Below are 57,671 nucleotides of genomic sequence, written 5' to 3' on the forward strand. Positions count from 1 at the left end.
CATTCTGGCAAGCCTTTTTGGCGACGTTGCACACCGAATTCGCCGATGTTGCCGACGAGCGCGAGGTCTCGCGGATCCTCATCCGCCTGGTGATGGCGGCCTTGCTGGGGGCGGTGCTGGGCTTCGAGCGCGAGAGCAAGGGCAAGTCGGCCGGCGTGCGCACGCACATGCTGGTGTCCATGGGCGCGGCCTTGTTCGTCCTGGCGCCGAGCATGGCCGGGGCGGACGAGCAGGCGTTGAGCCGGGTGATCCAGGGCATCGTCGCCGGTATCGGCTTTCTCGGCGCGGGCACGATTCTCAAGGGCAACGGCCGTGACACCAGTCACGTCAAGGGCCTGACCACCGCCGCCGGGCTATGGATGACCGCCGCCATCGGCACGGCTGCAGGGATGGGGCGCGAGGCCACGGCACTGATCAGCACGGTGCTGGCGCTGTTGGTGCTGGCAAGCATGCCGTTGCTGGTGGACAAGGTCGAAGGCGAGCATGAGGACAAGCGCGAGGAGGAGGAGGGCAGGAAGCACTGAGGGGAGCCGAAGCTCCCCTCATAAGCGTTGTTGCCTGCTCTTTTCTTATTATTGGAGACTGGCCTGTTGTTGTTTTTGTCGGCTGTCGTCTCTGCACTGCGGGGCCCCCAACCGGGGCCAAGAGCAAACGTATTTTTTTGAGCGCTGACCTGCGTTCATCCAACGTGATCCAACCTTGACTGCCGCTACCTCGGAGGTAGTTTTATTGTTCTTGCCAGGTTGCGGGGCCGGAACCCCTGGAATGCACGTCGACTCCAAAAAAATCTGCTTGCTACGCCTCTGCCGTGTTGTTCTTGTTATGTCAGAGCCGTTTACTGTTGTTTTTATTGGGTATCGCGTTTTTTGTTCTTGTTATGCCAAAAGATATAGCAGGTGGCGTGCCAACTTTTACAAACTCTTTAAAATCAATGGCTTGGTGATTTTGCAGAGTGGATTGGCACGTGAAAATTTGTCGAATTGTTTCCCTGTTACCCGATTTTCTTCTGCACAGCGTGTAGGCGGTAACACTCCACCCACACCTGTGTGACAACCGTGTGACTCAGCGAATGCCGCGGGCCTTCGCCACCCGCGATCCGGTGACGCGCCCGAGCACTTCGCTGATACGCAGGCCCGCGGCGATGAGTCGGTCCAGGTCGATGCCCGTGTCGATGCCCAGCCCTTGCAGCAGGTACACCACATCCTCGCTGGCGACGTTACCGGTGGCGCCCTTGGCGTAGGGGCAGCCGCCCAGGCCGGCCACCGAGCTGTCGAACACGCTGATGCCCTCGAGCAGGCTGGCATAGACGTTGGCCAGCGCCTGGCCATAGGTGTCGTGGAAGTGCCCGGCCAGTTGCGCGCGGGGCACCTGAGCCGAGACCACCTCGAACAGGCGGCGGGTGTCACCGGCGGTGCCGGTGCCGATGGTGTCGCCCAGCGATACTTCATAGCAGCCCATGTCATGCAGGGCCTTGGCCACTGGTGCCACCTGCTCGGCGCTGATGCGTCCCTCGTAGGGACAGCCGAGCACGCAGGAGACATAACCGCGCACCCGCACACCCTGGCTGCGGGCGGCCTCCATGATCGGCTCGAAACGCTTGAGGCTGTCACTGATCGAGCAATTGATGTTGCGCTGGGAGAACGCTTCGGACGCCGCCGCGAACACCGCCACTTCCTTCACCCCGGCGGCCAGGGCATCCTCGAAACCGCGCAGGTTGGGTGCCAGCGCCGCATAGGTGACCCCCTCGCGCTGACGGATACCGGCGAACACTTCGCCGGAGCCGGCCATCTGCGGGACCCATTTGGGCGAGACGAAGCTGCCCACTTCTATGTAGGCGAGCCCGGCGTCGGTGAGGTCGTCCACCAGGCGCACCTTGTCGGCGACGCTGATGGGCTGGGCTTCGTTCTGCAGGCCGTCGCGCGGGCCGACTTCGACCAGGCGGACATTCTTGGGCAATGACATGGCGGGCTTCCTGTGGCGGATCAACGGTGGGTGTGCGGCGGGTTCAGGGTGGCGGCCAGGGCCTGCTCGCAACGCTCCTGGGCGGTGTCCAGCTCCAGGTGCATCTGCTGGATGTCGAGCATCTGCTGTTCGAGCTGGGCGCGGCGTTCGGCGATCTTCGCCAGCATGCTGGTGAGCTGTTTCTGGTTGCCGCCGGAGGGGTCGTAGAGTTCGATCAGTTCACGGCATTCGGCCAGCGAGAAACCGATGCGCTTGCCGCGCAGGATCAGTTTGAGCGTGACCTTGTCGCGGGCCGAGTAGATGCGTTCCAGGCCGCGTCGTTCAGGGCTGAGCAGACCCTGCTCCTCATAGAAGCGGATGGCGCGGGTGGTGATGTCCAGTTCGCGGGACAGGTCGGAAATGCTGTAGGTCTGGCTGCTCATGCTTGCGCTCGGGGGAGGGAATGCGAGTAACCTAATGCCAGGTTGACGTATACGTCAAGCAAGGGCTGCGCTCGCCGGCCCGCTCAGGCATTCACGGACTTGCGGTAGGCCTTGGGCGTCTGCCCGTCGAGCCGTTTGAAGAACCGCGCAAAGTAGGTCGGGTCGCTGAACCCCAGGCTGTCGGACAACTGGCCGATGCTCATGCGCGTGTAGGCAAGATTGCGCCGTGCTTCGAGCAGCAGGCGCTGGTGGATCACCTGCAACGCCGATTGCCCGGCCAGCGCCCGGCACAGCTGGTTCAACAGCAGGCTGGTGATGCCCAGGCGCGCGGCGAAATCGTCCACGGCAAGGTGTTCGCGGTAATGCGCCTCGACCAGGCGCAGGTAACGGCCGAGCAACTGCTGGTCCCGTTCGTCCTGGCTGCGCGCTGGCAAGGCGGCTTGCTGGCGGTTGATCCACACCATCAGCGCGGTGACCAGTGCCTGCAGCATGGGGCCGCGGGCCGGGGCGCAGCCCTGGTACTCCTGCTGCAGCGTGTCGATCAGGCCGTGCAGGCGCACGCGGTCCTTGCCCAGCGGGTAGCACCGCGCCGCCGCCAGTACGCTCAGGGGAGCGCCGAGGCGCTTTTCCAGGTCGACCACCAAGGCCGTGCCGAACGTCAGCACATGCCCCTGGATATCGGCACTGAAGCGAAAGCCATGGACAGTCAGCGGCGGCACCACCTGGATCGCCGCCTCGCGAATCACCCGGCGCTCGCCCTCGATCTCCACCTGCACCTCGCCGCGTTGCACATAGAGCAGCTGGAACAGTTCTGCGTGCCGGTGCGGCTTGATCTCCCAGTGGTGCAGACGGCTGCGTGCCGGGATCGACTCGCAGTGCAGCAGGTCGGTATCCGGCCAGGCACGGTGCTCGCCATACAGCTGGAACAACGGGATGCCGGGAAGGGGGCTGTGCATGGGGCTGTGCATGGGGTGGGACCTGTCCGTTAATCGAACGAATTTCAGGAAAGTGCAGTTTTCAAAAAGGATTTCGCACGTTCTGCACATTTTTCAGCAGTAAAAATACAGGTACAAACCCTAACAGCAGATGCGCGGCCATTGCCAGTGCAAAGCCGGCATCGTCATCGTGAGACAACAACAATGAAGACTCAGGTTGCAATCATCGGCGCCGGCCCGTCCGGCCTGCTGCTCGGCCAACTGCTGCACAACGCCGGCATCGACACGCTGATCGTCGAGCGTCAGACCCCGGACTATGTGCTGGGGCGGATTCGCGCCGGTGTACTCGAACAGGGCACGGTCGAGTTGCTGCGCGAAGCCGGCGTGGCCCAGCGCATGGATCGCGAAGGGTTGGTCCATGAAGGGGTCGAGTTGCTGGTCGATGGCCACCGCCAGCGTCTTGACCTCAAGGCACTGACCGGTGGCAAGACGGTGATGGTCTACGGCCAGACCGAGGTCACCCGCGACCTGATGCAGGCTCGCGAGCAGAATGGGGCGCCGATCATCTATGCGGCCAACAATGTCCAGCCCCATGACATCGAGGGGCCGCGGCCCTACCTGACGTTCGACAAGGATGGTCGCCAGCACCGGGTGGAGTGCGATTACATCGCCGGCTGCGATGGCTTCCATGGCGTGGCCAGGCAGAGCATCCCGGCCAGCGTGCTGAAGGTGTACGAGCGGGTCTATCCGTTCGGCTGGCTGGGACTGCTGGCCGATACCCCGCCGGTCAACCATGAGCTGATCTACGCCCATCACGAACGCGGTTTCGTGCTGTGCAGCCAGCGCTCGCAGACGCGCAGCCGCTACTACCTGCAGGTGCCGCTGCAAGAGCGGGTGGAGGACTGGTCCGATGAACGCTTCTGGACCGAGCTCAAGGCGCGGCTGCCACAGGCGGTGGCCGAGCAACTGGTGACCGGGCCTGCGCTGGAGAAAAGCATCGCGCCGCTGCGCAGCCTGGTGGTCGAGCCGATGCAGCATGGCCGTCTGTTCCTGGTCGGCGACGCCGCCCACATCGTGCCGCCCACCGGCGCCAAGGGCCTGAACCTGGCAGCCTCGGACGTCAACTACCTGTACCGGATCCTGGTCAAGGTCTACCGCGAGGGGCGCACCGACCTGCTGGCGCAGTATTCGCCCATGGCGTTGCGGCGGGTATGGAAGGGCGAGCGCTTCAGTTGGTTCATGACCCAGCTGCTGCATGACTTCGGCGAACACCAGGATGATTGGGACCGCAAGATGCAGGCGGCCGACCGCGAGTACTACCTGGGGTCGGCGGCGGGGCTGGCGAATATCGCCGAGAACTATGTGGGGCTGCCGTTCGAGGCTGTGGAATAGCGGGCGCGTCAGCGGCGCCTGGGGCTTTCCAGCAAGGTGACCATCTCGCGATAACCGCGTAGGCGCGCATGCTCCAACGCGGTCATGCCGTCCTTGTCGGCAATGAGCGGGTCCGCCCCGGCCGCCAGCAACTGGCGCACGATTTCCACATGCCGCGGGCCGCCATCGCCGAGGATCACCGCCTCGAGAAGCGCGGTCCAGTGCAGGCGGTTGAGGTGGTTCACATCGACACCGGCCGCGATCAGCAACTGCACGGTGCTCACATGCCCGCGTTCGGCGGCCGGGATCAGCGCGGTACCACCGTAGCGGTTGGTGCTCTTCAGGTCGGCGCCATGGGCCAGGGTCAGGCGCAGGATGTCGTCCAGCCCCCGTGCGCCCGCGTACAGGTAGGGGCTGTCGCTGATGTTGTCCTTGGCGTTGACGTCGGCGCCGGCCTCGATCAGTACCTTGGCGGCTTCCACTTCATTGGCGTGGGTGGCCACCAGCAACGCGGTCTGGCCCTGGTCGTTGCGGGTATCGGCCTGCGCGCCCCGGTCGAGCAGTTGGCGCACGGCAGGGGCATCGCCGCGGCGGGCGGCATCGAGCAACGCTGTGTTCATGGCGGGGGTCTCGGCGTGGCTGGCAAGGCTGGTGAACAGGGTCAGCAGCAAGGCGGTGAGCGGCAGGCGCATGGTGGTCGGCTCCTGATAGGACGAGGGTCCATGCTAGGGGGCCTGTGTTTGTAGCAGAAGTGAATAATCTGGATGGAGCCCAGTGTATTTGCGCATGTTGCCGGGTATCGGTGCCCGTGGTAGAAGTCAGGCCTGTCATTCAGAAGTCGAATATCAAGATGTCTGCCAGCGTAAAACCAAATAGGGCCTTGTTCGACCTCGACCTGTTGCGCGCCATTGTCGTGGTGGCTGACTGCGGCAGTTTCACCACCGCCGCGGCGCGCCTGCATTCCACGCAGTCGACCATCAGCCAGAAGGTCCGTCGCCTCGAGGACATGGTCGGCCACCGCCTGCTGGTGCGTGGCAACCGCGATGTGCTGCCCACCGATGCCGGGCAGACCCTGCTCGGTTATGCCCGGCACATGCTGGCCCTCAACGACCAGATGCTCGAGGCGTTGGCCGGGGCCATGGTCGGCGTAACCGTGCGCCTGGGCGTGCCGGAGGATTTCGTCGGCGGGCGCACCACCAATGCGTTGTCCGCGTTCAGCCGGCAGCACCCCCAGGTCAAGCTGGAAGTCACCAGCGGGCTGTGCCGCGATCTCAGCCAGGCCTATGACAACGGCGAGCTCGACCTGGTGCTGCTCAAGCAGCGGCGCAACAGCCGCGAGGGCGTGGCCTGCTGGCCGGAGCGCCTGCAATGGATCGACAGCGCGCGCATGCCGTCCTTCGATCTCGACCCGATTCCCTTGGTGACCTTTCCGCCACGCGGGCTGTACCGCGATGACATGATCAGCGCGATCGAAGGCATGGGCCGGCGCTGGCGCATCAGTTTCACCAGCTCGAGCCTCAGCGGTATCCAGGCGGCGGTGGCCGACGGCATGGGCATCAGCCTGCTGCCGCCGCGGGCGGCGCTGCTCGAGCACCGGGTGCTGGGCATCGAGCAGGGGCTGCCGGAGGTGGACAGCTACGAAATCGTCATCGTGCACCGGCCCACGGCGGATGTGATGGTCAAGGCACTGGCCGAGGTGTTGACGGAGTTGCTGGCGGTGCAGGCGATCTGATCCCGCCGGAACTCAATCCTTGCAGCAATGCGGCTTGTCACTGGCACTTTCATAGCGATCATGATGCCGCACCCAGTCCATCGTCCCGTCCTCGTTGCGCCCAAGTGGCGCCAGGTCGAGGAAGTTGTACGCGTTGACCAGGATGTCCAGCCCGCGGGCATAGGTGGAATAGGTGTGGTACAGGCTGCCGTCGCTATCCCGGTAGAACGCGCTGAGCCCGGGCAGTTCCGTTTCGTCGCCGGTGTAGGGTTCGTAGTTGTACTGGGCGCTGCCATCGGTGGCGACAGTGACGCCGAAATCCTGGTTGAAGCGGCTGCCGTGCGAGGAGAACCATGGGAAGTGCCAGCCCATGCGTCGGCGGAACGCCTGGAACTCGGCAAAGGGCGCCCGCGAAACCGCCACCAGGGAAACATCGTGGTGGGCCAGGTGCAGGTTGGCGCCGTCGAAGTGGTCGGCCAGGAACGAGCAGCCCGGGCAGCCTTCGTGCCAGCCGTCGGCGAACATGAAGTGATAGACCAGCAACTGGCTGCGTCCGGCGAACAGCTCGCCCAGGCTTAGCTCGCCGTCCGGGCCCTGGAAACGGTAGTCCTGTTCCACCGCTACCCAGGGCAGGGCGCGGCGGGCGGCGGCGAGCTCGTCGCGTTGATGGGTGAAGGCTTTCTCGTGCAGCCAGAGCTGGTGGCGGGCGGCGAGCCACTGGCTGCGGGTTGCCACGGTGTGTTTGGGAGTGGGATGGCTCATGGGCGTGACTCCACGCTTTGGGGTTCATCCCGTAGTCGGGTGGCCTTTGGGTAATTCGACAGGTTTTATCCGTTATCGACGAATGGTTGATCCACTGTTTGCTCTTGCTCTTGCTCTTGCTCTTGCTCTTGCTCTTGCTCTTGCTCTTGCTCTTGCTCTTGCTCTTGCTCTTGCTCTTGCTCTTGCTCTTGCTCTTGCTCTTGCTCTTGCTCTTGCTCTTGCTCTTGCTCTTGCTCTTGCTCTTGCTCTGCTTTTGCTTCTAAGCGCGCGATAGTTCAGGCGACACAAATTGCGACTTCAGGAGGCCGAACGCAGGTCTTGCGGAGGGAGGTGACGGGCATGGATGCCCGTCAAGCGCTGCGCCCCAGGCTGGGGCGTTCAGCGCGGTCCTCCCGGGAGCAAGGCCGGAGTGAGGGGACCCGGAGCGAAGCGGAGGGCCGGATGAATGGAGCGAAGCGTTTTTTGCCTTCTTTTGCCCGCGTGCAAAAGAAGGTCGCCGTAAAGGCGAAAAGGTGAGTATGCGTCGACATCGCAAATGAATGCGTTTACAACAATAAAAACCGATGCCGATTGACTTTGACTTTGACTTTGATTTTGGATTTTCACAGCGTATGTTTTGAAAGTTATATACGCATTCATTAACCATGTCGACGTACAGTCACCTTTTCGCCTTTACGGCGACCTCCTTTTCTCTTGGGAAAAGGAGGCAAAACCGTTCGGCTCCGTTCATACGGCCCCTACGCTTCGCTCCGGGGTCCCCTCACTCCGGGCTTGCTCCGGGAGGACGCGCCGACGGGCCATCCATGGCCTGATCGGCGCTTGACGGGCATCCATGCCCGTCACCTCCCTGCGCAAGCCCTCCGTTCGGCCTCCTGAAGTCGCAATTGGTATCGCCTGAACTATCGCGCACTTAGAAGCAAAAGCAGAGCAAGAACCGATCAAGATCAAATCTTTATATATTGCATCGCTGTTTTGCGGGAGGCGGACTGGGTTGCTTATATCTGCGCAGGACCACGAACCACTAATGCAGGATCTGCTTCAAAAACGCCTGTGCCCGCGCCGTCCTGGGCTGCCCGAAGAACACTTCCGGTGAAGAGTCCTCAATGATCTGCCCACCTTCGAGAAACAACACCCGCTCTGCCACCTGTCGGGCAAAGCCCATCTCGTGGGTCACGCAGAGCATGGTCATGCCGGTGCCGGCCAGTTGCACCAGCACGTCCAGTACCTCGGCCACCATCTCCGGGTCGAGTGCCGAGGTCGGCTCGTCGAACAGCATGATCCTCGGCTTCATGCACAACGCCCGGGCGATCGCCACCCGCTGCTGCTGGCCGCCGGAGAGCTGGCTGGGGTACTTGTGCGCCTGGCTTTCGATCCCGACCTTGCTCAGGTACGAGCGCGCCCGTTCCTCGGCGTCCCGCCGCGACAGGCCGCGCACGCTCATCGGTGCCAGCAGGCAGTTGTCGAGCACGCTCATGTGCGGGAACAGGTTGAAGTGCTGGAACACCATGCCGATTTCGCAGAGCACTTGGCTGGCTTGGCGGCCAGTGCTGGCAAGGTCGGTGCCGGCCACGCGGATGCTGCCCTGCTGGGCGATCTCCAGGCGGTTGATGCAGCGGATCAGCGTCGACTTGCCCGAGCCCGACGGGCCACAGAGCACGATTCGTTCGCCCTCGCGCACCGACAGGTCGATATCGTGCAGCACATGGAACGCGCCGTAATGCTTGTTCAGGCCCTCGATACGGATCAGCTCCGGGCGCGGGTCGGGAGCAGGGTGCAGGCTGGCAAGGCTCAAGGGTGCGGTCATCTTGTTGTTCTCCCGCTCAAGGTTCAGGCGAAGCGTGCGGCGCTGTAGGGCGCAGGGTCGGTGAAGGGGCGCTCGCCGGTCATCAGCTCCGCCAGCAGGCGGCCACTGACCGGGCCCAGCGTCAGGCCATGATGGGCATGGCCGAAGTTGAACCACAGGTGCTTGTGCAGCGGCGCCGGGCCGATCACCGGGCGCATGTCTGGCAGGCAGGGGCGACGGCCCAGCCAGGGCTTGTCGTCCAGGCGCTCGCCCAGGGCCGGGAACAGCTTGCGCGCCAGGGCCTCGCAGCGGCGCAGCTGGATCTCGTTGGCCGGGGCTTCGCTGGCGGCGAACTCGATGCCGGTGGTCAGGCGCACCCCCCGGGCCATCGGCGCCAGGACATAGCCGCCCTGGGTGTCGCAGATCGAGTGACCCAGTTCGGCGCCGTCGCGGGTCGCGTAGTGCATGTGATAGCCGCGCTTGATCCCCAGCGGAAAGTGGTAGCCCAGCCGTTCATAGAGGTCGGCCGACTGCGGGCCGAGGCAGGCCACCACCTCGTCGGCCATCACCGTGCCCCGGCGGCTGTCCACCTGCCAGCCGCCCTCGACCTGGCGCAGGCTGCGCGCATCGCCGTAGAGGAACTGCCCGCCACGCTGGACGAACAGCGCGGCGTAACCACGGGTCAAGCCGCCGGGGTTGCTCACGGTCTTCGGATCGAGCCAGTGGATGCCACCGATCACCCCACCGTCCAGTTGCTGCTCGCGGGCCTGCAGTTGCTCGCGTTCGAGGATCTCGTAGCGCAGGCCGTAGCGGGCCAGGCCTTGAAGGTCGTGCTTGGCCTGGGCGAACAGCGCGGCGTCGCGGTACACCTCGATCCAACCCTTGGCTTGCACCAGCCCTTGCAGGCCGGCGGCTTCGATCAGCACATCGTGTTCCTCGACGCTGCGCTGCACCAGCGGCAGCATGTCGGCGGCGGCCTTGGCCAGGCGCCCGGGAGCGGACTGGCGCCAGTAGCTGAGCAGCCAGGGTGCGGCCTTGGGCAGGTGGGCAAGGCTGTAGCGCACGTCGGGCTGGCGGTTCAGGCCATAGCGCAGCAGGGCGCTGTACTGGCGCGGGAAGGCATAGGGGATCACGCTGGAACGCTCGATCAGCCCGGCGTTGCCATGGCTGGTGCCGCTGCCTGGCTCGTCGCGGTCGATGAGGATCACCTGGCGTCCGCGGGCCTGCAGATGCAGGGCGGTGCTGACGCCGACGATGCCGGCGCCCAGGACGATGGTCTGGCAATGCATGGAAGATTTCCTTCAGTCAGTTCAGGTGGCGGCCCAGGCGGGCTTCCAGGTGTTTCAAGGTGCGCCGGACCACCTCGACGATCAGCAGGTAGAGCACTGCCGCCCACAGGTAGATCTGGAAGTCGAAGCTGCGCGAGAAGGCCAGCTTGGTCACCCCCATCAAGTCGTAGATCGTCACCAGCGAGGCAATGGCGCTGGCCTTGATCATCATGATCAGCTCGTTGCCCAGCGGGCCTATGGCTACCAGCAGCGACTGTGGCAGGACCACCTTGAAGAAGGTGGTCGAGCGCTTGAGGTTGAGTGCCTTGGCCGCCTCGTACTGGCCCGGCGCGACCGCCATCAGGCTGGCGCGGAAGATCTCGGCCTGGTAGGCCGCCGTGTTGAGGGTGAAGGCGAGCAGGGCGCAGTACCAGGCCTCGCGGAAGAACCACCAGAGGCCCAGCTCCTGCCAGAAACCCTTGAGCGAACCCAGCCCGTAGTACAGCAGGAACAGCTGGGCCAGCAGCGGTGAACCGCGGAAGAAGTACACATAGCCAGCCGCCAGGCGCCGCAGTACGCGGCTGGGTGACATGCGCGCCAGCGCCAGGAGCATGCCCAGCAGCGCGCCGAGGGTGAACGAGATCGCCACCAGCTTGGCGGTGACCAGCAGGCCATCGACGAAACGCGCGCCGTAGCGGTCCAGCAAGTCCGGGTCGAGCACGTAGGCCAGCAGTTGCTCCAGGCTCATGGGCGGGCTCCTTGCAGGTGGCGATTGCTGCGCCGCTCGAGCAGGGCAAAGACCCTGCCCGACAGCGCCGAGAACAACAGGTAGACCAGGCAGGCCACCCCGTAGAACAGCATCGGTTCCTTGGTCACGCTGACCGCCAGGTTGGTCTGGCGCATCAGGTCGATCAGCGAGATGGTCGAGACCAGCGAGGTGTCCTTGAGCAGGCTCAGCCAGTTGTTCGACAGGCCCGGCAGGGCGATGCGCGTCAGTTGCGGCAGCACCACCTTGAAAAAACCGGTGCGCTTGCCCAGGCCCAGGGCCGCGCAAGCCTCCAGTTGGCCCTTGGGCAGGGTCTTGAAGGCCATCAGCCAGATCTCGCTGGAGAACGCGGCGAACACCAGGCTGAAGGCAGCCATGGCGGCGAGGAAGGTGTTGATCAGCACCTCGCCTTCATAGCCCAGCGCGGCGAGGAGCTTCTGCGCGGCGATCTGGCAGCCGTAGTAGATGATCAACAGGGTGAGCAGTTCGGGCAGGCCGCGAAACACCGTGGAGAAGGTGGTGGCCCAGGCCCGCGGCAGGCGTTTGCGCGAGCGCGCGGCGAGCGCCACCAGCAGGCCCAGTGGCAGGCCGATGGGCAGGCAGGCCAGGGCTAGCGACACGGTCACCAGCGCGCCGGCCAGCAACGCCTGGCCCCAGCCGCCGCTGGCGAAGGAAAGCAGGGAGAGTTGATCGAGCATGGCTAACCCCCAGGAAACAGGTGCCCCGGTGGGAGCGGGCTTGTCCCGCGATGGCGTGGTTCACTGATCCGCCATCGCGCGGCAGGCCGGCCTCCACGAGATTACTGGTAGATATCGAAGGCGAAATACTTGCTCGCGATCTTCTGGTAGGTGCCATTGGCCACGATCGCCGCCAGCGCCTCGTTCAGCCGGGTGCGCAGGGCCTGGTCGTCCTTGCGCACGGCAATCGCCGCGTCGGCCTTGGTGCCGTCGACATCGCCGAGGATCTTGCAGCAGTCCTTGCCATTCTTGTTCAGCCATTCGTGCAGCGGGAACTTGTCGGCGATCACCCCGTCCAGGCGCCCGGCGGCGAGGTCGGCGTTGGCTTCGTCAAGGGTCGGGTACAGCTTCACGTCCGCGCCGGCCTTGCCGTATACGTCCTCGGCGTAGATCGCCTGGGTCGAGGCGGATTGCGCGCCGACCGTGTAGCCCTTGAAGTCGGTCTGCGCATCGCTGATCGGGCTGTCCTTGGCGACGGCCACGGTCAGTGGGGTGCGGTAGTAGTGGTCGGTGAAGGCGATCTTCCGGCGCCGTTCCTCGGTGTCGATCATCGAGGCCACCACCGCATCGTACTTGCGCGCCATCAACGCCGGAATGATGCCTTCCCAGTCCTGGGCCACCAGGGTGCACTCGACCTTCATCTGTTCGCACAGGGCATGGGTGATGTCGATGTCGAAGCCGTGCAGCTTGTTGTCGGCATCGACGTAATTGAAGGGGGGATATGCCCCTTCAGTGGCAAAGCGCAGGGTCTCGGCACTGGCGTGGCCCGCCAGCAGCAGGGCGCACGCACCCACCACAGCCATGGTTCCTTTCATCTCGCACCTCGGTCATCGCACTCTTGCTATTGTTGTTTGCCCGCCGGCCACGAGGTGTAGCCGACGAACTCGTTATGTAGAGCGGCAGTTGCTTCCAAGCGTTTTTCAACATCCGGTCCGAGCTGCTTGCAGACCTCGTTGACCATCAGGTGCACCCACGACAGCATGGTCGCGGTGGATTCCCAGAACAGGTTGAATTCGGTGGGGATGCGGAACACCTCGTCGGCGTTGGCATCGGCCCATTCACAGAAGGTGTCGGTGACCAGGGTCACCGGAATGCCCAGCGCACGCGCCTTGTGGCACAGCTGCTGGGCGTGGCGCGAATAGCGGCGCGCCTCGAACACCACCAGCGCGCAGTCCTGCGGGCGCCCCAGCAGTACCTCGCCGAAATGCCCGGCGCTGCCATCGACCAGTTGCACGCCGTCGCGCAGGTACTGCAGCAGGTGGCTCATGCACATGGCCACGCCACGCTCGGTCTGAAAGCCGGCGACGAATACCCGGGGTTTGTCGGCCAGGCGCCGAGCGACCTGTTGCCAGGTTTCGCCGCGGCTGTACTCGTGCACGCGCACCAGCGCGGCCATCTCCAGCTCCAGGCTGCCTGAGCGCTGGTCGTCCTCGGGTTGCTGGCGAAACGCCTGCAGGCGGTCGCCGGCCAGCCACGGGCCGTCGCCCAGGTCGTTCTGCAGGTCGTGCTTGAGGGCCTTGAGGTGGGCATAGCCCAGGGCGCGGCAGAAGCGGCCGACGCTCGATTCGCTCACGCCCAGCTTGGCGGCGATGCTGGCCGAGGTCTGGAACGGCAGCTCCTGGAGGTTGGCGAGCATGTAGCTGGCGATCTGGCGGCCCGAGGCGGCAGCGGTGTGCAGGCTGCTTTCCAGGCGTTGCTTGATCGATTGGCTCATGGTCGGTTCCGGCTGATTTCTGGCGTGGAAGCCAAAATGGCTGTTTTCTGTCATCAAGTCAATATTTGACAGATAGCTGTCATTGGCGGGAAAGTCTGTGCAGTTGCGCTGTAGCGATTCCAATTCCAAGAAAGGAGCTCCAGATGTCTTCACCTTCCACCGGCCCTGTCGTGCGCGTGCCTTTTACCGAACTGCGGGCGTTATTGCAGTCGATCTTCGCGCGTCATGGCTGCAGCGCGGCGGTGGCCGCCGCGCTCGCCCACAACTGCGCCAGCGCCCAGCGTGACGGTGCCCACAGCCACGGGGTGTTCCGTATTCCCGGTTATGTCTCGACCCTGGCCAGCGGTTGGGTCGATGGCCGCGCCGAGCCGCAGGTAACCGACCTGGCGCCGGCTTATGTGCAGGTCGATGCCAAGGGTGGGTTTGCCCAGCCGGCCCTGGCCGCCGCCCGCGCGCTGTTGGTGGAGAAGGCGCGCACGGCCGGCATCGCGGTGCTGGCGATCCATAATTCGCACCATTTCGCCGCGCTGTGGCCGGATGTCGAGCCATTCGCCGATGAAGGCCTGGTGGCCCTGAGCGTGGTCAACAGCATGACCTGCGTGGTGCCCCATGGCGCGCGCAAGCCGTTGTTCGGCACCAACCCCATCGCCTTCGCCGCGCCTTGCGCGGGGCACGACCCGATCGTCTTCGACATGGCCACCAGTGCCATGGCCCATGGCGACGTGCAGATTGCCGCCCGGGCCGCCGAACAGCTGCCGCCGGGCATGGGCGTGGATGCCGCCGGCCAGCCGACCAACGACCCCAGGGCGATTCTCGAAGGGGGGGCCTTGCTGCCGTTCGGCGGCCACAAAGGCTCGGCGCTGTCGATGATGGTCGAACTGCTGGCGGCAGCGCTGACGGGGGGCCATTTTTCCTGGGAGTTCGACTGGTCCGGGCATCCGGGAGCAAAGACCCCATGGACCGGGCAGTTGCTTATCGTGATCGACCCCACCAAGGCGCAAGGTGATCGTTTTGCCCAGCGCAGCCGCGAACTGGTGGAGCAGATGCAGGAAGCGGGGCTGACGCGCATGCCGGGGGAACGGCGCTACCGTGAGCGTGAAGTGGCACTGCGCGAGGGCGTGGGTTTGACCGAAGGGGAGTTGGCCGAGTTGCAAGCGCTGGCTGGCTGAACCCGCTCTTTTGTCAATCGGGGAGTCAGGCGCCTGAGCGGCCTGGCTCCCTAGTGTGGTGTTTTGCAAATACGACCAATAAATCGCGAGCGATTTTTGCGCTCAGGCAAAGCGTCGCGACGAGTCGTAGCCCAGCTACGGCGAGGAGCGACAACGCCGCATGAGCGCAAAAAGCGCCGCGAGTTATGGTCGTTATTTGTGAAACACCACACTAGCGTTGAACCCTTCTGCTCCTGCCGTTGTCCCCCCTTCCCATGTCAGCCCGCCCCCCCGCGATCCATTAGCGTTCCGAGCATTTCCGACTGGCAAAAGCAGGATGCTTACCAATGCTCTTCAGCGAACTCATGGCAGCGCTTTCCACCCGTGCGATCCGACTCCAGCGCGAGGAGGCCGACCTGATCGTCGAGGGCGATGACGACACCCTCGATGACGCGCTGTGGGACGCATTGGCGGCGCACAAGCCAGCGCTGCTGGAGATGCTTGCGGGCCTGGAGGATGGCTGGCTGAGCCCGGCGCTGCGCATCACCCCCGACATGCTGCCCCTGGCCGGGCTCGACCAGGCCGCCATCGACCGCATCGTCGCCACGCTGCCCGGGGGCGCGGCGAATCTGCAGGACATCTACCCGCTGGCGCCGCTGCAGGAAGGCATGCTCTACCACCACCTCACGGCCGCCGAGGGTGACCCCTATGTGCTGCAGGCGCAGCTGCGTTTTGCCAGCCCGGCGCACCTGCAGGCGTTCGCCGAGGCGCTCGACTGGGTGATCCAGCGCCATGACATCCTGCGCACGGCACTGGCCTGGGAATACCTGGACCAGCCGCTGCAGGTGGTGTGGCGCAAGGCGCCCCTGGCTTGCGAGGCAGTCGGAAGCCTGGACGGTGACGAGCCGCTGGAGCAATTGCGCGCCCGTTTCGACACGCGTCATTACCGCATGGACCTGGCCCAGGCCCCCTTGCTGCGGCTGGTGCATGGCCAGGATCGCGACGGCCGGGTGCTGGGCTTGCTGCTGTTCCACCACACGGTCATGGACCACACCGGCCTGGACATCGTGCGCCGCGAGATCCAAGCCTATCTCGCAGGTGATGGCGAGCGGCTGCCAGCGCCGGTGCCGTTCCGTGACCTGTTGGCCAGAAGCCGCCAGGCCCAGGACGAACAGGCCCATGAAGCATTCTTTGGCGCCATGCTGGCCGATATCGATGCGCCGACCCTGGCCTTCGGCGTCCAGGAGGTGGCCGGCCAGCCCATGGAGGAAGCACGGATCACCCTGGCGCCCGGCCTCAGCCAACGTCTGCGTGCCCAGGCCCGGTTGCTCGGGGTCAGCCCGGCCAGCATCATGCACCTGGGGCTGGCGCGCCTGTTGGGGGCGTGGTCCGGGCGCGAGTCGGTGGTGTTCGGCAGCGTGCTGCTGGGGCGCATGGCGGCGGGCGAGGGCGGCGAACACGCCCTCGGGATGTTCATCAATACCTTGCCGCTGCGGGTCGACCTGCAGGGGCAGGGTGTGCGGGATGCACTGTTGCTGACTCACCGCCAGTTGACCGCGCTGCTCGGCCACGAACAGGCGCCGCTGGCCCTGGCCCAGCGTTGCAGCGGTGTGGTGGCGCCGATGCCGTTGTTCAACAGCATGCTCAACTATCGCCATAGCGCGGCGGGCGACGCCGCCGCGGTGATCGCAGTGGCGCCGGGCATCGATGTGGTCGGCACCGAGGAGCGCACCAACTACCCCTTGAACCTGGCGGTCGACGATCTGGGTGTCGACCTGCGCCTGACGGTCCAGGCCCTCGCCGAATGGGGCGCCGAGCGGCTATGCGGGCAACTGCGGCAGGTGTTCGAGGGGCTGGTGGAGGCACTCGAGCGCGCCCCCGACCTGCCCGTGCTGGCGCTGCCGGTGCTGACGCCCGAGGAGCGCCATCAACTGCTGATCGGCTGCAACACCACGGCCGCCGAACACGACCTCGACCAGCCGCTGCACGCGTTGTTCGAGCGCCAGGCGCTGCTGCATCCACAGGCGGTGGCCATCGAGGCGGAAGGTGAACAGCTGACCTATCGGCAGCTCAACGAACAGGCCAACCGCCTGGCCCACCATTTGATCGCCCTGGGCGTGCGCCCGGACGACCGGGTGGCGATCTGCGTCGAGCGTGGCCCGTCGATGGTGGTTGGCCTCCTGGCCATCCTCAAGGCCGGTGGCGCCTATGTGCCAGTGGACCCGAGCTACCCGGCCGAGCGCATCCGCCACATGCTCGTCGACAGCGCGCCGCTGGCCGTGCTGGTGCACGAGGCCACCCGCGAGGTACCGGGCGCGCTGGCCGTGCCGCAGATAGACCTCGACCAGGCGGGCTGGGAAAGCCTGCCGGCGACCGACCCACGGGTGACCGGGCTGACTTCGCGCCACCTTGCCTATGTGATCTACACCTCCGGCTCCACCGGCCTGCCCAAGGGTGTGATGGTCGAGCACCGCAGCGTGGTCAACCTGGTGCACTGGAGCGCTGGGCTGTGCCCCGCGACTGCGGACGGCGCGGTGCTGCACAAGACTCCGATCAGTTTCGACGCCTCGGTGTGGGAGCTGTTCTGGCCGCTGGGCAGCGGCCTGCGCCTGGTGCTGGCGCGGCCCGACGGCCAGCGTGACGCGGACTATGTGGCGCGGCGAATCATCGAGTCCAGGGTCAGCGTGGTGCAGTTCGTGCCGGCGCTGTTGCAGCAGTTCCTCGAACAGGCGCGCAGCGCGCAGTGCAGCAGCCTCACCGACATCGTCTGCGGCGGGGGCGAGCTGACCGAAGCCCTGGTGCGCCAGGTACGCGAGCGCCTGCCGCAAGTGCGCCTGCACAACGTCTACGGCCCCACCGAAACCACGGTCGATTGCAGCGTCTGCACCCTGGAGCCTGATCAGCCCGTGCCGGAAGGCGCGCTGCCGATCGGCCGGCCGATCGACAACACCCGCCTTTACGTACTGGACGGCGCGGACCAGCCGCTGCCGTGGGGTGTGGCCGGGCACCTGCACATCGGTGGCGTGGGGGTTGCGCGTGGCTACCTGGGCTTGGCCGGGCAACAGGCCGAACGCTTCATCGACAGCCCGTTTGTGCGCGGCGAGCGCCTGTACCGCAGCGGTGACCTGGTGCGCCAGCGCGCCGACGGTTCGTTGCAGTTCCTCGGCCGCAACGACCACCAGGTCAAGCTGCGCGGCCTGCGTATCGAACCGGGCGAGATCGAAGCCTGCCTGAACCGCGTGGACGGCGTGCGCGAGGCGCTGGTGCTGGTTCATGAACACCCGCACAGCGGCCAGCGCCTGGTGGCTTACCACACCGGCCTGGATCACGCCGCGCAGTACCTGCGCGAGCGCTTGCTGGAGCAGTTGCCCGAATACATGGTGCCAGCCTTGTTCATCCACTTGGATGACATGCCGCTGACGCCCAACGGCAAGGTCGACCGCAAGGCCCTGCCGACCCCCGAAGCGCCAGTGCGCCAGTACCAGGCGCCCCAGGGCCCGATCGAGACCGCCCTGGCTGCGATCTGGGTGGACCTGCTGGGTGTGGGGCCCGTGGGGCGTGACGACAACTTCTTCGAACTGGGCGGCCATTCGCTGCTGGCGGTACGCCTGGTGGAGCGCATGCGTCAGCAGGCGCTGGAGGCCGATGTGCGGGTACTGTTCAGCCAGCCCACGCTGGCCGCGCTGGCGGCCTCGGTGGGGGGGCGGGCCGCTGTCGACGTGCCGGCCAACCGTATTCCGGCAGGCTGCACGCGGATCACCGCGGACATGCTGCCCCTGGCCGATCTCGGCCAGGACGCCATCGACACGCTGGTGCGGCAGATCCCCGGTGGCGTGGCCAACGTCCAGGACATCTACGGCCTGGCCCCGCTGCAGCAGGGCATTCTTTACCATCACCTGGCCAGCGAAGGCGCCGACCCCTATGTGGTGCAGGCGCGTTTCGCCTTTGCCGGGCAGGCCGAACTGGACGCCTTCGTCGCCGCGCTGAACCAGGTCATCGCCCGTCACGACATCCTGCGCACCAGCCTGCATTGGCAGGGCCTGGACGAGGCAGTGCAGGTGGTCTGGCGCGAGGCGCCGCTGCTGCTGAGCCCGGCGCTCGAAACGCCAAGGCTCGACCTCGGCCAGGCACCCTTGCTGTGCCTGAGCAGCCAGCGCCAGGCAGGGCGGCTGGAGGCGACCCTGCTGCTGCATCATATTCTTGTCGACCACACCGCCGTGGAGCAACTGATGCTCGAGGTGGGGGCGTTGCTGCAAGGCTCCGCAGAGCTGCCTGCCAGCATCCCGTATCGCAACTACGTGGCCCAGGCACGTCTTGGCGCGGACCCTCAGGCCGACGAGGCCCTGTTCCGCGAGTTGCTGGGCGATATCGACGAACCGACCGAGGCGTTCGGCCTGCGCGAGGCCATGGCCGACACCCATTCGGTGGGTGAAAGCCGTTGGCCCTTGGAGCCGGCGCTGGTCGCACGTCTGCGCGGGCAGGCCAGGGCGCTGGGGGTCAGTGTCGCCAGCCTGGTGCACCAGGCCTGGGGCCAGGTGCTGGCGCAGATGTCCGGGCGCGAAGAGGTGGTGTTCGGCACCGTGCTGCTCGGTCGCCTGCTGGGCGGCGAGGGTGCCGATCGGGCGTTGGGCATGTTCATCAACACCCTGCCGCTGCGGGTCAGCGTGGGCAGCGGCGGTGTGGCCGAAGGCGTGCGCCTGACCCATCAGCGCCTGGCGCGCCTGCTGGCCCATGAACAGGCCTCCCTGGCCCTGGCCCAGCGCTGCAGCGGCGTGCCGGCGTCCCAGGCGCTGTTCAGCAGCCTGCTGAACTACCGCCACAGTGCCGGCCAGCCCGCGCAGGGGCCCGTCTGGCCGGGGATCGAACTGTTGGCCGCGCAGGAGCGCAGCAACTACCCGCTGGTGGTCAGCGTCGATGACTATGGGGATGATTTCCGGTTGACGGTGCAGGCCGTGGCGTCGGTCGATGGCGAGCGCGTCTGCCGCTTGCTGCAGTGGGCCTTGACGCAGTTGGTCACGGCGCTGGAGCAGACCCCGCAGGTCGCGCTGCACAGTCTGCATGGATTGCCCAGGGTCGAACGCGATTGCGTGCTGGGTCGTTTCAATGCCACGGCATGCGACTACCCGCGCGACCTGGCCGCCCACCGCCTGTTCGAAGCCCACGCCGCGAGCACGCCAGAGGCACTCGCGGTGATCCACGGTGAACGCCAGTGGAGCTATGCCCAGCTCGATGACCAGGCCAATCGCCTGGCCGTCTACCTGCTCGAGCAGGGCCTACGTGCCGGTGATCGCGTGGCCTTGTTGCTGCCACGCTCCTTCGACCTGTTGGCGGCCCAACTGGCGGTGAGCAAGTGCGCGGCGGTGTTCGTACCGCTGGACGGCAATGCCCCGGTCGAACGCCAGGCGTTCATGGTCGGCGACAGCGGGGCGGCGCTGCTGCTGACCCACAGCGATCAGCCCGAAGTGGCGGGAGCGCGCCGGGTCGAACTCGACCGGCTCGACCTGAGCACCTATGCGGCTGCGCCGCTGGGGCTGGCGGTGGACGCCGGCAGCGCGGCGTACATCATGTACACCTCCGGCTCCACCGGCACGCCGAAGGGCGTGCAGGTGCCGCACCGGGCCATCGTGCGCCTGGTGATCAACAACGGTTTTGCCGACTTCAATAGCCAGGACCGCGTGGCGTTCGCCTCCAACCCGGCGTTCGACGCCAGCACGCTGGAAGTCTGGGCGCCGCTGCTCAACGGTGGCGCGGTGGTGGTGATCGACCAGGACCAGGTGCTGTCGCGCCAGGGCCTGCGTGAGGTGCTGCTGGAGCAGGGCGTGACGGTGCTGTGGCTGACTGCCGGGCTGTTCCACCAGTTCGCCGACGACCTGCTGCCGGCGTTCCGTGGCCTGCGCTACCTGATGGTCGGTGGCGACGTGCTGGACCCGGCGGTGATCGCCCGGGTACTGCGTGACGGCGCGCCGCAACACCTGCTCAATGGCTACGGCCCGACCGAGGCCACCACCTTCAGCACCACCCACGAGATCACCGCGGTGGGCGAGGGCAGCATCCCGATCGGCAAACCGATCGGCAACAGCCGCTGCTACGTGCTCGACGCCCGCCAGCAACTGCTGCCGGTGGGGGCGGTGGGCGAGCTGTATATCGCCGGTGACGGCGTGGCCCTGGGTTACCTGGGCCAGCCGGAGCTGACGGCCGAGCGCTTCCTGCCGGATCCGTTCAATAGCGGCACGATGTACCGTAGTGGCGACCTGGTCAGTTGGCAGGCCGACGGCAACCTGCGTTACCTGGGCCGCGCCGACCAGCAGATCAAGCTGCGCGGTTTCCGCATCGAACTGGGTGAAATCGAGGCGTGCCTGGGCGAATGCCCGGGCGTGCGCGACGCGGCGGTGATCGTGCGCGAGGACGCGCCGGGGGACAAACGCCTGGTGGCGTACTTCACCGGCGAGGCCCCGGCCATCGGCGAACTGCACGAGCACCTGCAAGGCGTGCTGCCGGATTACATGCTGCCATCGGCTTATGTGCGACTTGAAGCCTTGCCATTGACCGCCAACGGCAAGCTCGACCGCCGCGCCTTGCCGCAGCCGGGCAGCGAGGCCGTGGTCAGCCGCGCCTTCGAGGCGCCGCAGGGCGAGGTGGAGACGGCACTGGCCGCGATCTGGGCCGAGGTGCTCAAGGTCGAGCAGGTCGGTCGCCACGATCACTTCTTCGAGCTGGGCGGCCACTCGCTGCTGGCGGTGAGCCTGGTCGAGCGCATGCGCAAGGCCGGCCTGGCTGCCGACGTGCGCGTGCTGTTCGCCCAGCCGACCCTGGCCGCGCTGGCGGCGGCGGTGGGCGCTGGACGAGAGGTGCCCGTACCCGAAAACCGTGTCCCCCACGATGCGACCCGGATCACCCCAGAGATGCTCAGCCTGATCGAACTGGACCAAGCCAGCATCGACCGCATCGTCGCCAGCGTGCCGGGCGGCGCCGCCAACGTGCAGGAGATCTACCCGCTGGCACCGTTGCAGGCGGGCATCCTTTATCACCACCTGAGCGCCGAGCAGGGCGATCCGTACCTGCTGCAGTCGCGTCTGGCCTTTGACAGCCTCGAGCGCCTGCGTAGCTGGGCTGCGGCGTTGCAACAGGTCATCGACCGCCACGACATCCTGCGCACTTCGGTGGTCTGGGAAGGCCTGGCGGAGCCGGTGCAGGTGGTCTGGCGCCAGGCCAACCTGGCGCTCAGCGAAGTCACTGGCCTGGGTGAGGAGTCAGTGATCGAGCAGTTGCTGGCGCGTTTCGATGCCCGCCAGCAGCGTCTGGACCTGACCCGGGCTCCCTTGCTGCGGCTGGTCTATGCCGAGGATCCGCGCCAGGGCGAGTGGGTGGCGCTGTTGCAGTTCCACCACCTGACCCTCGACCACGCCGCGATGGCCGTGGTCGGCGAGGAGATGCAGGTGCTGCTGGACGGGCGTGGCGCCACGCTGCCTGCCGCGGTGCCGTATCGCAATTATGTCGCCCAGGTCTGCCTGGGCGACGATCAGGCCAGCCATGAGGCGTTCTTCCGCGCCCAGTTGGGGGATGTCGAAGAACCGACCCTGCCCTTTGGCCTGGCCGATGTGCAGGGCGATGGCGGACGGGTCGAGCATGCCGCCCTGATGCTGCCTGACGCCCTGGCCCAAGGCCTGCGCGAGCAGGCCCGGCAGCGCGGCGTCAGCGCCGCGAGCCTGGTGCACCTGGCCTGGGCCCGCGTGGTCGGCGTGCTGGCGGGGTGTCACGACGTGGTGTTCGGCACCGTGCTGATGGGCCGCCTGCAAGCCGGCGAGGGCGCCGACCGCGCCCTGGGCATGTTCATCAACACCCTGCCACTGCGGGTGGATACCGCGCTAACGGTGGAGCAGGCCGTGCGCGTCACTCATCAGCGCTTGTCGGCCCTGCTCGGTCACGAGCATGCGCCCTTGGCGCTGGCCCAGCGTTGCAGCGGCGTGGCGGCTTCGGCGCCGTTGTTCAGTGCCTTGCTCAATTTCCGGCACAGCGCCGAGGCGGCCCGGGACGGTGAAGGTATCTGGCAGGGTGTTCGCCTGCTGGGCGGCGAGGAGCGCAGCAACTACCCGTTGACCCTGAGCGTCGATGACCTGGGCGAGGGTTTCTCGCTGAGCGTGCTGGCCGCCGAGGGATTGCCTGCGGCGCAGGTCGGCACGTGGATGGCCAATACGCTAGGCCAACTGTTGCAGGCGCTGGAGCGGGCGCCGGGCCAGGGACTCGATCATCTGCCGATGCTGGATGACGAGGCTTTGCGCCAGGTGGTGGAGGGCTTCAACGCCACTGCCGTCAATTATCCGCAAGGGCACACCGTGCATGCGCTGGTCGAGGCCCAGGCGCCCGAGGCGCTGGCCGTGGTACAGGGCGAGGTGAGCCTGAGCCATGGCGCGCTGAACCAGCGCGCCAATCGCCTGGCCCATTACCTGATCAAGCGTGGCGTGGCACTGGGCGACCGCGTGGCGCTGTGCCTGCCGCGCGGTCCGCAGCGGCTGGTGGCGATGCTGGCCGTGCTCAAGGCCGGCGCGGCCTATGTGCCGGTCGATCCGGGCTATCCGGCGGAGCGTATTGGCTATCTGCTCAGTGACAGTGCGCCGACGCTGGTGCTGGTCGAATCGAGCACTGAGTCGCTGGTGGGCGCGGTGGCCAAGGTGGCGCTGGATGGCGATGACTGGCTGGACCAGGCCGATGACAATCCGGTTGTCCAGGGCCTGGACGAGCATCAGCTGGCCTATGTGATCTACACCTCCGGTTCCACCGGCCAGCCCAAGGGGGTGATGGTCGAGCACCGCACCCTGGCCAACCTGGTCCACTGGCATTGCCAGGCCTTCGACCTGGGCGCCGGCAGCCACACCTCCAGCGTCGCCGGCTTCGGCTTCGACGCCATGGCCTGGGAGGCCTGGCCGGCGCTGTGCGCCGGGGCGGTGCTGCACCTGCCGCCGGCGCATATTGGCGGCGAACATGTCGACGAACTGCTCGACTGGTGGCTGCAGCAACCGCTGCAGGTCAGTTTCCTGCCGACGCCGGTGGCCGAGCAGGCGCTGCGCCGCGAACGCCAGCACCCGACCCTGCGCACCTTGCTGGTGGGCGGCGACCGCCTGCGCCAGTTCGACCGCGATCCGGGCTTCGTGCTGGTCAACAACTACGGCCCGACCGAGACCACGGTGGTCGCGACGTCCGGTCAACTTCAGCCGGGCGGCGCGCTGCATATCGGCAAGCCGACCGCCAATACCCGCGTCTATGTGCTGGATGCGCAGCGCCAGCCGGTGCCGGTCGGCGTGACCGGCGAGCTGTACATCGGTGGCGCGCAGGTCGCCCGCGGCTACTTCAACCGCCCCGACCTTACCGCCGAGCGTTTCCTCGACGACCCGTTCGCCGCTGGCCGTATGTACCGCAGCGGCGACCTGGTGCGCTGGAACGCCGACGGCACCCTGGACTACCAGGGGCGCAACGATGACCAGGTGAAGATTCGCGGTGTGCGGGTCGAACTGGGCGAGATCGAGGCCGCGCTCAAGGCCCAGCCGGGCATCGCCGATGCCGTGGTGCTGGTGCGCGACGAGCGCCTGCTGGCGTGGTTCACCGAAGCGGCAACGGTCGATATCGAGCGCTTGCGCGAGGGCTTGCAGGCCAGCCTGCCGGCGCATCTGCTGCCGCAGGCCTTGGTCCGCCTGGACGCCCTGCCACTGACCAGCCACGGCAAGCTGGACCGCCAGGCGCTGCCGCAACCGGCCATGCTCGCCGCCCAGGACTACGTCATGCCGCAAGGTCCTGTGGAAACCGCCATCGCCGGGCTCTGGGCCGAAGTGCTGGGTATCGAGCAGGTCGGTCGCCACGACAACTTCTTCGAACTCGGCGGCCACTCGCTGCTGGCGGTGACCCTCACCGCGCGCCTGCGCCAGGCCGGCCTGCAGGCCGACGTGCGCACCCTGTTCGGCCAGCCGACAGTGGCGGCGCTGGCGGCGACCCTGGGCCAGGGCCGCCGGGTCGAGGTCCCGGCCAACCGGATCCCGGCCGGCTGCACCCGGATCACCCCGGACATGCTGCCACTGGTGGAACTGGAACCGGCCGCCATCGAACGCATCGTCGCCACGGTGCCGGGCGGCGCGGCCAACGTGCAGGACATCTATCCGCTGGCGCCGTTGCAGGAAGGCATCCTCTACCACCACCTCAGCTCGCCGCAGCACGACCCCTATGTGCTGCAGTCGCCCATGGCCTTCGACAGCCTGGCGCGGCTCGAAGCCTTCGCCGCTGCGTTGCGCCAGGCCATCGCACGCCACGATGTGCTGCGTACCGCCGTGCTCTGGGAGGGCCTGGCGCAACCGCTGCAGGTGGTCTGGCGCGAGGCGCCGCTACTGGTCGTACCGCTCGAAGGGCAGGACCTGCAACGCCTGGACCTGAGCCAGGCACCGCTGATTCGCCTGCTGTACAGCGCCGATGCCGGCAGCCAACGGGTCGAGGCACTGCTGCAGTTCCACCATATCGTCCTCGATCACACCGCCCTGGAGATCATCGGCGCGGAACTGCTGGGCTACCTGCAAGGCACCACGGCACCGCTGCAGGCCCCGGTGCCTTACCGCAACTACGTGGCCCAGGCGCGCCTGGGCGTCAGCCAGGCCGAGCACGAGGCGTTCTTCCGCGAGCTGCTGGGCGATATCGACGAGCCGACGCTGCCCTACGGCCTGAGCGACGTGCAGGGCGATGGCCAGGCTATCGAGGAAGCCCAGCTGTGGCTGGACGAGACCTTGGCCGCGCGCCTGCGCCAGCAGGCCCGGCAACTGGGCAGCAGCCCCGCGAGCCTGTTCCACCTGGCCTTCGCCCGCCTGCTGGCCGCCACCAGCGGCCGCGACAGCGTGGTGTTCGGCACCGTGCTGCTGGGCCGACTGGAGGCCGGCGAGGGCGCCGAGCGGGCGCTGGGCATGTTCATCAACACCCTGCCGCTGCGCCTGGACCTGCAGGGCGCGGCCCTGCCCGAGGCGGTGCGCCAGGCCCAGCAGCGCCTGAGCGCCTTGCTCGCCCACGAACATGCGTCGCTGGCCCTGGCCCAGCGTTGCAGCGGCGTACCGGCGCCGGCGCCGCTGTTCAGCGCCATGCTCAACTACCGCCACGGCCAGGAGGCCAGCGAAGCCCGGCGCCTGGACTGGCAGGGCATCGAGTTCCTCGACGGTCAGGAGCGCAGCAACTACCCGCTGAGCCTCAGCGTGGACGACATGGGCCAAGGGTTCCGCCTGGTGGCCATGACCTCGGCGACGGTTGGCGCCGCGCGGGTCTGCGGGCAGCTGCGGCAGGTACTGCTGGCGTTGGTCGACGGCCTGGAGGCGCAAACCGGGCAGACGGTGCTGCAACTGCCGGTGCTGCAGGACGAGGAACGCGCCTACCTGTTGCAGGGCTGCAACGCCACGGCGCGGGCCAATGATTCCGAGCAGCCGATCCAGGCACTGTTCGAGCGGCAGGCAGCACGCGCCCCGGAAGCGATTGCGGTGCACGCCGAGGCGGGGCAACTGAGCTACCGCGAGCTCAACATCCAGGCCAACCGCCTGGCCCATTACCTGATCGAACTGGGTGTGAAACCCGACGACCGGGTGGCGATCTGCGTCGAGCGCGGCTTGCCGCTGGTGGTCGGCCTGCTGGCGATCCTCAAGGCCGGTGGCGCCTACGTGCCGCTCGACCCGGACTATCCGGCCGAGCGCCTCGGCCACATGCTCGCCGACAGCCAACCGCGGGCGTTGCTGGTGCAACAGGCCACCCGCGCCCTGGTGGGTTCGTCGGCGACGTTGGTCGACCTCGATCAGCCGACGTGGGGCGATCTGCCGGGCAGCAATCCGCAGGTGTCTGGCCTGACCTCGCAGCACCTGGCCTATGTGATCTACACCTCCGGTTCCACTGGCGTGCCCAAGGGGGTGATGGTCGAGCACCGCAACGTGGTCAACCTGGTGCACTGGAGCGCCGGGCTGTTCCCGAGCGAAGGCGCGGTGCTACACAAGACCCCGGTGAGCTTCGACGCCTCGGTGTGGGAGCTGTTCTGGCCGCTGTGCACGGGCCTGCGCCTGGTGCTGGCGCGCCCGGATGGCCAGCGCGACCCGCAGTACCTGGCGGAGCTGATCGAGCGGCAGCAGGTCAAGGTGGTGCAGTTCGTGCCGGCCTTGCTGCAGCAGTTCCTCGACGAGGATGCCAGCGCCGCCTGCGCCAGCCTCACCGACATCGTCTGCGGTGGTGGCGAGCTGACCGAAGCCCTGGCCCGCCAGGTACGCGAGCGCTTGCCGCAGGTGCGCCTGCACAACGTCTATGGCCCCACCGAGACCACGGTGGATTGCAGCGTCTGGACCCTGGAAGCGCGGGATCCGTTGCCGACGGGTGCATTGCCGATAGGCCGGCCGATCGACAACACCCGCTTGTATGTGCTGGATGCGCATGACCAACCGGTGCCGTACGGCGTTGCCGGTCAGTTGCACATCGGCGGGGCCGGGGTGACGCGGGGCTACCTGGGCTTGCCGGAGCAACAGGCCGAGCGTTTCATCGCCAGCCCGTTCGTCGACGGTGAGCGCCTGTACCGCAGTGGCGACCTGGTACGCCAGCGCCATGACGGCGTACTGGAGTTCCTCGGCCGCACCGACCACCAGATCAAACTGCGCGGCCTACGTATCGAGCCGGGCGAGATCGAGGCCTGCCTGAACCGGATCGCGGGTGTGCGTGAGGCGCTGGTGCTGGTGCACGCGCATCCGCACAGCGGTGCGCGCCTGGTCGCCTATCACCGGGGTGAACCACAACAGGCCGACGCGCTGCGCCGGGCCTTGCTGGCACAGCTGCCGGAGTACATGGTGCCGGCGCTGTTCATCCATCTCGACAGCTGGCCACTGACCCCGAACGGCAAGTTGCAGCGCAAGGCACTGCCGCTGCCGGATCTGCAGGCGGGCGGCTACGAAGTGCCACAGGGCGAGACGGAAACCCTGCTGGCCGAAATCTGGGCGCAGTTGCTGGGTGTCGAGCGGGTAGGGCGTCACGACAACTTCTTCGAACTGGGCGGCCATTCGTTGCTGGCCGTAAGCCTGACCGCGCGGCTGCGCCAGGCCGGCCTGCAAGCCGACGTGCGCACGCTGTTCGGCCAGCCGACGGTGGCGGCGCTGGCAACCACCCTGGGGCACAGCCGCCAGGTGCCGGTTGCGGCCAACCTGATCCCGGCCGATTGCACCCGTATCACCCCGGACATGCTGCCGTTGGTGGCGCTGGAGCAGGCCGCCATCGACCGTATCATCGCCACGGTGCCGGGCGGCGCGGCCAACGTGCAGGACATCTACCCGCTGGCACCGTTGCAGGAAGGCATCCTCTACCTGCACCTGAGCAGCGCGGACGCCGATCCATATGCCTTGCGCGCGCAATTGCGCTTCGACAGCCCGGCGCGCCTGCAGGCGTTCGCCCAGGCCCTGGAGCAGGTCATCGCCCGGCATGACATCCTGCGCACCGCGGTGCTTTGGGACGGCCTGGCGCAACCGGTGCAAGTGGTCTGGCGCCAGGCGCCGCTGCAACTGGCGCCGCTCGACGCGCAGCACCTGGCACGCCTGGACCTGGGCCAGGCGCCGCTGATCAGGCTGCTGCACCGCACCGTGCCGGGCAGCCAGCGGATCGAGGCGGTGCTGCAGTTCCACCATATCGTGCTCGACCACATCGCCATGCAGGCGGTGCAGGCCGAGCTGCGCGGCTATCTGTCGGGCCACGACGAGCCGCTGCCGCCGTCGGTGCCGTACCGCAACTATGTGGTGCAGGCGCGCCAGGGCGTCAGCGAGGCCGAGCATGAAGCGTTTTTCCGCGCCCGCCTGGGCGATATCGACGAGCCGAGCCTGCCGTTCGGCCTGCGCGAGGTACAAGGCGAAGGGCTGGCGCTCGATGAGGCCGAGGTCGAGTTCGAGGGGGCCTGCTATGGCCGCCTGCGTGACCAGGCTCGCCAGCTGGGGGTGAGCACCGCGAGCCTGGTGCACCTGGCCTGGGCGCGCCTGCTGGGCAGTGCCTGCGGCAAGGACCAGGTGGTGTTCGGTACCGTGCTGTTGGGCCGTCTGCAGGGCGGCGAGGGCAGCGAACGGGCGCTGGGCATGTTCATCAATACCTTGCCGCTGCGGGTCGACCTGGGTGGGCTCGGCGTGCGCGAAGGCGTGCTGGCCACGCACCGCGAGCTTTCGGCGCTGTTGCTCCACGAGCACGCCTCGCTGGCCCTGGCCCAGCGCTGCAGCCAGGTGGCGGCGCCGCTGCCGCTGTTCAGCGCCTTGCTCAACTACCGCCAGAGCAGCCGGGCCGCGCCGCAGGCGCAAGCCTGGGAAGGTATCGAGGCGCTGGGCAGCGAGGGGCGCACCAACTATCCGCTGAGCCTGAACGTGGATGATTTCGGCGACGGCCTGCGCCTGGGCGTGCAGGTGTCTGCCCAGGTTGGCGCGCAAAGAGTCTGCGCGCAGATGCTGCAGGTGCTCGACGGTCTGCTGCTGGCGCTTGAACAGCATCCCGAGGAGCAACTGCAGCGCCTGCCCGTGCTGAGCGCCGATGAACGGCGCCAGGTGCTGGGCGCTTTCAACGACACGACCCAGGCCTACGACCTCGACCAGACCCTGCACGGAATGATCGAGGCCCAGGTGCGGCGCACCCCTGATGCCGTGGCGGTAAAGGCAGAGGAGGGCGAGCTGAGCTATCGCCAGCTGGATGAACAGGCCAACCGCCTGGCCCATCACCTGATCGCCCTGGGCGTGAAACCCGACGACCGGGTGGCGATCTGCGTCGAGCGGGGCCTGGCGATGGTGGTCGGCCTGCTGGCCACCCTCAAGGCCGGCGGCGCCTATGTGCCGGTGGACCCGGAGTACCCGGCCGAGCGCATCCGGCACATGCTTGGCGACAGTGCCCCGCTGGCGGTGCTGGTGCACGCCGCCACACGCCATGTGCCGCAGGCCGGCGCGGTGCCGGTGATCGACCTCGACCTGCCGACCTGGCTGGAGCAACCGGCACAGGCGCCACAGGTGGCCGGGTTGACCCCGCGCCACCTGGCCTACGTGATCTACACCTCCGGATCCACCGGCCTGCCCAAGGGGGTGATGAACGAGCACGCCGCAGTGGTCAACCGCCTGCTGTGGATGCAGGACGCCTATCGCCTGGGCGCTGACGACGTGGTACTGCAGAAGACCCCGTTCAGTTTCGACGTGTCGGTGTGGGAGTTCCTATGGCCGCTGCAGACCGGGGCACGGCTGGTGATGGCGCGCCCTGGCGGGCACCGCGACCCCGAGTACCTGCGCGAGGTGATCCGCGCCGAGCAGGTCAGCACCTTGCACTTCGTGCCGTCGATGCTCGATGTGTTCCTCGCCCATGGCGATGTCCTGCCGCACCGCCTCAAGCGCGTGTTGTGCAGCGGCGAAGCCTTGCCCGGCAGCCTGGTGCGGCGCTTCCAGGCACAGCTGCCGACGGTCGAGTTGCACAACCTGTACGGCCCGACCGAAGCGGCGGTGGACGTCAGTGCCTGGCACTGTGTGACGGCGCCGGACAACACGCCGATCGGCAAGCCGATCGCCAATACCACGCTGTACGTGCTCGATGCCCACGGCCAGCCCGTGCCGCGGGGCGTGGCCGGCGAGCTGTACATCGGCGGCGTGCAGGTGGCGCGTGGCTACCTCAACCGCGAGCAACTGACTGCCGAGCGCTTCCTCGACGATCCGTTCGCCAGCCAGGCCGGTGGTCGGCTGTACCGCACGGGCGACCTGGCCCGGCATCTGCCCGACGGCAACCTGGAGTACCTCGGGCGCAACGACGACCAGGTGAAGCTGCGCGGCCTGCGCATCGAGCTGGGCGAGATCCAGGCCTGCCTGACCCGCGTCGACGGGGTCAAGGAAGCCGTGGTGCTGGCCCGCGACCAGCGCCTGCTGGCCTACTACACCGGCGCCCGGCAGGCGCCGGAGGCCTTGCGCGCGGCACTGCTCGGCCAATTGCCGGAGTTCATGGTGCCAGCCTCGTTCACCTACCTCGAGGCGCTGCCGCTGAGCCCCAACGGCAAGCTGGACCGCAAGGCGCTGCCGCAGCCAGAGGCGACGCAGCAGGTCTACGAGGCGCCGCAAGGCGAGGTCGAGACCCTGTTGGCGCAACTCTGGCGTGAGTTGCTGGGTGTCGAACCGGTCGGTCGCCACGACAACTTCTTCGAGCTCGGCGGCCATTCGCTGCTGGCCGTTACCCTGACCGCGCGCATGCGCCAGGCGGGCCTCGCGGCGGATGTGCGGGTGCTGTTCGGCCAGCCGACCCTGGCGGCGCTGGCGGCGGCGGTGGGTGGCGAAGTGGTGGTGGAGGTGCCGGCCAACCGCATTCCGGCCGATTGTCAGCGCATCACTGTCGATATGCTGCCACTGGCGAAACTGGACCAGGCGGCGCTCGACCAGGTCGTGCGGCAGATCCCCGGCGGCGCGGCAAATGTCCAGGACCTCTATGCCCTGGCGCCGTTGCAGCAGGGCATTCTCTACCACCACCTGGCCAGCGCCGAGGTCGACCCCTATGTGCTGCAACTGGGCTTCGCCTTCGCCGGCCAGGCCGAGCTGGACGCCTTCGTTTCCGCGCTGAACCAGGTCATCGTCCGTCACGACATCCTGCGCACCAGCGTGCACTGGCAGGGGCTCGATGAGGCCGTGCAGGTGGTCTGGCGCCAAGCGCGCCTGGACATCCAGCCGGCACTGGACAGCGTGCGCCTGGACCTGGGGCGCGCACCCCTGATGCACCTGAGCAGCAGTGTGGAGCATGGCCGATTGCAGGCAACCCTGCTGCTGCACCATATCCTCCTCGACCATGCCGCCATGGAGCTGCTGGTGGCCGAGGTCGGCGATGTGCTGCTGAACCGCGAGCCTCAGGGCGACAGCGTGCCATACCGCAACTATGTGGCCCATGCGCGACTGCGCGATGACAGCCAGGCGCAGGAGGCGATGTTCCGCGAGCTGCTGGGCGATATCGACGAACCGACCGAGGTGTTCGGCCTGCGTGACGCGCTGGGCGATGGCAGCCATGTGCTCGACCATCGGCAGTACCTGGACGACAGCCTGGCGCAACGCTTGCGCGGTCAGGCGCGGGCGCTGGGGATCAGTGTCGCCAGCCTGGTACACCAGGCCTGGGGGCAGGTGCTGGCGCAGTTGTCCGGCCGTGAGGAGGTGGTGTTCGGCACCGTGCTGCTTGGCCGCCTGCAAGGCGGCGAGGGGGCCGAACGGGCGCTGGGCATGTTCATCAACACCCTGCCATTGCGGGTCAGCGTGGGTGACATGGACGTGGTCGCAGGCGTGCGCCTGACCCACCAGCGTCTGGCGCGCCTGCTGGCTCATGAACAGGCCTCCCTGGCCCTGGCCCAGCGCTGCAGCGGCGTACCGGCCTCGCAGGCACTGTTCACCAGCCTGCTGAACTACCGCCACAGCTCGGCTGGTGGCACGGAGCAGGCCCAGGCCTGGCAGGGGATCGAACTGCTGGCCGCCCATGAGCGCAGCAACTACCCGCTGGTGGCCAGCGTCGACGACCTGGGGGATGGATTCGCCCTGACCGTACAAGCGGTGTCGGCCGTGGACGGCGGCTTGGTCTGCCAGCTGTTGCAGGAGGCCCTGGCCCGCTTGGTCGAGGCGCTGGCGCATACGCCGGCAACGCCACTGAGCCGGCTGCATGGCTTGCCGGCAGCCGAGCGCGAGCGGGTGCTGCGCCAATTCAACGCCACCGCGCGCGATTATCCACGTGATCTGCCCGTGCATGTGTTGTTCGAGGCGCACGCCAAGGCCAGCCCGGATGCGCTGGCGGTGGCCCATGGCACAAGGCGCTGGAGTTACCAGGCCCTCGACCGGCAGGCCAACCGGCTGGCCGGGTATCTGTTGGAACTGGGCGTGCGTGCTGGCGACCGCGTGGCCTTGCTGCTGCCACGCTCCTTCGACCTGCTGGCGGCCCAGCTGGCGGTAAGCAAGTGCGCGGCGGTGTTCGTGCCGCTGGACGGCAATGCCCCGGTCGAACGCCAGGCGTTCATGGTCGGCGACAGCGGGGCGGCGCTGCTGCTGACCCACAGCGATCAGCCCGAAGTGGCGGGAGCGCGCCGGGTCGAACTCGACCGGCTCGACCTGAGCACCTATGCGGCTGCGCCGCTGGGGCTGGCGGTGGACGCCGGCAGCGCGGCGTACATCATGTACACCTCCGGCTCCACCGGCACGCCGAAGGGCGTGCAGGTGCCGCACCGGGCCATCGTGCGCCTGGTGATCAACAACGGTTTTGCCGACTTCAACCACCAGGACCGCGTGGCCTTTGCCTCCAACCCGGCGTTCGACGCCAGCACGCTGGAAGTCTGGGCGCCGCTGCTCAACGGTGGCGCGGTGGTGGTGATCGACCAGGACCAGGTGCTGTCGCGCCAGGGCCTGCGTGAGGTGCTGCTGGAGCAGGGCGTGACGGTGCTGTGGCTGACTGCCGGGCTGTTCCACCAGTTCGCCGACGACCTGCTGCCGGCGTTCCGTGGCCTGCGCTACCTGATGGTCGGTGGCGACGTGCTGGACCCGGCGGTGATCGCCCGGGTACTGCGTGACGGCGCGCCGCAACACCTGCTCAATGGCTACGGCCCGACCGAGGCCACCACCTTCAGCACCACCCACGAAATCACTGCGGTGGGTGAGGGCAGCATTCCCATCGGCAAACCGATCGGCAACAGCCGCTGCTACGTGCTCGATGCCCGCCAGCAACTGCTGCCGGTGGGGGCGGTGGGCGAGCTGTATATCGCCGGCGACGGCGTGGCCCTGGGTTACCTGGGCCAGCCGGAGCTGACGGCCGAGCGCTTCCTGCCCGATCCATTCAATGGCGGCACGATGTACCGTAGTGGCGACCTGGTCAGTTGGCAGGCCGACGGCACCCTGCGTTACCTGGGCCGCGCCGACCAGCAGATCAAGCTGCGCGGTTTCCGCATCGAACTGGGTGAAATCGAGGCGTGCCTGGGCGAATGCCCGGGCGTGCGCGACGCGGCGGTGATCGTGCGCGAGGACGCGCCGGGGGACAAACGCCTGGTGGCGTACTTCACCGGCGAGGCCCCGGCCATCGGCGAACTGCACGAGCACCTGCAAGGCGTGCTGCCGGATTACATGCTGCCATCGGCTTATGTGCGACTTGAAGCCTTGCCATTGACCGCCAACGGCAAGCTCGACCGCCGCGCCTTGCCGCAGCCGGGCAGCGAGGCCGTGGTCAGCCGCGCCTTCGAGGCGCCGCAGGGCGAGGTGGAGACGGCACTGGCCGCGATCTGGGCCGAGGTGCTCAAGGTCGAGCAGGTCGGTCGCCACGATCACTTCTTCGAGCTGGGCGGCCACTCGCTGCTGGCGGTGAGCCTGGTCGAGCGCATGCGCAAGGCCGGCCTGGCTGCCGACGTGCGCGTGCTGTTCGCCCAGCCGACCCTGGCCGCGCTGGCGGCGGCGGTGGGCGCTGGACGAGAGGTGGCCGTGCCCGAGAACCGTGTCCCCCACGATGCGACCCGGATCACCCCAGAGATGCTCAGCCTGATCGAACTGGACCAGGCCAGCATCGACCGCATCGTCGCCAGCGTGCCGGGCGGCGCCGCCAACGTGCAGGAGATCTACCCGCTGGCGCCGTTGCAGGAAGGCATCCTCTATCACCACCTGAGTGCGGAGCAGGGTGATCCCTATCTGCTGCAGACCCGCCTGGCCTTCGACAGCCTGGAACGGCTGCAAGCCTGTGCCGGTGCCTTGCAACAGGTCATCGACCGCCACGACATCCTGCGCACTTCGGTGGTCTGGGAAGGTTTGGCGGAGCCGGTGCAGGTGGTCTGGCGCCAAGCCCGCCTGGACGTGCACGAAGTCACTGGGCTGGGCGAGGAGGCGGTGATCGAGCGCCTGCACGATCACTTCGATGCACGTTCGCAGCGCCTGGACCTGACCCAGGCGCCACTGCTGCGCCTGACCTACGCCATGGACCCGGCCGGGCAGCGCGTGGTCGCGGTGCTGCACTTCCATCATCTGGCCCTGGACCACACGGCGATGGAGGTCATTGTCCATGAAATGCAGGCGTTGCTGTCCGGGCGCCAGCACCTGCTGAGCCCACCTGTGCCGTACCGCACCTACGTGGCCCAGGTGCGCCTGGGCGCCGCTGAAGCAGGGCACGAGGTGTTCTTCCGTGACATGCTCGGCGATGTCGAGGAGCCGACCCTGCCCATGGGCCTGGCCGATGTGCAGGGCGACGGGCGTGATATCGAGGAAGCCCGCCTGCCACTGGACCTGGCCTTGTCGCGCCGGGTGCGCGAACAGGCGCGGGCGCAGGGTGTCAGCGCCGCGAGCCTGATGCACCTGGCCTGGGCCCGCGTGGTGGGCGTGCTGGCGGGGCGTCACGACGTGGTGTTCGGCACCGTGCTGATGGGCCGCCTGCAGGGCGGCGAGGGCGCCGACCGTGCGTTGGGCGTGTTCATCAATACCTTGCCGCTGCGCATCGACACGGCCAAGGGGGCCAGTGACGCGGTGCGGCTTACCCACCAGCGGCTGTCGGCGCTGCTTGGCCATGAGCACGCGTCGCTGGCCTTGGCCCAGCGTTGCAGTGGCGTGGCGGCCTCGTCGCCGTTGTTCAGTGCGTTGCTCAACTACCGTCACAGCCCGGTTGATGTGACCGGGGCTGATAGCGACAGCTTCCAGGGCATGCACCAGCTGGGCGGCGAGGAGCGCAGCAACTATCCGTTGACCCTGAGCGTGGATGACCACGGCGAAGGCTTCACCCTCAGTGTGCTGGCCCTGTTGGGTATCGGCGCCGAGCGGGTCGCGGGCTGGATGAACTCGGCGGTGGCCGGGCTGGTCCTGGCGTTGGAGCAAGGTGGCGCGGTGCAGGTCGACACATTGCCCATCCTCGATCACACAGCGCAGGGCCAAGTGCTCGAAGGCTTCAATGCCACGGCTGCGAGCTACCCGAAAGGCCACACCGTGCATGCGCTGGTCGAGGCCCAGGCGCCTGAGGCGCTGGCCGTGGTGCAGGGCGAGGTGAGCCTGAGCCATGGCGCGCTGAACCAGCGCGCCAATCGCCTGGCCCACTACCTGATCAAGCGTGGCGTGGCACTGGGCGACCGCGTGGCGCTGTGCCTGCCGCGCGGTCCGCAGCGGCTGGTGGCGATGCTGGCCGTGCTCAAGGCCGGCGCGGCCTATGTGCCGGTCGATCCGGGCTATCCGGCGGAGCGTATTGCCTATCTGCTCAGTGACAGTGCGCCGACGCTGGTGCTGGTCGAATCGAGCACTGAGTCGCTGGTGGGCGCGGTGGCCAAGGTCGCACTGGACAGCGATGACTGGCTGGACCAGGCCGATGACAATCCGGTTGTCCAGGGCTTGGACGCAGATCAGCTGGCCTATGTGATCTACACCTCCGGCTCCACCGGCCAGCCCAAGGGCGTGATGGTCGAGCACCGCACCCTGGCCAACCTGGTCCACTGGCATTGCCAGGCCTTCGACCTGGGCGCCGGCAGCCACACCTCCAGCGTCGCCGGCTTCGGCTTCGACGCCATGGCCTGGGAGGCCTGGCCGGCGCTGTGCGCCGGGGCGGTGCTGCACCTGCCGCCGGCGCACATTGGCGGCGAACATGTTGACGAACTGCTCGACTGGTGGCTGCAGCAACCGCTGCAGGTCAGTTTCCTGCCGACGCCGGTGGCCGAGCAGGCGCTGCGCCGCGAACGCCAGCACCCGACCCTGCGCACCTTGCTGGTGGGCGGCGACCGCCTGCGCCAGTTCGACCGCGATCCGGGCTTCGTGCTGGTCAACAACTACGGCCCGACCGAGACCACGGTGGTCGCGACGTCCGGTCAACTTCAGCCGGGCGGCGCGCTGCATATCGGCAAGCCGACCGCCAATACCCGCGTCTATGTGCTGGATGCGCAGCGCCAGCCGGTGCCGGTCGGCTTGACCGGCGAGCTGTACATCGGTGGCGCGCAGGTGGCCCGCGGTTACTTCAACCGCCCCGACCTTACCGCCGAGCGTTTCCTCGACGACCCGTTCGCCGCTGGCCGTATGTACCGCAGCGGCGACCTGGTGCGCTGGAACGCCGACGGCACCCTGGACTACCAGGGGCGCAACGATGACCAGGTGAAGATTCGCGGTGTGCGGGTCGAACTGGGCGAGATCGAGGCCGCGCTCAAGGCTCAGCCGGGCATCGCCGATGCCGTGGTGCTGGTGCGCGACGAGCGCCTGCTGGCGTGGTTCACCGAAGCGGCAACGGTCGATATCGAGCGCTTGCGCGAGGGCTTGCAGGCCAGCCTGCCGGCGCATCTGCTGCCGCAAGCCTTGGTTCGCCTGGACGCACTGCCACTGACCAGCCATGGCAAGCTGGACCGCAAGGCGCTGCCGGATCCCGATCCCTCGGCCCTGGTTCGCCACGCCTATGTCGCGCCGACCGGTGCTTCCGAGGTGGCAATAGCCGCGATCTGGGCCGAAGTGCTGGGTATCGAGCAGGTCGGTCGCCACGACAACTTCTTCGAACTCGGTGGCCACTCGCTGCTGGCGGTGACCCTCACCGCGCGCCTGCGCCAAGCCGGTCTGCAGGCCGACGTGCGCACCTTGTTCGGCCAGCCGACGGTGGCGGCGCTGGCGGCGACCCTGGGCCAGGGCCGCCAGGTCGAGGTCCCGGCCAACCGGATCCCGGCCGGCTGCACCCGGATCACCCCGGACATGCTGTCACTGGTGGATCTTGAACCGGCCGCCATCGAGCGCATCGTCGCCATGGTGCCGGGCGGCGCGGCCAACGTGCAGGACATCTACCCGCTGGCGCCGTTGCAGGAAGGCATCCTCTACCACCACCTCAGCTCGCCGGAGCACGACCCCTACGTGCTGGCCTCGCGCATGGCGTTCGCCAGCCAAGAACGCCTGCACGCCTTCGTCGATGCCCTGGGCAAGGTGATCGCCCGCCACGACGTGCTACGCACCTCGGTGCTGTGGGACGGCCTGCCGCAGGCGGTGCAGGTGGTGTGGCGCCAGGCCGCTCTGGCGGTGTTCGAGGTGGCGGATGAAGCCGCGGTGCCGCACGCCCTGGCCCTGGAACAGGCCCCGCTGGTGCGCCTGTACCACTGGTCGGACCCGCAAGGTCCAGGGTTGCTGGCCGCGTTGCAATTCCACCATATCGTCCTCGACCATACCGCTCTGGATGTACTAGGCCGCGAGCTGGTCGGTTACCTGCAGGGCGCAGCGGTGCCCGCCGGGCAGGGCGCGCCGTACCGCAACTACGTGGCCCAGGCGCGCCTGGGCGTCAGCCAGGCCGAGCACGAGGCATTCTTCCGCGAGCAACTGGGTGATATCGACGAGCCGACCTTGCCCTACGGCCTGGGCGACGTGCAGGTCGATGGCCAGGGCATCGAGGAGGCCCAGCTGTGGCTGGACGAGACCCTGTGCGCAGACCTGCGGCAACAGGCTCGGCGGTTGGGTGTCAGCGTCGCCAGCCTGTTCCACCTGGCCTACGGCCGTCTGCTGGCCGCCACCAGCGGCCGCGACAGCGTGGTGTTCGGCACCGTGCTGCTGGGCCGGCTGGAGGCTGGCGAGGGCGCCGAACAGGCCTTGGGCATGTTCATCAACACCCTGCCGCTGCGCCTGGACCTGCGCGCCACGACCCTGCAGGAGGCGGTGCATCAGACCCAGCAGCGCCTCAGCGCCTTGCTCGCCCACGAACATGCGTCGCTGGCCCTGGCCCAGCGCTGCAGCGGCGTACCGGCGCCGGCGCCACTGTTCAGCGCGATGCTCAACTACCGTCACGGCACCCAGGCGGACGAGGCCCAGCGCCTGGCGCTGCAGGGTATCGAGACCCTGCAGAGCAATGAGCGCAGCAACTATCCGCTGAGCCTGAGCGTGGACGACATCGGTGCAGGCTTCCGTCTGGTGGCCCTGGCCCCGGCGGCGGTCGGCGCCGCGCGGGTCTGTGAGCAACTGCGGCAGGTGCTGCAGGCCATGGTCGAAGCGCTGACATGCGAGCCACGCCAGGCGTTGCTGCAACTGCCGGTGCTGTCGCTCGATGAGCGCCGTCAGCTGGTGCACGACTGCAACCGCACGGCGCGGCCTCACGACCTGACCCAGACCCTGCAGGCGCTGTTCGAGGCCCAGGCCCTGCGTACGCCCGAGGCCGTGGCCATCTGCGCGGAGCAGGGTGAGCTGAGTTATATCCAGCTCAATGCCGAGGCCAACCGCCTGGCTCACCACCTGATCGCGCTGGGCGTGCAGCCCGACGACCGGGTGGCGATCTGCGTCGAGCGCGGCTTGCCGCTGGTGGTCGGCCTGCTGGCGATCCTCAAGGCCGGTGGCGCCTACGTGCCGCTCGACCCGGACTATCCGGCCGAGCGCCTCGGCCACATGCTCGCCGACAGCCAACCGCGGGCGTTGCTGGTGCAACAGGCCACCCGCGCCCTGGTGGGTTCGTCGGCGACGTTGGTCGACCTCGATCAGCCGACGTGGGGCGATCTGCCGGGCAGCAATCCGCAGGTGTCTGGCCTGACCTCGCAGCACCTGGCCTATGTGATCTACACCTCCGGTTCCACTGGCGTGCCCAAGGGGGTGATGGTCGAGCACCGCAACGTGGCCAACCTGGTGAACTGGAGCACCGGGCTGTTCCCGAGCGAAGGCGCGGTGCTGCACAAGACCCCGGTGAGCTTCGACGCCTCGGTGTGGGAGCTGTTCTGGCCGCTGTGCAGCGGGTTGCGCCTGGTATTGGCACGCCCGGATGGTCAGCGCGATCCGCAGTACCTGGCCGAGCTGATTGAGCGGCAACAAGTCGGCGTCGTGCAGTTCGTGCCGGCGTTGCTGCAGCAGTTCCTCGACGAGGACGCCAGCGCCGCCTGCGCCAGCCTTACCGACATCGTCTGCGGTGGTGGCGAGCTGACCGAAGCCCTGGCCCGCCAGGTGCGCGAGCGCTTGCCGCAGGTGCGCCTGCACAACGTCTATGGCCCCACCGAGACCACGGTGGATTGCAGCGTCTGGACCCTGGAAGCGCGGGATCCGTTGCCGACGGGTGCATTGCCGATAGGCCGGCCGATCGACAACACCCGCTTGTATGTGCTGGATGCGCATGACCAACCGGTGCCGTACGGCGTTGCCGGTCAGTTGCACATCGGCGGGGCCGGGGTGACGCGGGGCTACCTGGGCTTGCCGGAGCAACAGGCCGAGCGTTTCATCGCCAGCCCGTTCGTGGCAGGTGACCGCTTGTACCGCAGCGGCGACCTGGTGCGCCAGCGCCACGACGGCGTGCTGGAGTTCCTCGGCCGCACCGACCACCAGATCAAACTGCGCGGCCTGCGCATCGAACCGGGCGAGATCGAGGCCTGCCTCACTCGTGTGGCCGGGGTGCGCGAAGCCGTGGTGCTGGTGCACGACACCCAGCCGGCCGGCCCGCGCCTGGTGGCCTATGTCACCGGCGACGTGCCGCCGGCCGAGGCCTTGCGCGAAGCGTTGCTCGGGCAACTGCCGGAATACATGGTGCCCGCACTGTTCATTCCGCTGCCGGCCCTGCCGCTGACCGCCAACGGCAAGCTCGACCGCAAGGCGCTGCCGGCAGCTGAACTGCCGAGCCGCGACTACGAGGCGCCGGCCGGCGATACCGAACAGCTGCTGGCGCGGATCTGGAGCGAGCTGCTGGGCGTGGAGCGGGTAGGGCGCCATGACAACTTCTTCGAACTGGGTGGCCACTCGCTGCTGGCGGTGACCCTCACCTCGCGCCTGCGCGAAGCGGGCCTGGAGGCCGACGTGCGCAGCCTGTTCGAACACCCGACGCTGGCAGGCTATGCCGCCATCACAGACAGAATGGAGATCGTCCTGTGAGCATCAACGAACTACTGGCGACACTGACCGCCAACAATGTCCAGCTGGCCCTCAAGGATGGCCAACTGGTGGTCCAGGGCAATCGCCAGGCCCTGACCGACACAGCCCTGGTGGCACGCTTGCGCGAGCACAAGCCGGCGCTGGTCGCCCTGCTGGAGCGCGGTGAATACGTGGCGGCGCGCCAGGGCAGCGTCGAAGTGCCGGAGAACCGCATCCCCGCCGATTGCGAGCGCATCACGTCCGCCATGCTCAGCCTGGCCGACCTCGACCAGGACAGCCTCGACCAGCTGGTCGCGGCCATCCCCGGCGGGGCGGCCAACGTGCAGGACATCTACCCGCTGGTGCCGCTGCAACAGGGCATGCTGTTCCACCACGCCAGTGCTGGCGAGCATGATCCCTATGTGATGCAGGCGCGCTTCGTGTTTGCCGACAGCAGCCGGGTCGAGGCCTTCGCCCAGGCGCTGCAAGGGGTGATCGAGCGGCACGACATCCTGCGCACCTCGGTGCACTGGAAGACCCTGGAAACGCCGCTGCAGGTGGTCTGGCGCAAGGCCCGGCTGCGTGTCGTGCAACTGGCTCCCGGCGCGTTGCCCGACACTGGCTTCGACCTGACCCAGGCCCCGCTGATCCGCCTGCAGTGCCAGGCGCCGGAGCCCGGCGGGCAGGTCCACGCCACCCTGCAGTTCCACCACGTGGCCATGGACCACAGCGCCCTGGAAGTGGTGCGCCACGAAATGCTCGCCTTCCTGCTCGGCGAGAGTGCCCATCTGGGCCGGCCGGTGCCGTTTCGCAACCACGTGGCCCAGGCCCTGCTGGGCGTGAGCGAGGCCGAGCACGAGGCGTTTTTCCGCGACATGCTCGGGGGCGTCGACGGGCCGACCCTGGCCTATGGCCTGGGCGATGTGCAGGGCGACGGCGCGGCGCTGAACGAGCACGCCCTGGATCTCGACCTGGCGTTGTGCCGCGACCTGCGCAGCCAGGCGCGCAGCCAGGGGGTGAGTGTCGCCAGCCTGTTCCACCTGGCCTGGGCACGGGTACTGGGTGGCCTGACCGGGCGCGAGCAGGTGGTATTCGGCACCGTGCTGATGGGGCGCCTGCAAGGTGCCGAAGCCACCGACCGGGCGCTGGGCATTTTCATCAATACCTTGCCGCTGCGGGTCGACCTGGATGCCGTCGACCTGCCCACGGCGATCAAGGCTACCCACCAGCGCCTGAGCACGCTGATGCGCCACGAGCATGCGCCTCTGGCCCTGGCCCAGCGCTGCAGCGGCGTGGCGGCACCGACGCCATTGTTCAACGCCTTGCTCAACTACCGCCACAGCGCGCCCTCGGGTTCCGAGGCGGTGCGCCGGGCAGGCTGGGCAGGTATCGAGATCGTGCATGCCGCCGAGGCCACCAACTACCCGTTGACCTTGAGCGTCGACGACTTCGGCGAAGCCTTCCGCCTGACCTTGCTGGCCAGCCCCGAAGTGCCGGCGCAACGCGTCTGCGCCTATCTGGAGCAGACCCTGCGCAGCCTGCTCGCGGCCTTGGTGCAAGCACCCGCTGTTGCCGTCCGCGCGTTGCCGATGCTGCCGGACGAAGAGCGCGAGCACATACTGGCAGCCTTCAACCAGACCCCCGGCGCCACAGACACTCATGGGCCGTTGCACCGGCGCATCGAGGCCGTGGCCCAGGCCCATCCGCAGGCCCAGGCCGCCACCTGTGACGACCAGTCGCTGAGTTACCAGCAGTTGAATCAGCTCGCCAACGCCCTGGCCCATCAGCTGATCGGCCTGGGCGTGCGCCCCGACGACCGGGTGGCGGTGTTCGCCCGGCGCGGCCTGGACACCCTGGTCGGCCTGCTCGCGGTGCTCAAGGCCGGCGCCGCCTACGTGCCGGTGGACCCGGCACACCCCGACGAGCGCGTGCGTTACCTGCTGGATGACAGCGCGCCAATGGCCGTACTGACCCAGCAGGCGCTGCGCGGCCGCCTGGGCACAGGCGCGGTGCCGGTGCTGGCACTCGACCAGCCGGACTGGCCGGCGCGCTGTGACGATCCCCAGGTGAGCGGCCTGAGCCCGGCGCACCTGGCCTATGTGATCTATACCTCAGGCTCCACCGGCCAGCCCAAGGGGGTGATGGTCGAACACCGCAACCTGAACAACCTGGTGGACTGGCACTGCCGCGCGTTCGACCTGTGCCAGGGGCGTCACACCTCGAGCCTGGCCGGTTTCGGCTTCGACGCCATGGCCTGGGAAGTCTGGCCGGCGCTGTGCGCGGGGGCGACGCTGCACCTGGCCCCGTCCAGCGAAGGCCACGAAGACCTTGACGCGCTGCTGGCCTGGTGGCGCGCCCAGCCGCTGGATGTCAGTTTCCTGCCCACGCCGGTGGCCGAGTATGCCTTCAGCCACCAGCTCGAACACCCGACCCTGCGCACCTTGCTGATCGGCGGCGACCGCCTGCGCCAGTTCAACCGCACCCAGACCTTCGCCGTGGTCAACAACTACGGCCCCACCGAGACCACCGTGGTGGCCAGCTCCGGCGTGGTGGAGGCGGGCGGCGCCCTGCACATCGGCGGCGCCGTGGACAACGCCCGCCTGTACGTGCTCGATGCGCACCTGCAGCCTGTGCCCCTGGGTGTGCCCGGCGAGCTCTACATCGGCGGCGCCGGGGTCGCCCGCGGCTACCTGGACCGTGCGCAACTGACCCGCGAACGCTTCCTCGACGACCCGTTCAGCACGACACCCGGTGCACGTATGTACCGCACTGGCGACCTGGTGCGGTGGCTGGCCGACGGCACCCTCGATTACCTGGGCCGCAACGATGACCAGGTAAAGATCCGCGGCGTGCGCATCGAACTGGGTGAGATCGAAAGCCGCCTGAACAGCTTGCCGGGCATCGGCGAGGCGGTGGTGGTGGCCCGTGAGGACCAGCCCGGCCAACCGCGGCTGGTGGCCTACTTCACCGCCCAGGCGGGCCTGGAGCCGGCCCAGCCTGAGCAGCTGCGCGGGCAGTTGCTGGCCCATCTGCCGGAGTACATGGTACCGGTGGCGTATGTGTCGCTGGACGCATTGCCCCTGACTGCCAATGGCAAGCTCGACCGCCGTGCGCTGCCGGCGCCAGAGCGTTCGGCCTTGTTCGAGCGCACTTACGTGGCCCCCGAGGGTGAGCTGGAAGAGGCCCTGGCCCAGGTGTGGGGCGAGCTGCTGCACGTGGAGCGGGTTGGCCGGCATGACCACTTCTTCGCGCTGGGCGGGCATTCGCTGCTGGCCATGCGCATGGTTTCCCAGGTGCGGCTGCGCCTTGGCGTGGAACTGGCCCTGGCCGATCTGTTCGCCAATCCCGAGCTGGCGGCGGTGGCCCAGGTGCTGGCCGGCGCCGGGCGCAGCGAGCTGCCAGCGCTGGTCGCGGTGCCTCGGGAGCAACCCTTGCCGCTGTCGTTTGCCCAGCAGCGCCTGTGGTTCCTCGCTCAACTGGAAGGCGGCAGCCAGGCCTACAACGTGCCGCTGGCGTTGGGCCTGCGCGGAACACTGGATGCCGACGCGCTGGAGGCCGCCTTGCTGCGCATCGTCGCGCGCCACGAGAGCCTGCGCAGTCGCTTCGTGCCCTGTGGCGACAGTGCCGAGGTGATCATCGCCGCGACCCCGCAACCCGGCTGGTTGCAGCGCCGGACGCTGGCACCGCAGGCACTGGCCGGGCACCTGCGCGACGAGGCCTCCGCCCCCTTCGACCTGACGACGGGGCCGTTGCTGCGGGCCAGCCTGCTGCGCCTGGGTGAGGCGCACCATGTGCTGCTCCTCACCGTGCACCATATCGTCGCCGATGGCTGGTCCCTCGGCGTGCTGACCCGCGAATTGAACGCGCTGTACCCGTCGCTGCGTGAGGGCAAGGACGACCCGCTGCCGGCGCTGGCCATCCAATATGGCGACTACGCCGTGTGGCAGCGGCGCTGGCTGGCCGGTGAGCAACTGCAACGTCAGGCCGACTATTGGCGCCAGGCCCTGGACGGCGCGCCGACGCTGCTGAGCCTGCCCAGCGACCGGCCACGACCGGCGCGCCAGGATTTCAGCGGCGCCAGCCTGGCGCTGCAGCTGGATGCGCGCCTGGGGGCCGGCCTGCGGGCCTTGGCCCAGCGACACCAGGTGACGCTGTACATGGTTATGCTCAGCGCCTGGGCCGCCACCCTGGCCCGGCTTTGCGGGCAGGCCGAGGTGGTGGTGGGCTGCCCGGTGGCCGGGCGCGGCCGCGCCGAACTGGAGCCGTTGGTAGGTCTGTTCGTCAATACCCTGGCCCTGCGTATCGATACCGCGGGCGCGCCGAGCACCGAGCGCCTGCTGGCGCAGGTCAAGGCCCGCCTGCTCGACGCCCAGGCGCACCAGGACCTGCCCTTCGAGCAGGTGGTGGAGATCGTCCGGCCGGCGCGCAGCCTCGGCCATACCCCGTTGTTCCAGACCACCCTCAACTGGCTGGCCACCGAGGGCGCCGCGCCGACCCTGGCGGGGCTGCAGCTGGAAGGCGTGGAACAGGTCGGCCAGGTAGCCAAGTTCGACCTGTCGCTGAGCATGGGCGAGCAGGGCGAGGCACTGGTCGGCAGCCTCGAGTACGCCACAGCACTGTTCGATGAGGGCACCGTGCGCCGCTTCGCCGGGTATCTGGACAGCATGCTGCGCGCCATGGTGACCAATGACCAGGCGCCGCTGGCCGAGGTCGAACTGGTGGGCGAGGCCGAGCGCAAGCGCCTGCTGGACACCTTCAATCGCAGTGCCCTGGCGTTCCCGAACGGGCAGACGGTGCATGGCCTGGTCGAGGCCCAGGCGGCCCGCGCACCGCAGGCACTGGCCGCCAGCCAAGGCGACATGCCCCTCTCCTATGGCGAGCTGAACCTGCGCGCCAACGCCCTGGCCCATTACCTGATCGGGCAAGGTGTCGGCCCCGACGAGCGGGTGGCCGTGGTGGCCCGCCGAGGGTTCGACACCCTGGTGGCGTTGCTGGCGGTGCTCAAGGCCGGTGGCGCATACGTGCCGGTGGACCCGGCGCACCCGGACGAGCGGCTGCGCTATCTGCTCGAGGACAGCGCTCCGGTGGTGGTGCTGGCGCAGCAGGCGTTGCTGGTGCGTCTTGAAGGACTGGGCGTGGCGGCGCAGGCACTGGACAGGCCGCACTGGCCGGAGCGTGCGGACAACCCCGAGATCCCCCGCCTGCAGGCCAGCCACCTGGCCTACGTGATCTACACCTCCGGCTCCACCGGCCAGCCCAAGGGCGTGATGGTCGAGCACCGCACCCTGGCCAACCTGGTGCACTGGCACTGCAAGGCCTTCGAGCTGGGCGCGGGGGATCACACCGCCAGCGTCGCCGGCTTCGGTTTCGACGCCATGGCCTGGGAAGTATGGCCGGCGCTGTGCGCCGGGGCGGTGCTGCACTTGCCACCAGCGCAGTTGGGCAACGAGCAGCTCGACGCTCTGCTGGCCTGGTGGCTGGAGCAACCCCTGAAGGTGGCGTTCCTGCCAACCCCGGTGGCCGAGTACGCCTTCGCCCAGGGGCTGCGTCATCCGACCCTGCGCACCTTGCTGATCGGCGGCGACCGCCTGCGCCAGTTCACTAGCGACCCCGGCTTTGTCGTGGTCAACAACTACGGCCCCACTGAGGCGACCGTGGTCGCGACCTCTGGCCTGGTGCTGCCGGGCGGCGTGCTGGACATCGGCCGGCCGATCGCCAATGCCCGCGTGTACCTGCTGGATGATGCGCGGCAGTTGGTGCCGTGCGGTGTGGCCGGCGAACTCTACGTGGGCGGGGCCGGTGTGGCGCGCGGCTACCTGAACCGCGCAGACCTGAGCGCCGAGCGTTTCCTCGAAGATCCGTTCAGCGAGGTGCCCGGCGCACGCATGTACCGCACCGGCGACCTGGCGCGCTGGAATGCCGACGGCACCCTGGACTACCTGGGCCGTAACGACGATCAGGTGAAGGTGCGCGGCCTGCGCATCGAACTGGGGGAAATCGAGGCGCAGCTGCTCGCTCTGGAGGGGGTCGCCGAAGCGCTGGTGGTGGCCCGCGAGGACCAGCCCGGGCAGCCGCGGCTGGTGGCCTACTACATTGCCGGCGCCGAGGCGCAGCCGGTCGGTACCCTGCGTGCCGCGCTGCAACAACGCCTGCCGGCCTACATGGTGCCGGCGGCGTGGGTACAACTGGATGCCTGGCCACTGACCGCCAACGGCAAGGTCGACCGCCGGGCCCTGCCGTTGCCCGAGCGCGAAGCGGACAGCCAGGCCTACGAGGCCCCGGCAGGGGTCTTGGAGGTTGCCCTGGCCGAGCTGTGGTGCGAGCTGTTGCAGCTCAAGCGGGTGGGGCGTCAGGACCGCTTCTTCGAGTTGGGCGGTCATTCGCTGCTGGCCATGCGCATGGTGGGCCAGGTGCGCACGCGGCTGGGCCTGGAGCTGTCGCTGGGCGAGCTGTTCGCCGACGACCGCCTGCTGACGGTGGCGGCGACCCTGGCCGAGGATCGCCACGACGTGCTGCCGGCCATCGAGCCGGCGCCGCGCGGGCAGTCCCTGCCGCTGTCGTTCGCCCAGCAACGGCTGTGGTTCCTGGCGCAGATGGACGATGCCAGCGCCGCCTACCATATTCCCCTGGGCTTGGCCTTGCGCGGCCCGCTGGACCGCGAGGCCCTGGAGCGGGCGCTGGAGCGCATCGTCGAGCGCCACGAGAGCCTGCGCAGCCACTTCACCCAGACAGGCGCCGAGGCGCGGGTACGGGTGGCGCCCGGACGGGGCGGCTTCGCCCTGGCCTGGCATGACCTGCGCGGCGCGGCGCAGCAGTTGCCCGAGCTGATGCAGGCCGAGGCGATGCTGCCATTCGACCTGGCGCACCAGCTGCCGGTGCGCGGCCGCCTGCTGTGCCTGGCGGCGGACCACCATGTGCTGTTGCTGACCTTGCACCATATCGTTGCCGACGGCTGGTCGATGGGGGTGTTCACCCAGGAGCTGGCGACGTTGTACCAGGCCTTCAGCGAAGGCCGCGACGACCCGATGCCGGCGCTGGCAATCCAGTACGGCGACTACGCCCTGTGGCAGCGTCGCTGGCTGAGCGGTGAGGCCTTGCAGCGCCAGGGCGACTACTGGAGCCAGGCCCTGGCCGGTGCGCCGGTGCTGCTGACCCTGCCCACCGACCGGCCACGACCGGCCCGTCAGGACTACCTTGGCGACCGCGTAGAAGTGCGCCTGGATCGGCGTTTGAGCGATGACCTGCGGGCGCTGTGCCTGCGTCATGGGGTCACCCCGTTCATGCTCTTCGCCGGCGCCTGGGCGGTGTTGCTGGCGCGCCTGTCCGGCCAGGCCGAGGTAGTGATCGGCACCCCGGTGGCCAACCGCCGCCAGGCTGAGGTCGAGGGGCTGATCGGTTTGTTCGTCAACTCCCTGGCGCTGCGCATCGATACCGCCGGCAGCCCCGATGTCGGCGCGCTGCTGGCCCGGGTCAAGGCCTGTGTGAGCCAGGCCCAGGATCATCAGGACCTGCCGTTCGAACAGGTGGTGGAACGCTTGCACCCGCCGCGCAGCCTGGCCCACACACCGCTGTACCAGGTATCGCTGGCGTGGAACGGTGTGCCGGGCGAGGCCCTGCGCCTGGGTGGGCTGCAGCTGGAGGCGCTGGGTGGCACGCAGACCTTCGCCAAGTTCGACCTGACCCTGAGCCTGGGCGAGACTGCCGACGGCTACGGCGGCGCCCTGGAGTTCGCCACCGCGCTGTTCGACCGGGCGACCATCGAGCGGCACTTGGGTTACCTGGAGCAACTGCTCTGGGCGATGGCGGGCAGCGACCAGGCCGTGCCGGCGAAGGTCGAGCTGCTCGGCGCCGCCGAACGTCGCCAGGAACTGGTGGCCTGCAACGCCAGCGAGCGGATCGGCGGCCTGCAGCAACCGCTGCACGCGCTGTTCGAGGCGCAGGTGGCGCGTACGCCGCAGGCCATCGCGGTGCAGGCCGAGGACGGGCAACTGACCTACGCCGAATTGAATGCGGCGGCCAACCGCTTGGCCCACCGCCTGATTGAACAGGGCGTGGTCGCCGACAGCCGGGTCGCCGTGTGCCTGGCGCGGGGGCCACGGTTGCTGGTCGGGCTGCTGGCGGTGCTCAAGGCCGGTGGCGCCTACGTGCCGCTGGATCCGGGCTACCCGGATGAGCGCCTGGCGTACATGCTCGAAGACAGCGCGCCGCTGGCGTTGCTGGTGGATGCCGCCAGCAACCGGCGCTTCAGCGACAGCCCGGTGGCGCGGCTGGACCTCGACCAGCCGGACTGGACCGAGCAGTCGCCGGACAATCCACAGGTGCCGGGCCTTGGCGCCCGCCACCTGGCCTACGTGATCTACACCTCCGGCTCCACCGGCACGCCGAAAGGGGTGATGGTCGAGCACCGCAGCCTGTGCAACCTGGTGCACTGGAGTTCGCGGCTGATCGCCCCGAGCGCATCAGGTGCGCTGCTGCACAAGACCCCGGTGAGCTTCGATGCGTCGGTATGGGAGCTGTTCTGGCCGCTGTGTGCCGGCCTGCGCCTGGTGCTGGCGCGCCCGGATGGCCAGCGCGACCCGGACTACCTGGCGGCGCTGATCCAGCGCCAGCGGGTCAGCGTGGTGCAGTTCGTGCCCGCACTGCTGCAGCAGTTCCTCGCCCTGGAGGCCAGCGCGGCCTGCGACAGCCTCACCGATGTGGTTTGTGGCGGTGGCGAGCTGACTTCGGCGTTGCTGCGCCAGTTGCGCGAGCGCCTGCCGCAGGTGCGGCTGCACAACGTCTACGGCCCCACCGAGGCCACCGTCGACTGCTGCGTCTGGACCCTCGAGCCCCGGCAGCCTGTGCCCGAAGAGGCGCCACCGATCGGTCGGCCGATCGCCAACACCCGCCTGTATGTGCTCGACAGCAACGGCCTGCCGGTACCGCGGGGCGTGGTGGGCGAGTTGTACATCGGTGGTGTCGGCGTGGCGCGTGGCTATCTGGGCCTGCCGGCGCTGGAGGCCGAACGTTTCGGCGCCAGCCCGTTCGTGGTCGATGAGCGCCTGTACCGCAGCGGCGACCTGGTGCGCCGCCGCGCCGATGGCGAGCTGGAATTCCTTGGTCGCAACGATTTCCAGGTGAAACTGCACGGTCTGCGCATAGAGTTGGGCGAGATCGAGGCCTGCCTGGCCAGCCATCCGGGTGTGCGCGAAGTGGCGGTGCTGCTGCGCGGCGAGCGCCTGGTCGCCTGGTTCACGGCCGACGATGCGGTGCCGGGCGTGGCGGCATTGCGCAAGCATGCCCAGGCGCGCTTGCCGGACTACATGGTGCCGTCGGCCTATGTGGCATTGCCGGCCATGCCATTGACGGCCAATGGCAAGCTCGACCGCCAGCGTCTGCCCGACCCTGGTGCCGACGCGGTGCTCAGCCGTGCCTACGAGGCGCCGCAAGGCGAGGCCGAGCGCCATCTGGCGGCGCTATGGGCCGAGTTGCTCAATGTGTCGAGGGTAGGGCGCCAGGACCATTTCTTCGAGCTCGGTGGCCACTCGCTGCTGGCCGTGACCCTGATCGCCCGCTTGCGTGCCGAGGGCCTGGACGCGGACATCCGCGTGCTGTTCGCCGAACCGACCCTGGCCGCCGTGGCCGCGACCCTGAGCCAGCATGGCGGAAGCCGGGTGCCGGCCAACCGCATCGGCAGTGATTGCCGGCGCATCACGCCGGACTTGCTGCCGTTGGTGGCGCTGGAGCAGTCGCACATCGAGCGGATCGTCGATCAGGTGCCTGGCGGTGCCGCCAATGTACAGGACATCTATCCGCTGGGGCCGTTGCAGGCGGGGATCCTCTATCACCACCTGGCCAGCGAGGGTGACGATCCCTACCTGCTGCAGGCGCGTTTCGCGGTGGCCGACCAGGCTCGGTTGGAGGCGTTGCGCCAGGCGCTGGACCAGGTGATCGCCCGGCACGACATCCTGCGTTCTTCGTTGTACTGGGAAGGTCTGGCGCAGCCGGTGCAGGTGGTATGGCGCCAGGCGGCGTTGCCCGTGCAGGAACTGGCCGCGGATGAGCCGATCAGCCTGCGCCTGGACCTGACCCGCGCGCCGCTCCTGCGCCTGGTGCACCGCCAGGACCCGAGCAGCGGGCGGATCACCGCCACCTTGCTGTTCCACCACCTGGTCATGGATCACGTGGCCCAGGACGTGTTGCGCGCCGAACTGGAGGCCTGCCTGCTCGGTGAGCAGCTGCGCTTGCCGCCGCCGGTGCCGTACCGCAACTACATCGCCCAGGTGCTGCAGGGTGCCGGCGAGGCCGAGCATGAGGCGTACTTCCGCGAGCAGTTGGGTGATATCGACGAGCCGACCCTGGCCTACGGTCCGCATCCGCTGGCCCACGCCGACGCCGTGGCCGAAGCCCAGCACTGGCTGGACGACGAGCTGGCGCGGCGGGCCCGCGAACAGGCGCGGCTGCTGGGTGTCGGCGCGGCCAGCCTGATGCACCTGGCCTGGGGCCTGGTGCTGGGGCAATTGTCGGGGCGCGACAGCGTGGTGTTCGGCACCGTGCTGCTTGGTCGCCTGCAGGGCGGTGAAGGCATGGAGCGGGCCTTGGGCGTGTTCATCAACACCTTGCCGCTGCGCCTGGACGTGGGCCGCCTGCCGGTACGTGAGGCGCTGCTCGACACCCACCGCCGGCTGACCGGGCTGTTGGTGCACGAGCATGCGCAACTGGCCCTGGCGCAGCGCTGCAGTGCCTTGCCGCCCGGTGCGCCGCTGTTCAGCGCCTTGCTCAACTACCGTCACAGTGCCGCCGCGCTGGCCCATGACACTGCCAATGGGCGTGCCTGGCAGGGCATCGAGCTGCTGCATGCGCAGGAACGCAGCAACTACCCGCTGGCCCTGAGCATCGACGACCTCGGGGAGCGCTTCAGCCTGACCGCGCAGTGCGCGGCGGGCCTGGACGCCCGGCGGCTGTGCGGTTACCTCGAGCAGGCTCTCGCACACCTGGTCGAGGCCCTGGCACATGATCCCGAGCAAGGCCTGGAGCGGCTGGACATCGTGCCGGCCGAGGAGCGTCGTCGATTACTGGATTACAACGCCACGCAACGCGCCTACCCCAGGTCGGTGCCCGTGCACCGCCTGTTCGAGCAGCAGGTGGCGCGCCATCCGTTGGCGCTGGCGGCGCTGCATGACGAGCGCCAGCTCACCTACGCCGAGCTCAATGAGCAGGCCAACCGCCTGGCGCACTGGTTGATTGGCGAGGGGGTGGCGGCCGGCGATCATGTGGCGATCCTGCTGCCTCGCTCGCTGCCGTTGCTGGTCGCGCAGTTGGCCGTGCTCAAGTGTTCGGCGATCTACGTGCCGCTGGATATCAACGCCCCGGCCGAGCGCCAGGCGTTCATGGTCCAGGACTGCCAGGCCGCGGTGTTACTGACCCTTGGCAGCCTGGCCGCGGATTGCGAGGCGCGGCGCATCGACCTGGACTGCCTGGCGCTGGACGAGCAGCCCACGCACAACCCGGGCCTGGCCCAGGAGGCCGATGCGGTGGCGTACGTGATGTACACCTCCGGCTCCACCGGCACGCCGAAAGGGGTGCGGGTGACCCATCGCGGCATCGCCCGGCTGGTGCTGAACAACGGCTATGCCGACTTCAACGCCACGGACCGTTTCGCCTTCGTCGCCAACCCGGCGTTCGACGCCGCGACCATGGATGTCTGGGGCGGCCTGCTCAACGGAGGCCAGGTGCTGGTGATCGATCACCAGACCCTGGTCGAGCCGACGCAGTTCGCCGCCGCCCTGCGCCAGGGCGGCGCCAGCGTGATGTTCGTCACCACGGCGCTGTTCAACCAGTATGTGCAACTGATCCCCGAGGCGTTGGCCGGGCTGCGCATCCTGTTGTGCGGCGGCGAGCGCGGCGAGCCCGCCAGCTTCCGCGCCTTGTTGGCCCAGGCGCCGCAGTTGCGCCTGGTGCACTGCTATGGGCCCACCGAGACCACCACCTTCGCCACCGCCAGTGCGGTGCGGGCGGTGGTCGACGGCGCCGAGCATGTGCCGATCGGCGGCCCGATCGGCAACACCACGGCCTATGTCCTCGATTGCCACGGGCGCTTGCTGCCCGAGGGCGTCACCGGCGAACTGTACATCGGCGGCGACGGCGTCGCCCTCGGCTACCTGAATCGTCCGCAGCTGACCGCCGAACGCTTCCTCGACGATCCATTCGCCGCAGGTGCCGGGGCGAGGTTGTACCGCACCGGTGACCTGGCCCGCTGGCGCGAGGATGGCCAGTTGGAATGCCTGGGCCGCACCGACGACCAGGTGAAGATCCGCGGCTTTCGCATCGAGCTGGGCGAGGTCGAGCAACACCTCACCCAGTGCCCGGGCCTGGAAGAGGCCGTGGTCATGGCCCTGCGCCTGGAGCAGGGGCCGTTGCGCCTGGTGGCGTGGTACACCCGTACCGACATGGCCCTGGACGGTGCGGCGTTGCGTGCTTTCCTGCGCGATCGGTTGCCGGAGTACATGCTGCCGGCAGCGTTCGTCGCACTTGAGGCGCTGCCGCTGACCAACAATGGCAAGGTCGATCGTCGGGCCCTGCCACTGCCGGGCGCGCAGGACCTGGCCGTGGCGGTGTTCGAGGCGGCGGTGACGCCGGTGGAGCAGGCCTTGGCGGCGCTGTGGGCGCAGGTGCTCGAGGTCGAGCGAGTCGGGCGGCATGACAGCTTCTTCGAGCTGGGCGGGCATTCGCTGTCGGCGATCCGCCTGGTGGGCGAGATGCGCCAGGCTGGCCTGCAGACGACCCTGGCCCAGTTGTTCCAGCACCCGACCATTGCCGCCCTGGCGCCGCTGCTCGACGAGGTGGCGGCCGAGGACGAGGCGCAAGGCCTGGTCACGGTGCGTGCCGCAGGCAGCCAGCCTGCGCTGTTCCTGATCCATGAGTTCAGTGGCCTGGACCTGTATTTCCCGGTCCTGGGGCGGCATATCGAAGGTGATTTCCCGGTCTATGGGCTGGCCGGCGTCGCCGTCGGGCAGGCGCAACTGAACACCATGGAGTGCCTGGCGGCGCGCCTGGTGCGGCAGATTCGTGCCGTGCAGCCACACGGGCCGTACCGCCTGGCTGGCTGGTCGTTCGGCGGTGTACTGGCCTACGAGGTAGCGGCGCAATTGCTGGGCGCGGACGAGCCGGTGGCCTTCGTCGGCCTGATCGACACCTACGCGCCGCGCCTGAGCGACCAGGGCAAGGCGCGCTGGCAAGGGCCGCATCTGGTGCAAGCGCAGTTGCTGCTGCATTGCCGCGTGCACTGGCAGGCGCAGGGCGAGGCGGGGGCTATGCAACTGGCCGAGATCGAGGCGTTGCAGCCGGGCGCATTGCCCTTCGAGGCACTGCTTGCCCACTGCCGTGAGCGGCAGTTGCTGGTGCCCGGCCTGGCCCAGGCCAGCGATGGACAGTTGCGCCACTTCTTCGAGCGTCACCTGGCCCATGGCCATGCCCTGGCTCACTATCGCCTGGCGCCGTTGCCGGTGCCGCTGCACTTGTTCATCGCCGAACAGCGCAGCGCCGGTATCGTCACCGACAGCCCGAGCCTGGGCTGGGCCGAGGCCTTGCCTGGGCAGGAGCTGAAGTGCCTGAGCGTGCCGGGCGATCACCAGAGCATGGTCCAGGACCCGCAAGCCGCCGTGCTCGGCCAGGCCATCGCCCAGGCGATGCAGGCCGCGTCGGCGCTCGCGCCGGCGGCGCACCAGCCGCTACTGGCAATCCAGAGTGGCGTGCCGGGCCATGTGCCGGTGTTCTGCGTGCCGGGCGCCGGCGACAGCGTGACCAGCTTCATCGGCCTGGCCGAGGCGCTGGGGCCGGACTGGCCGGTGCATGGCCTGCAGGCGCGTGGCCTGGCTGCGGGTGAAGTGCCCCATTGCTCGGTCGAGGTGGCTGCGGCGTGCCATGCCCAGGCCATCGAGGCGCTGTACCCCGAAGGACCGTTGAACCTGGTCGGGCATTCGTTCGGTGGCTGGGTGGCCCATGCCATGGCGATACGCCTGCAGGCCAAGGGGCGCGAGGTGCGCTCCCTGACCCTGATCGACAGCGAGGCGCCGGGCGCGGGGGGCAGTTGCGGCAAGCCGTACACCTTTACCCAGGCCCTGCAGCGGCTTGTCGAGTCGTTGCAACTGTCCACCGGCAAGACGTTGGGCATCGAACCTGTAGCCTTCGCTGAAATCGACGATCAGGAACAGCTGCGTCAGTTGCACGCGGCGATGGTACGGGTCGGCCTGATGCCGTCGCGCTCTTCGCCGCAGGCGCTTGAGGGCGTGGTGCGAACCTTCGCCACGGCGCTGCGCACGGTGTATCGCCCCGAGGGTGGATTCGATGGCCTGGCGCGGCTGGTGCTGGTGGCCGATCCGAGCCTGGACGCGGCCGGCAACCAGGGCGAGCAACAGGTGATGGAAGACGGCTGGCGTGAATGGCTACCGCAGTTGGAGGTGTGGCAGGGGCCAGGCAACCATTTCAGCATCCTCAAGGTGCCGGATGTGTTCAGCCTGGCCGCCTGGTGGCATGACGGGCAGGCCCTGTATCACAGCAGGGTGAAGCAGTAACACCGTCGTGAGAGCGGGCTTGCAAAGTGATGGCGCCACCTTGGAGTGGCGTTATCGCGGGGCAAGCCCGCTCCCACGGGACCTCATCAGCTTCAGGAAGAACGGTTTTATGGAAAAGACGAAGTTTCGCAAGATCACCCTCGGTGTCGCCGTGGCCCTGGTCGCCGGCATCGTGCTGTACGCGGTGCAGGCCCCGGCCAAGCCGCCGCAGTACATCACCGCCACGGTCGAGCGTGGCGATATCGAAAACGCGGTGCTGGCCACCGGCACCCTGGAAGGTATCCGCCAGGTGGACGTCGGCGCCCAGGTCTCAGGGCAACTCAAGTCGCTCAAGGTGAAGCTTGGCGACAAGGTCGCCGAAGGCCAGTGGCTGGCCGAAATCGACCCGCTGGTGCCGCGCAACTCGCTGCGGCAGGCCGAGGTCGACGCCGAGAAGCTGCAGGCCGAGCGGCGCTCGGTGCAGGCCAAGCTCAAGCAGGCCAAGCGGGTCTACGAACGCTACGACGTGCTCCAGGCCGACGAGTCGATCTCGCGCCAGGACTTCGAGAACGCCGAGTCCGAGTTCGAGGTGCAACAAGCCAACCTGCGCTCGCTGGACGCGCAGATCAAGAGCGCCCAGGTGCAGATCGACACGGCCCGGGTCAACCTCGGCTACACCCGTATCGTCGCGCCGATCGATGGCCATGTGGTGGGTATCGTCACCCAGGAAGGGCAGACGGTGATCTCCAACCAGCTGGCGCCGGTAATCCTCAAGCTCGCCGACCTCGACACCATGACCATCAAGGCCCAGGTGTCCGAAGCCGATGTGATTCATATCAGCCCCGGCCAGCAGGTGTACTTCACCATCCTCGGTGACGACAAACGTTACTACGCCAAGCTGCGCGGCACCGAGCCCGCGCCGCAGAACTACCTGGAAAGCAGCGACAAGAGCGGCGGCGCTGCCAAGCAGGCCAGCGCGGTGTTCTACAACGCGTTGTTCGAGGTGCCCAACCCCGAGCACCGGCTGCGCATCTCGATGACCGCCCAGGTGCGTATCGTCCTCGACACCGCCCTGGGCGTGCTCACCGTACCGGTGGCGGCGCTGGGGCCGCGTGACGCCGACGGCAGCTTCCCGGTGCGGGTGCTCGATGGCAAGGGCTTCGCCCAGGTGCGCAAGGTCCAGGCGGGTATCAACAACAACGTCAAGGTGCAGGTCAAGGACGGCCTGGCCGAAGGCGACCGCGTGGTGATCGGCGAGCCGGTGTCGGGCGAGGCGGGGGCGTGAGCATGAACATGAACGTGGAACTGTCGCCGGCACGGGCGGTGTCGGCGCTCGAGGAGCAGCCGTTGCTGCGCCTGGACGGGGTCAGCCGCAGCTTCATGGCGGGCGACCGCGAGTTCCTGGCGCTCAAGGGTATCGACCTGGAGATCCATGCCGGCGAGCTGGTGGCGATCATCGGCGCCTCGGGTTCGGGCAAGTCGACGCTGATGAACATCCTTGGTTGCCTGGACCATGCCAGCGCCGGCAGCTACCAGGTCAGCGGCCAGGAAACCCGTGATCTCGACGACGACGCCCTGGCCGCGCTGCGCCGTGACCACTTCGGTTTCATCTTCCAGCGCTACCACCTGTTGCCGCACCTGGATGCCCTGCGCAATGTCGAGATCCCGGCGGTGTACGCCGGCGTGGCGCAGGCCGGGCGCCATGCCCGGGCGCGGGAGCTGCTGGGCCGCCTGGGCCTGGACGGACACCTGGCGCACCGGCCCAGCCAGCTGTCGGGGGGCCAGCAGCAGCGGGTCAGTATCTGCCGGGCGCTGATGAACGGCGGCGAGGTGATCCTCGCCGACGAGCCGACCGGAGCGCTCGACACCGCCAGCGGCAAGGAAGTGATGAACATCCTGCTGGAACTGCACGGCGCCGGGCACACGGTGATCCTGGTGACCCACGACCCCAAGGTCGCCGCCCACGCCGAGCGGATCATCGAGGTCAGCGACGGGCAGATCGTCAGTGACCGGCGCACCCGCGCCGAGCCCACTGCACCGGCCGCCGAGGCGGCGCCCGCTCGCGAGCAGGCGCCACGGCGGCTGGTGGCCAGCCTCGGGTTGTTCCGCGAGGCCTTCAAGATGGCCTGGATCGCCCTGGTCTCGCACCGCATGCGCACCCTGCTGACCATGCTCGGGATCATCATCGGCATCACTTCGGTGGTGTCGATCTCGGCCATCGGCGAGGGCGCCAAGGGCTACGTGCTCAAGGACATCCAGGCGATCGGCAGCAACACCATCGACATCTACTCCGGCACCAGTTTCGGCGACAGCCGGGCCAAGGCCATCGAGACCCTGGTGCCGGCTGACGTGACCGCGCTCAACGAACTCTACTACGTCGACAGCGCCACCCCGGTGATCGGTCAGAGTTCGCTGGTGCGCTACCGCAACATCGACGCCGATGTGCAGCTAAACGGTGTCAGCGAGCAGTACTTCCAGGTGCGCAACATCCCCTTGGCCGCAGGGATCGTGTTCAGCGCCGATGATGCCCGGCGCCAGGCACAGGTGGTGGTGATCGACCACAACACGCGCAAGCGCCTGTTCGGCGATGGGTTCAACCCGCTTGGGCAGGTGATCCTGGTCGGCAACTTGCCGTGCACGGTGATCGGCGTGACCGCCGAGAACAAGAACCTGTTCGTCGCCGGCAACACCCTGAACGTGTGGATGCCCTACGAGACCGCCGCCGGGCGCGTGCTTGGCCAGCGCCACCTGGACAGCATCAGTGTGCGGATCAAGGACGGCATGCCGAG

20 protein-coding genes (2 of these 20 running past the window's edge) are annotated in these 57,671 nt (G+C 68.1%); 9 read left to right on the plus strand and 11 right to left on the minus strand.

The features are described from left to right. A protein-coding gene (locus LOY42_RS11690; protein ID WP_258600716.1) for an MgtC/SapB family protein crosses the window boundary here: on the plus strand, positions 1 to 524 show its 3' portion. Its footprint begins 7 nt before the window's first position; 524 of the gene's 531 nt are visible here — the last part of the coding sequence; its start codon lies beyond the left edge, outside the window; its stop codon occupies positions 522 to 524. Positions 525 to 1,062: 538 nt separating this feature from the next. Here LOY42_RS11690 and LOY42_RS11695 read toward each other — a convergent pair. The 3 genes from LOY42_RS11695 to LOY42_RS11705 all read right to left on the minus strand — a co-directional run bounded on the left by LOY42_RS11695 (position 1,063) and on the right by LOY42_RS11705 (position 3,340). After that, positions 1,063 to 1,962 carry a hydroxymethylglutaryl-CoA lyase gene (locus LOY42_RS11695; RefSeq protein ID WP_139670579.1) on the minus strand — a complete coding sequence of 300 codons (900 nt, stop codon included), beginning with the start codon at positions 1,960 to 1,962 and terminating at the stop codon, positions 1,063 to 1,065. A gap of 20 nt (positions 1,963 to 1,982) precedes the next feature. Beyond that, the gene (locus LOY42_RS11700) at positions 1,983 to 2,384 is read right to left on the minus strand and encodes a MerR family DNA-binding transcriptional regulator (RefSeq protein WP_023631568.1); all 402 of its coding nucleotides are present in this window, start codon (positions 2,382 to 2,384) and stop codon (positions 1,983 to 1,985) included. Between the two features lie 83 nt (positions 2,385 to 2,467). Then, positions 2,468 to 3,340 carry a helix-turn-helix domain-containing protein gene (locus tag LOY42_RS11705; protein WP_258601165.1) on the minus strand — a complete coding sequence of 291 codons (873 nt, stop codon included), beginning with the start codon at positions 3,338 to 3,340 and terminating at the stop codon, positions 2,468 to 2,470. 183 nt (positions 3,341 to 3,523) lie between these two features. Here LOY42_RS11705 and pobA point away from each other — a divergent pair, with 183 nt between their 5' ends. Further along, positions 3,524 to 4,711, plus strand: a complete 1,188-nt coding sequence (gene pobA / locus LOY42_RS11710) for a 4-hydroxybenzoate 3-monooxygenase (RefSeq protein WP_111533268.1) — start codon at positions 3,524 to 3,526, stop codon at positions 4,709 to 4,711. An 8-nt stretch (positions 4,712 to 4,719) separates the two neighbouring features. Here the strand turns inward: pobA and LOY42_RS11715 are convergent, their stop codons facing one another. Beyond that, a complete protein-coding gene (locus LOY42_RS11715) occupies positions 4,720 to 5,382 on the minus strand; it encodes an ankyrin repeat domain-containing protein (protein WP_258600727.1) in 663 nt (220 codons plus the stop codon). Positions 5,383 to 5,540: 158 nt separating this feature from the next. Here LOY42_RS11715 and LOY42_RS11720 point away from each other — a divergent pair, with 158 nt between their 5' ends. Beyond that, a complete protein-coding gene (locus LOY42_RS11720) occupies positions 5,541 to 6,422 on the plus strand; it encodes a LysR substrate-binding domain-containing protein (protein WP_023631572.1) in 882 nt (293 codons plus the stop codon). A gap of 12 nt (positions 6,423 to 6,434) precedes the next feature. Here LOY42_RS11720 and LOY42_RS11725 read toward each other — a convergent pair whose 3' ends face one another. Continuing rightward, positions 6,435 to 7,163 carry a thioredoxin family protein gene (locus tag LOY42_RS11725; RefSeq protein ID WP_258600735.1) on the minus strand — a complete coding sequence of 243 codons (729 nt, stop codon included), beginning with the start codon at positions 7,161 to 7,163 and terminating at the stop codon, positions 6,435 to 6,437. A gap of 82 nt (positions 7,164 to 7,245) precedes the next feature. Between LOY42_RS11725 and LOY42_RS11730 the strand changes: the two genes are divergently transcribed. Next, on the plus strand, positions 7,246 to 7,437 hold the full coding sequence (locus LOY42_RS11730; protein WP_258600736.1) for a hypothetical protein: 192 nt from the start codon (positions 7,246 to 7,248) through the stop codon (positions 7,435 to 7,437). Between the two features lie 747 nt (positions 7,438 to 8,184). On the opposite strand, the gene LOY42_RS11735 is transcribed toward LOY42_RS11730, so the two are convergent. From LOY42_RS11735 to LOY42_RS11760, 6 genes are all read right to left on the minus strand, one after another. Then, the gene (locus LOY42_RS11735; RefSeq protein WP_309475690.1) at positions 8,185 to 8,967 is read right to left on the minus strand and encodes an amino acid ABC transporter ATP-binding protein; all 783 of its coding nucleotides are present in this window, start codon (positions 8,965 to 8,967) and stop codon (positions 8,185 to 8,187) included. 23 nt (positions 8,968 to 8,990) lie between these two features. Further along, positions 8,991 to 10,235: an FAD-binding oxidoreductase gene (locus LOY42_RS11740; RefSeq protein ID WP_258600738.1), complete on the minus strand. Its 1,245-nt coding sequence runs from the start codon at positions 10,233 to 10,235 to the stop codon at positions 8,991 to 8,993. A gap of 16 nt (positions 10,236 to 10,251) precedes the next feature. Then, positions 10,252 to 10,962, minus strand: coding sequence for an ABC transporter permease (locus tag LOY42_RS11745; RefSeq protein WP_102685465.1), 711 nt, complete (start codon positions 10,960 to 10,962; stop codon positions 10,252 to 10,254). Continuing rightward, complete coding sequence (locus tag LOY42_RS11750) at positions 10,959 to 11,678, minus strand: ABC transporter permease (protein ID WP_102685466.1); 720 nt, start codon at positions 11,676 to 11,678, stop codon at positions 10,959 to 10,961. Before LOY42_RS11750 ends, LOY42_RS11745 begins: the two co-directional genes overlap by 4 nt. A 101-nt stretch (positions 11,679 to 11,779) precedes the next feature. Continuing rightward, a complete protein-coding gene (locus LOY42_RS11755; RefSeq protein WP_023632571.1) occupies positions 11,780 to 12,532 on the minus strand; it encodes a transporter substrate-binding domain-containing protein in 753 nt (250 codons plus the stop codon). A 26-nt stretch (positions 12,533 to 12,558) separates the two neighbouring features. Next, complete coding sequence (locus LOY42_RS11760) at positions 12,559 to 13,431, minus strand: MurR/RpiR family transcriptional regulator (protein ID WP_258600741.1); 873 nt, start codon at positions 13,429 to 13,431, stop codon at positions 12,559 to 12,561. A gap of 143 nt (positions 13,432 to 13,574) precedes the next feature. Between LOY42_RS11760 and LOY42_RS11765 the strand changes: the two genes are divergently transcribed. The 5 genes from LOY42_RS11765 to LOY42_RS11785 all read left to right on the plus strand — a co-directional run. Then, on the plus strand, positions 13,575 to 14,600 hold the full coding sequence (locus LOY42_RS11765) for an Ldh family oxidoreductase (RefSeq protein ID WP_198755849.1): 1,026 nt from the start codon (positions 13,575 to 13,577) through the stop codon (positions 14,598 to 14,600). Between the two features lie 326 nt (positions 14,601 to 14,926). Beyond that, entirely contained in the window at positions 14,927 to 40,372 is a 25,446-nt protein-coding gene (locus tag LOY42_RS11770; RefSeq protein WP_258600743.1) for a non-ribosomal peptide synthase/polyketide synthase, read from the plus strand. Next, positions 40,369 to 54,903: a non-ribosomal peptide synthetase gene (locus tag LOY42_RS11775; protein ID WP_258600745.1), complete on the plus strand. Its 14,535-nt coding sequence runs from the start codon at positions 40,369 to 40,371 to the stop codon at positions 54,901 to 54,903. Before LOY42_RS11770 ends, LOY42_RS11775 begins: the two co-directional genes overlap by 4 nt. 109 nt (positions 54,904 to 55,012) lie before the next feature. Then, the gene (macA, locus tag LOY42_RS11780) at positions 55,013 to 56,167 is read left to right on the plus strand and encodes a macrolide transporter subunit MacA (RefSeq protein ID WP_046855421.1); all 1,155 of its coding nucleotides are present in this window, start codon (positions 55,013 to 55,015) and stop codon (positions 56,165 to 56,167) included. 2 nt (positions 56,168 to 56,169) lie between these two features. Continuing rightward, a protein-coding gene (locus tag LOY42_RS11785) for a MacB family efflux pump subunit (protein WP_139671345.1) crosses the window boundary here: on the plus strand, positions 56,170 to 57,671 show its 5' portion. Its footprint extends 502 nt past the window's final position; only the first 1,502 of its 2,004 coding nucleotides appear in the window; it begins with the start codon at positions 56,170 to 56,172; its stop codon lies off the right edge, out of view.

Source organism: Pseudomonas sp. B21-023 (assembly GCF_024749165.1).
In the GTDB taxonomy this organism is placed as follows: domain Bacteria; phylum Pseudomonadota; class Gammaproteobacteria; order Pseudomonadales; family Pseudomonadaceae; genus Aquipseudomonas.

What these genes read in the sequence shown, in the direction of transcription:
- LOY42_RS11695 (WP_139670579.1), bottom strand. Translation starts at nt 1,962, where the DNA reads ATGTCATTGCCCAAGAATGTCCGCCTGGTCGAAGTCGGCCCGCGCGAC.
- LOY42_RS11700 (WP_023631568.1), bottom strand. Translation starts at nt 2,384, where the DNA reads ATGAGCAGCCAGACCTACAGCATTTCCGACCTGTCCCGCGAACTGGAC.
- LOY42_RS11705 (WP_258601165.1), bottom strand. Translation starts at nt 3,340, where the DNA reads ATGCACAGCCCCCTTCCCGGCATCCCGTTGTTCCAGCTGTATGGCGAG.
- pobA (WP_111533268.1), top strand. Translation starts at nt 3,524, where the DNA reads ATGAAGACTCAGGTTGCAATCATCGGCGCCGGCCCGTCCGGCCTGCTG.
- LOY42_RS11715 (WP_258600727.1), bottom strand. Translation starts at nt 5,382, where the DNA reads ATGCGCCTGCCGCTCACCGCCTTGCTGCTGACCCTGTTCACCAGCCTT.
- LOY42_RS11720 (WP_023631572.1), top strand. Translation starts at nt 5,541, where the DNA reads ATGTCTGCCAGCGTAAAACCAAATAGGGCCTTGTTCGACCTCGACCTG.
- LOY42_RS11725 (WP_258600735.1), bottom strand. Translation starts at nt 7,163, where the DNA reads ATGAGCCATCCCACTCCCAAACACACCGTGGCAACCCGCAGCCAGTGG.
- LOY42_RS11730 (WP_258600736.1), top strand. Translation starts at nt 7,246, where the DNA reads ATGGTTGATCCACTGTTTGCTCTTGCTCTTGCTCTTGCTCTTGCTCTT.
- LOY42_RS11735 (WP_309475690.1), bottom strand. Translation starts at nt 8,967, where the DNA reads ATGACCGCACCCTTGAGCCTTGCCAGCCTGCACCCTGCTCCCGACCCG.
- LOY42_RS11740 (WP_258600738.1), bottom strand. Translation starts at nt 10,235, where the DNA reads ATGCATTGCCAGACCATCGTCCTGGGCGCCGGCATCGTCGGCGTCAGC.
- LOY42_RS11745 (WP_102685465.1), bottom strand. Translation starts at nt 10,962, where the DNA reads ATGAGCCTGGAGCAACTGCTGGCCTACGTGCTCGACCCGGACTTGCTG.
- LOY42_RS11750 (WP_102685466.1), bottom strand. Translation starts at nt 11,678, where the DNA reads ATGCTCGATCAACTCTCCCTGCTTTCCTTCGCCAGCGGCGGCTGGGGC.
- LOY42_RS11755 (WP_023632571.1), bottom strand. Translation starts at nt 12,532, where the DNA reads ATGAAAGGAACCATGGCTGTGGTGGGTGCGTGCGCCCTGCTGCTGGCG.
- LOY42_RS11760 (WP_258600741.1), bottom strand. Translation starts at nt 13,431, where the DNA reads ATGAGCCAATCGATCAAGCAACGCCTGGAAAGCAGCCTGCACACCGCT.
- LOY42_RS11765 (WP_198755849.1), top strand. Translation starts at nt 13,575, where the DNA reads ATGTCTTCACCTTCCACCGGCCCTGTCGTGCGCGTGCCTTTTACCGAA.
- LOY42_RS11770 (WP_258600743.1), top strand. Translation starts at nt 14,927, where the DNA reads ATGCTCTTCAGCGAACTCATGGCAGCGCTTTCCACCCGTGCGATCCGA.
- macA (WP_046855421.1), top strand. Translation starts at nt 55,013, where the DNA reads ATGGAAAAGACGAAGTTTCGCAAGATCACCCTCGGTGTCGCCGTGGCC.